A 57,671-nucleotide genomic window follows, 5' to 3' on the forward strand; every position below is an offset into this window, starting at 1 on the left:
GCTTGATTTTGTGTTTGATATAGGCAGGTCCGGAAAGCGACCGCCCGAGCTGCGTAATCGATACAGACGCTCCTTTCAAACCAGCTTGAACAGCAGCCATCAGAGCTTGGAGACGGGTAGCATGAATGCCGGGAACTTTTTATTTCAATAAGTTATGCAGCAGATCAATAATCGACATAAATTTATCCTTCCAGGTTATTATTTTAGAAAGAAATTTTATGCTCAGATCGACTTGATCTTATTTTTATCTGAATTCCATCTAACAATACATTGTTTCTTAATGATATTTTGTGGGGATACCTCAGGGGACGACCCCATTATCCTGGAAGGAAACACTATGGCTTGGGTCATTCTTGTTTTGGCAGGCTTGTTTGAGGTCGGTTGGGCTGTCGGATTGAAATACACTGAGGGCTTTAGCCGTTTCTGGCCGACTCTCTGGACAGTCCTTGCGATCATTGCCAGTCTTTGGTTGCTAGGTATTGCCATGAAATCATTACCTGTTAGCACTGCTTATAGCGTCTGGGTGGGAGTAGGCACAATCGGTACTGTTATCCTCGGTATCGTGCTGTTTGAAGAACCTGCCAGTGCAACGCGGCTTATGAGTATTGTGCTGATTATTGCTGGTATCATTGGTCTCAAGTTGGCTTAAAGCACATTCTTTATAAGGAAACATTCTATGATCATTTTCCTTACTGCATAGCAAGAAACAAGAAGGTAGCGCATGAACGAACCCACCATCACTTGCCCCAATTGCCGTACCGAAATCCGACTTACTGAGTCGCTGGCTGCGCCTTTACTGGCTGCCACGCGCCAGCAATATCAGCAGCTGCTTGCGCAAAAAGATCATGAAATCGCCAAACGCGAACAGGATATCCATGAGCAGGAAAAACACCTGATTGAGGCCAAGCGAAACCTTGAGCAACAAATCGCTGATCAGGTTACTGCCCAACTCAAGACTGAGCGTACACGCCTGATCGAGGAAGAGTCCAGAAAAGCCAAGCTGGCGGCTGCTCTTGAGTTAGAAGGCAAGGTCCGTGAACTGGCTGATCTTCAGGAATTGCTTAAGGCACGTGACCAGAAACTTGCTGAAGCACAGCATGCCCAAGCAGAACTCATCAAGAAGCAACGCGAGTTGGACGATGCCAAACGCGAACTGGAGCTGACGGTTGAGAAACGGGTGCAAGAAAATCTGGCTATAGTGCGATCCCACGCACGCCGTGAAGCTGAGGAGAGTCTCAAACTGAAGGTAATGGAGAAAGACCAGGCCATAGCCTCCATGCAACAGAAGATTGAAGAACTTAAGCAGAAAGCTGAGCAGGGTTCGCAACAGCTGCAAGGGGAAGTGCAGGAGCTGGAGCTTGAAGCGCTGCTTCGTGCCAAATTTCCATTGGATTCCATCGAGCCAGTTCCGAAAGGTGATTTTGGGGGAGATATGCTGCACTATGTCTTCAGCCAAAGCGGTCAGCAGAGCGGCGCCATTTTGTGGGAGTCCAAACGAACCAGAAATTGGAGCGATGCGTGGTTGGTAAAACTGCGAGAGGATCAGCGCAATGCAAAAGCGGAAGTGTCGGTTCTGGTCAGTCAAGCGCTACCCAAGGGAGTTGAAACCTTTGATGTTGTGGAAGGGGTCTGGGTGACTCATCCACGTGCGGCATTGCCCGTGGCAACGATCCTGCGCCATACGCTACTTCAGGTCAGTCTGACACGGCAGGCCTCAGAAGGACAGCAGACCAAGACCGAAATGGTTTACCAGTATCTGACTGGGCCACGTTTTCGTCAGCGGGTAGAAGCGATAGTCGAGGCCTTCACGACGATGCAGGAAGATCTGGATAAAGAACGCAAAGTGATCATGAAGCAATGGGCTAAACGCGAGCAGCAGATTGAGCGGGTAATGGGCGCGACAGTGGGGATGTATGGTGATTTGCAGGGCATCGCCGGAAAATCGCTGCAAGAGATTGAAGGTTTGGAGTTTGAAGCCATTGAGATAAAAGAATGGGATCTGTAAGTGGTAATTTCTTGCCCATTACGTGAATTGGACTGACTCAATGATGCTCAACTTGTTTTCTGTGTAATTGACAACATGTAGGGTGTTCAGTACATTTTATCTGGACGCAGAAAAATGGTGCAGATGGAGATTCTTTAATTCGGAATTGAATCAGTCTTTCATCCCATTCATGGAGAAACCGATCATGGAACAGTCACTCGCAACCCAGTTCGAATTACCCGATGACGTCATCGCGCTGATCCCCATGCGCAACGTTGTGTTATTTCCACATGTCCTTATGCCGATTACTGTCGGGCGTGTGAAATCAATCGCCACAATCGAGCACGCACTGCAATCGGATTCCCCCATCGGTATCGTATTACAACGAGATGCCTCAGCTGATCATCCTGGACTGAATGAGTTATGTCTGATTGGCACCATTGCGAGAATTGTGCGCCACATTACCTCGACTGATGGCACGCAACACGTCGTCTGTCAGGGGATAGAACGCTTCCAGATCAAGGAGTTGGTCGAGGGTTATCCCTTCCTAGCTGCGCGGATAAACCGTATTGAAGAGATTCCTCAGCCCTCTACCCAGGTTGAAGCGCTCGCTATACAGCTACGTGAACGTGCAACCGAGATTCTGTCGTTATTACCCGGCATCCCTGCGGAACTCGGACATGCATTGCAAACGACACGGGCGCCTGCACAGCTTGCTGACATTACAGCCAGTCTGCTTGATACCGAAGTTAATGAAAAACAGGTGCTGCTCGAAACCATCGACATCGAAGAGCGGCTACAAAAAGTCCTGAGGATTTTGTCGCACCGGATTGAGGTATTAAGACTATCGAAGGAAATCAGTGAGCGGACCAAGGAGCAGATGGAAGATCGCGAACGCAAGTTTTTATTGCGTGAGCAATTGAAAGCGATCCAGAAAGAATTGGGTGAGGATGGCGACCATGACCAGGAGATTGCCCAACTGAATGAGGCGATCTCAAAAGCGGGTATGCCAGAGGAGATCGAAACCCAGGTCCGTAAAGAGCTTCAGCGATTGCAACGCATGCCAAGTGCCTCAAGTGAATACTCGATGCTGCATACTTATCTGGAATGGATGACTGAGTTACCTTGGCGATTGCCGGAAGATACGCCGATCGATCTCAATGTCGCACGTGAAGTTCTAGCGGCTGATCACTTCGGGTTGGAGCGTGTCAAACAACGTATCATCGAGTTCCTGGCAGTTCAGAAATTGAAGCCCCAAGGCCGAGCACCCATCCTCTGTTTTGTCGGTCCACCCGGGGTTGGAAAAACCTCGCTTGGTCAGAGTATCGCCCGTGCCCTGCAACGAACATTCGTACGAGTATCGCTGGGAGGAATACACGATGAAGCGGAAATGCGTGGTCACCGTCGTACTTATGTGGGCGCGATGCCGGGCAATATTGTGCAAGGCTTGCGCAAGGCAAGTGCGCGTAACTGTGTGATGATGCTCGATGAAATCGATAAGATGACGGTCAGCGCGCATGGTGATCCAGCAGCAGCGCTGCTTGAGATTCTGGATCCTGAGCAAAACTCGACTTTTCGTGATAATTATCTTGGTGTCCCATTTGATTTGAGTCGGGTGATTTTTATTGCTACCGCCAATGTTATCGATCAAGTCTCTCCTCCGGTGCGTGACCGTATGGAGATCATTGATCTACCGGGTTATACCCGTGAGGAAAAACTTCAAATTGCGTTGCGCTATCTGGTGCAGCGCCAGCGTGAAGCTAATGGTTTGCGCGAAGATCAATGCGCACTGACAGTCGAAGCGCTGGATAGCCTTATTGCCAACTATACCCGTGAAGCAGGCGTACGCCAGCTCGAACGTGAGCTTGGTCGGGTCATGCGTCATACCGCCTTACGCGTGGCAGAGGAAGCGCAACTTCAGGTGCGTGTCGATGCAGCTGATCTGGATACTATCCTCGGACCAGCCAAATATGAGTATGAAACTGCCTCGCGCACCAGTCTGCCTGGAGTGGCTACCGGGCTGGCATGGACACCTGTGGGAGGCGATATCCTGTTTATTGAAGCGACGCGGGTGAGTGGTAGCGGACGACTGATTCTGACGGGGCAGCTGGGCGATGTTATGAAGGAAAGTGCTCAAGCCGCACTGACCCTGGTCAAAGCACGTGCTCATGAGCTGAATATTCCGGCATCAATGTTCGAAGGGATTGATGTTCACTTGCATGTCCCGGCGGGGGCTATTCCGAAAGATGGGCCCAGTGCGGGCGTAGCGATGTTTATTGCGCTTGCCTCATTGTTTACCGACCGACCGGTGCACCATGAGGTGGCAATGACGGGTGAAATCAGTTTGCGCGGACTGGTCCTGCCAGTCGGAGGCATCAAGGAAAAGGTACTAGCCGCGCAACGAGCGGGCTTACGAACAGTGCTTCTGCCTGTACGCAACCAGAAGGATTTGCGCGATGTGCCAGAGACAGCAAAATCTGCCATGCAGTTTATTTATTTGGAAACGGCCGAGGATGCAATTCAGGCGGCACTGGGTCAAACTGGCCAGCACACAGCATCAGAATTCAAGCTTGTTTGAGTCTGAGAGCGCTTCATGCCTTGGACTACTGAGCATTATCCATCGGCTATGCAAAATTTGCCGCGGTTAGTTCGGCTAAAAGCCATTGCGATTGCTAACGCTTTACTGGCTGAAGGAATGGAAGAGGGGCGTGCGATCCGCATTGCTATTGCCAAGGCAAAGCAATGGGCCTGTCGCGGCTCTAGTTGATTCGGTTGAATATATGAATACACAAATAAGAATGGCGATCTCTTGTTGGTAAGCCTATCATGTCTCCGCTGAGTCGCCGTTCCCTTCTCATTACGATAGCTATTTTCGCTACGATTATTGCTGCATGGGGTGTGGAGTTACTATTGAGTCTCCCGGCTCATTGGCCATTTGCACATAGCCAGCCAGGTCATGTACTGGGCTGGTTAGGGTTGGCAGTGATTTTACTTACTTATGTTTACCCCTGGAAAAAACGGCATGCTCCTTCAGGAACCTGGCCCAAAAAGTGGTTCATGGCTCACATGCTGTGCGGTAGCCTGGGGCCAATGTTAATTTTGATCCACTCTGGCTGGCATCTACATGCAGGAGTCGCTGTCCTGGCCTTACTAGCGATGGGTGGCGCAGCAATCAGTGGTATTATCGGTAAAACCATTCATAGTGTTGCATTACGAATGTTGTCCAGTCAACAACGCACACTGACAGAGCAAGGGTTATCTCAGGAGCAGATTGGGCAAGTCCTTGACGATGCCGCATCGCAAGAAAGCATGTTTCGCATGTGGCAGATTATTCATGCACCGCTGGCAGCCATCTTTATAGTGCTAACCATTTTGCACATTATGGGTGCTATTTTCTTCACCGGGTTCTAGGTCATATGGCTTTCCATCCACTCCCCCGTCACACCTATCGAATGACTGTTTTGATCATTGTGTGTCTGTGTAGTTGGATTGCCTGGGGATCCTTTCATTACCCGGAAGCATTTTGGGCACCAGGTCATCTCAGTCGCTATCATGATCATATTGAGTACTGCACTGCCTGCCATACATCGTTTCGCGGTGTACTGGCAGCGAACTGTATCAACTGTCATGATGCTGAGCAATTTGCTGACGGTACCACAACAGTGGCCGAATTTCATAGGAACTACGTTACCCAAGGAAGAAGCTGTAGCGGATGTCATACTGAACACAATGGCTTGTTAGCCCAGATTACTATCACTACCTTAAATGGCTTCTAGGGGAGCCTGAACAAGTGCTGGGTCAAACGGATTGCGGCATTAAGCGGTGCTCAAAAACTTGTCTATCTATTCGATCAGTAGTTTTGCCGATAGGACGTTTCGCTAAAAACCTGCAAAACTTGTTTTTACTACGCTAAAAAACAGCATAGATACCTTCCGACATGTCTGCTGGTAATCTAATCCACTGCGCCAAGAGCACTCAATGTCGCTTTGAAAGTTTGATCAAGATCAATGTTCCCCATATTTATAACGGGTACTATCCCAATCGTAGTTTAAAAAACAATTTTAATTATCTGCTTATGCTAAAGGAATTTCATATGAAGATTATACACTTGGCTGCGATGGTAAGCGTATTGGTTTTGGTCGGTTGTAAACCATCGGCGCCAGAAACTCCTGATCCTTCAAAATATGGACAAACTATTCAGCCCTTCCATCAGATACCTGCGGAAGCTCAGGAAGGTCAGGGTAAAGCCAGATCAACAGAAGAAAAATCACAGTACTAAAGATTCGTCAGTGTTCTATAGCTGACGGGCACCATGCGAGCTCTAAGCTATAGAACTTTGTAGTTTGTTTTCTTGCCTGCTGATGCTAATTTCCACGCATGAACATCTTGTCAAGCTCAGCCAAGCTGATTCCGAACCAGGTTGGCCTGCCATGATTACATTGATCGGAGCGTTCGGTCGCTTCCATTTCACGCAGTAATGCATTCATTTCCGTAGTCGTTAATTGACGATTGGCACGGACGGAGCCATGACAAGCCATCGTAGCTAGAAGCTCGTTACGTCTACTGGTCAATAGCTGGCTGGCTCCAAATTCACGAATTTCAACTAGCACATCGCGAGCCAGTTTGACTGTATCAGCATCTTTTAACATCATAGGGACTGCTCGTATAACGAGGGAGGTGGGAGTAAGTGCCGCTATTTCAAAACCCAGCTCATTTAAAATGGCATGATTTTCCTCGACTGTGGCCACATCCAGCTGATCAGCCTGAAAGGTCACTGGCACCAGCAGCGGTTGCATTGGTAAGGTATGCTGATCAAGCGCTGATTTGAGCTTCTCATAAACAACGCGCTCATGGGCTGCGTGCATATCGACGATGATTAGACCTTGCTCATTTTGTGCCAGGATATAAATCCCGAGAAGTTGTCCCAATGCAAAGCCCAGTGGTGGAATCGGCTGCGTGGACTGAGTGGGGGGATTGCCAGGATTGCCAGGATTGACATCCAGTAAGTCCGAATTGCCACCGAATAAAGTCTGATAAAAAGCCGGAGGTTGCGCAATGGCCTTAATCGGTAAATTTACCTGTCGTGAATAGCCTATCGGAGGATGTTGAGAATTTTGGGTTGCCTGGGTAACGAGAGGAGAGAGGATTTGTGTATCCGATTTACGCTGGGGTGATGCTAATACCTTGTGGATACTGTGAAAAACAAATTGATGCACAGCACGCGCATCACGGAAACGTACTTCTGCTTTGGCTGGATGAACGTTAACATCAACATTTTCAGGGTTGATTTGAAGATACAGCACGAATGCGGGATGGCGATCCAGATGGAGCACATCACGATAAGCTTCGCGCAAAGCGTGAGAAATCAGTTTATCCCTGACGTAGCGGCCATTGACAAAAAAATACTGCATGTCACGAGCTGAACGCGAATAAGTGGGTAGTGCAATCATGCCTTGCAAATTGATATCAGCTGCCTCCTCGGAAACGGGTACGGCAGTCTGGCCAAATTCTTCCCCCAGCACGGCAGTAATACGTTGAGCGGTGTCTGCCGCATATAAGTGGCTCCGTGCCTTGCCATTGTGCTGCAGACTAAATGCGATATCGGCATGGGACAGTGCGATACGTCGGAATACTTCCTCGCAATGTGCAAATTCAGTGGCTTCGGTTTTCAGAAACTTACGACGTGCCGGTAGATTAAAAAAAAGATCGCGTACTTCCAGAGTGGTGCCAACACCTCGTGCCGTTGGCTCAGGTCGGCTAACTTGTCCTCCTTCTGCTTGAATATGCCAGGCATGTTTATCGCCAGACTGATAACTCGCTAATAGTAATCGAGAGACCGCTCCGATACTGGCGAGTGCTTCGCCACGGAACCCCAGGCTGGCTATTTTTTGCAAATCTTCCTGTGTGCTGATTTTGCTCGTTGCATGACGTGCTAACGCGAGAGGCAGTTCGCTCCCAGAAATTCCTTTTCCATTATCAGCTACGCGGATCAGGCTAAGGCCACCTTGCATAATGTGTACTGTGATCTCAGTTGTGCCAGCATCTATACTGTTTTCGAGGATTTCTTTCAGTACTGAGGCGGGTCGCTCGATCACTTCTCCTGCAGCGATTTGATTGATGAGCACATCTGGAAGCAGCTTGATTGCATTCATATGAAAATAAATTGAGTATGCATGGGCATTATTTTGCCCTAAAGTTATGATACGCTTGATAGAAAGTCACATACATAGTTTTACTGAAGCCGAGCAGGCAAGGAATTTTTGGCTGGAAACAGTGGAAACTTTCATTAAGAAACGGAAGTTTATATCCAGAACTGTTAAGCATTACATAGGATGCAACATAGTTATTGTCTAAATATTCAGTTAATACTATCCTGATGGTTAATTATTATTTGACACCGACACAGGAGTACCATGACACAAGATGAACAAAAACGTGCGGCTGCTCAAGCCGCCATTCAGCATATTCCGATTGGGGCAGTAATTGGCGTAGGAACCGGTTCTACCGCTAACTATTTCATAGACGAACTCGCTAAAATCAAGCATAAAATTGAAGGTGCGGTTGCCAGCTCCGAAGCAACGGCGCAACGCTTAAGCAAACATGGCATAGACGTATTGGATCTTAACACGGTTACAGATTTGCCCGTCTACGTAGATGGTGCAGATGAAATTACCAAACATTTGCACATGATCAAAGGTGGCGGCGGTGCCTTGACCCGTGAAAAAATTGTTGCGGCAGTGGCAAGAAAATTCATATGCATCGCTGATCAGAGTAAGTTGGTCAATATATTGGGTACCTTTCCGCTCCCAGTGGAAGTCATTCCGATGGCACGTAGTTATGTGGCACGAGAAATTACCTTGCTAGGCGGCCATCCGGCACTGCGCCAGGGATTTATTACAGATAATGGCAACCTCATTCTGGATATACATGGTCTGCAAATCCTGAATCCAGTTGAACTGGAAACGACGCTTAACCAAATAACGGGCGTCGTCACTAACGGATTGTTTGCCAGAAAAGGCGCGGATACCTTGCTACTGGGTACAGAAGAAGGTGTTGAAGTTATTACTGTTTGATATTTTGACTTGTAATCAAAACGTCATTGGCTACAGAGAAAGAGAACAGTTTTATCTGACTTATCAGAAGGTAGGATATGGCTAATATGGCTAATAAAGAACACATTTCGAAAAGATTTGATGCAGATCTTGAAGAAGTGCGCACCCGGGTGTTGCAAATGGGGGGATTTGTTGAAGAGCAGATTGAACATGCGATTGAGGCTTTAACTGATGGTAATGAAGCTATCATCGAGCAAGTAATTGCCAATGATCATCGGGTCAATGCCATGGAAGTTTCAATCGATGAAATCTGCAATCAGATCATTGCGCGCAGACAGCCCACAGCCAGTGATCTACGTATGATCATGACTGTCATCAAGACAATTACTGATTTAGAACGAATTGGTGATGAAGCTGCAAAAATTGCGCGCATGGCGAGACTTATTTATGCAGCAGATCGCTTACATGCACCACGTTTTGTAGAAGTTAAGCATGTTGCCAAAATTGCTCTGGATATGTTGCATAAAGCACTGGATGCTTTTGCTCGTCTGGATTTGAATGCTGCTGCGCATATTGTGCGCCAGGACGAATTGGTAGATGAAGAATTTCGCGCCATTCTTCGGCAGCTCATTACGTTCATGATGGAAGATCCCCGTAAAATTTCCACTTCACTGGAAATTCTTTTTGTGGCAAAAGCAATCGAGCGTATTGGCGATCACGCAAAAAACATGTCTGAATATGTAGTTTATATGGTTAAAGGCAAGGATGTTCGCCATGTCACAGCTGATGAAATTGAACGCGAAGTTAGAGGGTAAATTATTTGTTTGATTTAAGCCTGCCTAAGATTTAGGCATAGGGTTATGCGCGAATATTCCACACTGGCTGCAGTTGATCTTGGCTCCAATAGCTTTCACCTGCAGGTGTCGCGTGTGGTAGGCAAACAGCTTTATCCACTAGATAGTCTAAAGGAAATGGTTCGGCTGGCTGCGGGACTTACGATTGACAAAAAGCTGGATGAAGCATGTCAAGTGCGCGCCTTGGATTGCTTAAAGCGCTTTAGTGAACGTCTACGGGGATTTCCGACGCATGCTGTGCGGGTGGTCGGAACAAACTCACTTCGAGTTGCTAAAAATGCTTCTGATTTCCTGGTAAAAGCTGAGACTGTATTGGGGTTTCCAATTGAGATCATTGCTGGCCATGAAGAAGCGCGCCTCATTTATCTGGGAGTCGCGCACAGCCTGCCAGCTTCTGATAATAATCGGCTTATCATCGATATTGGAGGTGGCTCCACGGAATTTATTATTGGCACCCGCCTGGAACCGAATAAGCTGGAAAGCCTTTATATGGGTTGTGTCAGCCATAGTTTGCTCTTTTTTCCAGATGGAAAGATTACTAAAGGTGCCATGAAACGTGCAGAGCTTGCCGCGCAAACTGAAATACAGAGTATTACAACAGAATTCTCAGCTGATCAATGGCAGGAGGTTTATGGATCTTCTGGAACAGCGCGGGCGCTAGGCCGCATCCTTAAACTGAATAACTATGGTGATCGCAATAAAACAGAAGGTATTACGCTGGAGGGTCTGGAAAAATTTCGTGAATATCTCCTGAAGGTGGGTGATATCCGGAAGATTGTAATCGCTGGTTTACATCCTGATCGTACACCTGTGATTGCGGGTGGATTTGCCATCATGTATGCAGCGTTCAAGGCGCTAGGTATTCAGCGCATGCGTCTTACGACAGGTGCACTGCGCCAGGGTGTGCTCTACGATATGCTCGGCCGGTTCCATAATGAAGATATGCGGGAGGTATCTGTGCAGCAGTTTATGCAACGCTATCGTGTCGATCCTGCCCAAGCTGCGCGCATAGAATCGCTTGCGTTAGTATTGGGCAAGCAGCTTCTAGCCAACTATCCTGATGAGGAAATAGCAGAAGATGCGCTGCGTTTGTTGTCCTGGGCAGCACATCTCCATGAGGTGGGTATCTCAGTAGCCCATTCTGGCTATCACAAACATTCTGCCTATATTCTTGGGAATGCAGACATACCGGGCTTTTCCAAAATGGAACAGATGCACCTGAGTCAACTTGTACTCGTCCACCAGGGATCACTGACCAAGGTGAGTGAATTTTTGACCAATCCTATCAACCTGGCTCAATCAATCGCCCTGCGCTTAGCGACAATTTTTTACCGTAGCCGCACGAGTATCGAGTTACCTTCCATGAAAATACAAGCGGATAATGGTGCCTATGAGTTGTTTATTTCACAGACATGGCTGGAGCGCAATCCGTTAACGGAAACTTTGCTACGTGCTGAAATTGATGCCTGGGCAGCATTGAAAATTCATTTCTGTATTCAGAGTTCCTCTCCAAAGAAGAATCTTTCTTGAGTTTTTTATCCACGAATTCTGGGTGCGATTAACGCTGCCAGCAATCTGCTGCCGTTAACGATGGACTACCGCTGACGCCTTTGATGCCAGTATGCGTTAACGTCAGAGTGGCGCACGCATCACTGGTCATCGTGCCTGTCGGAGCAGCCTCCAGCGTGTAAGTGTTTTGTGTCGGCGTGCCTGCTGCAAACTGAATGGTATATTTTGCAGTGCCTGTCTTGGGAGACTGGGTGACAGGCAGCGTAAAATTGGTGGCATCGCTTTTCAGATCATACCGGTTCGCTTCGGTAAAATTACGTTCCAGTAGCTGCGCCATCTCCAGCAGAATGCCTTTAGCTTCGGCACGATTAGTCCGGCGTACATGTTCTTGATAGGCAGGCAGCGCCACTGCCGCCAGAATGCCAACAATGGCGACTGCGGTCATTAATTCAATCAGGGTAAAGCCTGACAATCTATTTTTTGGCGGGATCATTTGATTAATCATGTGTTTCATTATTTTTTCCTCCAAGCTTATACCCGCCTATTGTATTTGTTTCCAGGAGTGGCGTGGGTTAAGTGGATTGCCTTTGACTGTAATAGTTTCGATTAAACCAGTGGTTGAGCCGGCAATCAAGTGGATGAGGTTGCCTGCACTGATCGCGACGGATTCACTGCGCACACCATCGGAGCCCATGGCTGCGATCAGCCGATCCTGATTATTGAGCATGCCACTATCGTCAGTATCAAATTGAGGAGCGGCCAGCATTCCGCCTGTTTCTGCATTCAATAGCATGAACCAATTATGACCTCCCGAAGCACAGGGGTCACTGGAAGGAATGAGCGTGGTAAAGATAATCCGTCCGAAATTGAGCTGCGGCATGATAACCGAGCGTTCTCCTTGAGCACCTGGGCCAGGTGGCTGCAGTAGATCGAGGTACCACCCTTGCTTGGTTGCCCAGCTTACTAAATTGCTTGATACGGTACGTTCAAAAGGAGGCAGCACGGTTTCAGTCAGAATGGTCTGCTGTTGCAGCGTACTCCGATCTGTGGCGGATATTCGACTCTCGTTGTTGTCCCAGATGCCATACAAAGTTTGTATGTCGGCATTGGCATTGTCTCCCGAGGCAATGAACTGACCGGTGCCAAAATAAACGAGATGGCCACCGCTTGGATGAAGCCCGATTTCCAAGGGAGAGGTAATGGGTTGCACCTGATTGCTGGCATTCCTGGCGGTAAACAGAGGAAGTTTTGTATTACCAGATTTGTAGGCAACATCCCAGATCCCTGAATTAGTATGTGATAGATCGAATTTCCAGACATTACCTTGCAAATCTCCGGCATAAACAATATCGATGACTCTGTCACTATTGGTGTCGACTAACGCCGGACTGGAAAGGCCATTGCTGGTGCTGTCATTGGTTGCGATTTTCTTAATCAGCGCGCCCGTCTGCAGATCAATGATGTAAAGATAAGCGCGATCATTGGTGCTGTTGTAACCGTTGCTGATAATGGCCGCCCAGACACCGTTATTCAATAACGCGATTTTTGCCTGTCCCTGGGTAAATCCCAAATCAGAATCAGAAAACTCCCACAGCACGTTAGAAGCAGAAAAATTAACTGGATCGGTGATATCTAACGCGAAGACACTTTTTCCGCCAGTACCTAACGAACCCAGCAATAGGGTTCTCCAGCTGGGTGTCGCACCAATATAGGCATCGCCGGTGTAGGTGTTGCCATCAACAAAATAGCGATGCGTGTAATCGGGTGAAGTCAGCCAACTGAGTTTAGGATAGACTGCGCTGGGGATATAGCTGAACAGCTCAACCCCCGTTTCGGCATTAAAGGCATGGAGCATGCCATCGTTGGCGCCAGTATAAATAACCGGCATCCTGCTGGCATTGGCTTGAACATAGGCAGCATAGGCAGCTTGCCCTGCTGTCCCGCTGGGTAATGCGTCGTAACCAAAATTGAGGACTTTGACGAATAACAGATCGGAATTGACAATATCGCCGAGCAGGCCATTGTTCCGATTACGGAAACTCCCGCCTTGTGCCACTTCAGTGGTTTTATCCCCGCGCAGCCAGGAAATTCGACTCATGCCCAGGCCGTCCTTAGCCCCGCTGATGTTGGTGTTGAGTGCATTTTGTTGTGAACTGGATAGCGATGAAAAATTAGCAGAGGTAAACGCGAGCCCGCGCGTTCCATCATGGGTAAAGATGGTACGGCTGGCATGCGCTGGCAGCACAGACGAAGCTTCCCATAGAATTGTCCCTAGCGAGCCATTTGAACCCAATTCGTATGCAAACAGCTGTCCACTCCAGTCACTGCTGTTAAACTTGGCTTGATAAATATGAGTGCCATTGTTGAGCCGACTGGTATTCGTGGTGACTGCGGCGGCTGAACTTACTCTCGATGAGATATTGCTGAGAGCCTTGCTCAAATTGCTGGCAAATGCGGCAGGATCTTGTGCGCTAAAGAAGCCGCCCCGGCTATTTACCGCGGCATGCCATAAATCATCAATTTTGGCCGCATTACTGGCTATCGGATCAGGCCAGGTTTCTGATCCGGTAGGTAACGAGGATAACGCGCCCTGCACCCCCAGGCCGACAGTAAAATGGACCAGATGTTGCCAGAAGGCAGGATCAGCAACATTAGTCGGTACTTTATTATCCAGATTAGGGCGTAAATCGTTTTTCCAGTAATGCATGGCAATATCGGCCAGCGTGTCGCTGGAGCTGTCGGAGTAGGGAAGCGTCGGCGTATAGGTATAAGTAGCAGGCGTGGCATTGGGAAAATGATTCGTAAGGGTGTTTCCTGCTGTATTATCTGAATTCCCCACTGCTGAGAAGGAATCATCCCAGTAACCATCGGTCACCAGAATGTGGTAATTTTGCCGACATACATATTGCGTGCCGCCATTTGAGCCAGGCGTTTCGCCCCAGGGGCCTTGATCATCGGTACGCATAAAATAGCGACCTACACGGTTTGTTGCGTTGCGGAGAGGCGCTTCTGCCGTTGAAAGGGGATACCCATAAAGATTGTTGAAGAAGGCTGTCCTATTGGTGCCGGTAAATTGCCTTACCCCACGGATAATGGTGCCTGTTGAGACATTATCGATGCTCGTTTCTTCCTTATGGATTGCACCAAATCCTAACCGCATGCCACCGCCTTGAGCAGACAGCACTTTGCCTACTCCCGCACGCGACAACAAGGTACGGGAACGGTAATAGGTATACCAGTTGGCAAAATTCTGTATTTCCTCATTATAAGTACAAATGGGCGCAGCCGCACAGTCTGTCCGATTTATTCCACCCTGATAGGAGTTTAAGGTAGTTGATTTAATTTCAATCCTGGAATAGCTGTTTGCCGACAGAATTTCCCCGCCGTTGTAATTGAAATAAACCGCAGGATAGAATGTTCTTGATTCCTCATTAGATAAACTGCCGTCACTATTCAGCCAGAAAGCGGTTTGTGTCGTGCTGGCGGTGAGATTCCGGCAGCCGGCATTCGCCTTCATGGGATTGTGCGGCGCACAGGTGGGTGAGGCATTGCTCATCAAGGAACCATCGGCATTGCTCCACGGTTGGTATCTTACCGTGGGATCGTAATAAATTTTGTTGACCTGACTGGAGCGTAAAGCCGCAGCATAGGGATTATTTGGATCAAAATCAACCACCCGGTTATCGTAATCACCTCCACCATAAACCCCTGCCGTGCGGGGGAACAGATAGCGCACATTCTGAAGAACCCGTTCTTCCGGCATGATTTCAGACTGCATCGAGCCTGAATCATCCAGAGTAACCATGATATTAGGTTCAACAGCTGTGGTTAGAAATAAGGGGACATCTGAGAGAGTAAGGGTGGCTTGCGCGTGCCAGGGAACAAAGGTGATCAGGACAGTAGTGATACAGGCCCCAATAATACTCAGATGCTTCAATTTAGTTTTCCTTTATCTGCGGTAAGTGCTTTGTAATATCACGATCGCCGATTCAGTTCCCCCCACGCCCCTGGCAGTTACCCGGTACATGTTTGATGTCAACGATGTAGCGGATTGCTGCACACTGCCTCCGGTTCCTAGGGGGATGCTGACGAGCTGTTCGATGATATAGCGAGGTTGACTTGCTACGCCCGCTATCGTTGCATTGATGGACCTGCCTGAAGCAGGCCATCCTGACCAGGTGGCGACCGGATAAGAATCAGGAGGAAGGTTGCAGGGATCGTTAGGATTAGTGGGGTTATAACAATAAAGTCCCCCCGTTCCATCAAATAGGGGTAAGGTAATCTGTTCCAGAAACAGCTCGCCTTCTCTGAGGGCGGCCTCGGCTGCCTGGAAAGCCAGATTCTCGTCACGCAAATTACCCGCCATTTTTTCTTCCAGCATCGTGGTCTGCATGGCCGTTACACCTAGCAGCGTCATCATCACCAAGAAAATCAGCCCGGTCATGAGAACGACGCCACGTTGCCTCGATCCCGGTTTGATTTCATGAGTGATCATGACGGATATCCTCTGCCAGCGCTGATCAGGCTACCCGGTTGCGCAATGCCACTACGGTAGTAAAAGCCTGGCGTAGTCGCCGATCGGTGGGGGTCGTGGTGGCGCCGTTAAAGGTGTAGGGCTGTGGTTGGCTGGCGATGTTATTCTCTATCGACTGCATTAGTAGGCTAATGCGCAAGCTGACAATTTTTCCCCAATCCGTTACCGCATTTGCAGTACGATAGATATCTGCTGTCCAGTTATCATCGAGATCCTCGCCGTATTCAATCTGCATGTTTTCTATCCCCCTGACCAGTTCCTCCGCGTCACTCGCTCCAACCTTGCGATAAAGCGCCGGCCATTCACCTGCCATACGAATAAAATAGGAGCGGGTAGAGATCTTGAGGAGCTCGCCATCAGTAAAATCCTTGCCTAAGTCTTTTTTATAATTTCCGGGCGCATTTGTCGTGCCAGTGTTGTGTACGATATTGTCCTGCCCGGATGAGGTATTGATGTTCGTAATTTGGAAAATGGCGGCTGCCTGGCAATCCGTAACCAGTACAATATCGTCATTCTTGAAGCCACTTCCCATCGTCACTTTGAGATCAGCGGAACCGGGGCCATTTGCACCCCCTGGTTGTTGAGTCACTTTGGTGTCACTGCCATCGACGCCACGCACCACGATAATATCTCGTCCCCCTAGCGGGCTGGGAATTGCACCTGAGGGAGGGTCAGGTATCCAGGCGGTCGTGCTGGTTGCTTCGAAGCCTTCTAGCGATCGACCGAGATTCCATAAAAAATCTGTCGAATTACTCAGGGTATTCACTATTTTCGATGGCGGTATGCTATTTCCTGCGCAGCCAAAATAGCCGGCCATGCGGATATCCCTGGAAAGCACATGGAAGGCATAGCGGGCGTTTTCCTGCATTCTGGCCAGCGCATCATTGACGCGATAGGTTTGATGACTGGAAGTTAAGATAGTGATGACACCGCCCAGCAACAAAAGTCCGATGGTCATGGCGACCATGAGTTCAACCAAAGTAAAGCCATGCTGTTTTGCTGCCATTGCCTTCATGTTATAAGCGGGTGGTTAAAACAAATTGCTGAGCAGACAAGGTGCCGCGGCTGTCATCCCACTGGATGGTCACTGTGACGACATTGTTATCTACATGGATAGCGCCTGTGCCAGCAGGTAACCGCAAGGCCAGTTCACTTAGCCAATCGTCAAGATCTTGCTCGGCAACAGAGCTGCCGGAAGTTGCTGAAGCGCCTAGGGTGATGCTATAACTGCCATTCATCGCTTCCATTCGATTGGCGCGCATGCTGTCGAGAATACTGTAGGTCATCATCGTCGCGGTAGAGCGGAAACTCGCGCTCTGGTTATGGGTGAGTCCGGCAGATTGCAAGCCTGCCAATCCAAGTAAACCGATGGAGAGCACAATGACTGCCACCAACACTTCGATCATGGTGACGCCTTTCTGTGATCGTGCTAGGAAGTTCTCCTTGATCGTTAACATGATGAGACCTTTGTCACGTATGGCCGGCCCGTTTTATTGACGGTAATGCTGCGTCCTTGTGCACTGTTGCATAGCGTGAAAGTGTCGTTACCTAACCCGCCGCTTATACTTCCTTGGCTACTGCCATTGGCTAAGTAAGCAATCCAGTCTTTATAGTTATTGCCAGTAGTCATCGTGCTACCTTTTAATCCGGGAGAAACCCGCAATATTTGATCGTTACCATCGACTTTTCCTGCTGTCCCGCTATCACGGTATATTATCCAGCCATCCTGCCAGTTACTTCCGGTCGTGCAGTCTGTGCCACTGCTACTTTTGCATAGGGTTACCCGCATTCCACGTTTCACTGCCTCAGAGCGGCTGTAATGAAGTGCAGTGAGGAACTCATTCGATTGCGTCGACAAGCGTGATTGCACCATCATCGACTGATAGCTAGGCACAGCGATAGTCGCTAGAATGGCGCCTATGCTCAGCGCAATCATGAGTTCTAACGTCGTAAAACCGCTATTGGCAGGCATATTTAATCCTTTATCTTATGGGCGTGTGCCTCTAAAAATCCATTCTGCGGGTGAATCGCTGTGTCGTATGCTTGATCGTTCCTACCTGTTGTCTATGTCTGCTAGGCCTTGTTCGTTCATTGCGCGACCCCTTGCACTTCGTCCCATGAAAGTAAATGTTTAGTGATACTCTTAGCGCTCAACTCTAAATTTGTTTACGGCTAGCGCTTAATCAACTTTAGCCAAAGTTGCCAGGGCTCTTGATGCGCCTTGTTTACACATATAATCAACGATTGCTATATGAATGGAGTGACACAAGATTTCATTGTGATAGGTGCTGGAATAATTGGTCTTGCTGCTGCAGTGCGATTGCTGGAAGAAGGCGCAACTGTCACGATTCTGGAACGTGGCAAAGTGGGGCAAGAATCCTCTTGGGCGGGAGGCGGTATTTTGTCACCGCTATGTCCCTGGGATTATTCGGATGCCGTGACGCGCCTTACTGATTATAGTGCGGCTATGTTTCCAGCATGGGTGGCGGAACTGTATGCATTAACGGGTATTGATGCTCAGTACGAGGTAAGTGGAATGCTTGTGCTGCCGCCTTATCACGCAGAGGCCGCTCAAACATGGTGCATTGCACATGAGGTTGATGTGGAGCAGAATGTATTCACCCGGTTTCTACCATTTAGTGAACAAATCGACCCTCTTCATTTCAAAGTGGAGAGCTTGCTGTTTCTTCCCCGCATCGCACAAGTACGCAACCCCCACTTGCTATGCGCGCTACACAAGCAAGTCTTGCAATTGGGAGGGCGTATTATTGAGTACTGTGAGGTACAAGAAATCATCACCCAGAATAACCGGCTTCACTGGCTTGTCACCTCTTGCGGTAAATGGTGTGCTGATCGCTTTGTCATTACTGCGGGCGCATGGAGCAAACAAATGTTAGGAAAGCATGCGCTCGGTCTTGACATTAAGCCGATGCGCGGACAAATGTTGTTATACAAGTTTGAAGAACCGCCGCTGGGGTCGATTGTGCTCCAGGGGGATTTATATCTGATTCCTCGGCGCGATGGATATTTGCTCATCGGTAGCACAGTGGAAGACGTTGGCTTTAACAAACAAACGACGCCAGCCGCGCGCGAGCATTTATCTGAACGCGCCCAAAGATTACTACCACAGTTAAAGGCGATGCCGCTAATAAATCAATGGGCAGGTCTCAGACCAGGTTCGCCATCCAATATTCCCACTATCGGCCGCCATCCGCTATTGAATAACCTATTCATTAATAGCGGACATTTCCGCTATGGCGTAACCATGTCGCCGGGCAGTACTCAAATTTTGCTGAATGAGATTATGGGCAGATCTCAACCCTTTGATACCAGCCCTTATCAAAAAGGATGGGGGGTCTATTAATTTGCTTCGCGAATATATTTATCCAGAGGGATCGCTTCTGCCTTAGGAAGTGGAAATACCACTGACTCAATGACGCCACTTAATTCTTCTATGATGACATCGCTACCCGATTGTTTGGCGCCAATCTGTTTAAGCCTGTCTAGGACCTGTTGCACCAATATTTCTGGCGCCGAGGCCCCAGCAGTGATGCCAATGCGACTTTTTCCAATTAACCAGGCTTCCTGTAATTGTTCAGCACGGTCAACCATATAGGCTTCAACGTTGGCATTACGCGCCACTTCACATAAGCGATTGGAATTTGAGCTATTGGGAGAGCCTACCACAATGACCAAATCACAGTGCTTAACCATCTTTTTGACGGCATCCTGGCGGTTTTGCGTGGCGTAACAGATATCATCCTTTTTGGGGCCGATGATTTTGGGAAAACGCCGTTTTAATGCTTCGATGACACGTGCAGCATCATCGACCGATAAGGTCGTTTGGGTGACATAAGTAAGATTATGCTCGTTTCTAACCTGTAACTCCGCAACATCTTCTTCTGTTTCCACCAAATACATCCCACTATCATTTCCTTCCACCTGACCCATGGTTCCTTCAACTTCAGGATGACCCTCATGGCCAATCATGATGATCTCTTTCCCCTCTTTGCGCATTTTGGCGACTTCGACATGCACTTTAGTGACCAGAGGACAGGTCGCATCGAATATCTTGAGTTTGCGCGCAGCCGCTTCTCGCCGCACTGCATGCGAGACACCATGTGCACTGAAAATCAGAATACTTTCTTGTGGAACTTCTTCCAGATTCTCAACAAATACAGCGCCTTTTCTTTCCAAATCTTCCACGACAAAACGATTGTGTACGACTTCATGTCGCACATAAATCGGTGCGCCATGCATGGTTAATGCGCGTTCAACAATTTCAATGGCACGATCCACACCGGCACAAAAACCTCTCGGGTTTGCAAGCAAAACTTTGATCATTGGTTATTCTCCCTGAAGACAATATCTGGCATTACCGACAATAGGCATTCGTACATCCCCAATCATTCGGCCATACATACTTTAAGGTGATTATAAGATATCTGGTCAGAATATTTCATAAATTGACATGCGCTCTCTCTTGTCCTTTGATTAATAAGAAAGATTTTGTTCAGCCGGATGTATACTCATCTCACTTCAAAATTCGGCAGCTATACCTTCTCCCGCTGGGAGAAGGTCGGATGAGGGATTATAAAAACCGAATTTTGAAGTGTGATGAGTATATTTACGAAAAGTCTATCCGGCTTTCTGATATCGTTTGACCAGTTCTACTCGTTTCTCATAGGCTTCGCGAGCAATACGAACATCTTCCAGAAAGAGGGGTAATTCTTTAAGTAATAATGCTTGAGGGCCATCAACCAGCGCCTTGCTAGGTACTGGGTGGAAATCAACCAATATCATATTGGCGCCTGCGATAACTCCCTGGGCAGTTGCATGCATGACATCAAGAATTCCATCGGGTGAGCCAGTGCGGATCCCCACTGAGTGGGAGGGGTCAATACAAACCGGCATACGAGTCAGGCGCTTGACTACAGGAACATGCGCAAAATCCACAAAATTACGATGAGGGTCACCCATATTGGTTTTCATCCCGCGCAAGCCAAAAACCACTTTGCGATTTCCTTCAGAGGCCAGATATTCCGCTGCATTAAGCGATTCATCCAAGGTAATGCCAAAACCACGCTTAATCAGTACTGGAAAATCCTGTTGGCGGCCAACGATTTTCAATAACTCGAAATTCTGGGTATTGCGCGTACCAATTTGCAGTATCACACCCGTTGAGTTGCCAGTTTGATAGAGTGCTTCCCGAATCTCCTCAACATGTGATTCGTGAGTGACTTCCATGGCAATCACTTTGATCTCATATTTGCCAGCGAGATCAAATACATAAGGAAGACAGGCCTTGCCATGCCCCTGGAATGAGTAAGGGCTCGTGCGTGGCTTATAGGCGCCCATGCGGGTACAAACCTGGCCATGATCACGCAATGCTTTCATCATTAATTCTACATGCTCTAGCGTGTCGACAGCGCATAACCCAGCAAATACATTCAAGGTATCTTGACCAAACCGTACCCCGTTATAGTCGAAATAGGCCGGGCGAACATCATTTTCGTGTCGTCCGAGAACACGATATTCTTCAGAGATGCGGACTACCCGTTCGACACACGGCAGACTTTGCATATCTTCAAGCAATAATGCCTTGGTATTGCCAATCAAGTAGACTTCCGTCAGTGTCTGCTCAATACCCACTTCAGTATGGGCGCGCACAGTAATGCCTGCAAGATTGGTGAGGTAAGCAAGTAATTGCTTATATTCGGGGCTCTCAGAAAGCGTACCCGGTTTGAGAATAAGAATCATAAAAAATGCCTGATATAGTTTCCACGAGAAGAGGTAACAATGATTCGATGCCGATTTTAACTGAAATCAGAATGGGTTGCCATGATCTGTGCAACTATATATCTGGCTCATCTCTCTAATGTTAAGATATTTCTTGCAAGGCATGATATTTAAGTTTATGCCGCTTATTTTTTCTGGCTGCATTATTTAGTTAATTGAGTGCATCTTGTCCAAAAATGCAAAAAATGATTCCACTTTATTTCGAGCACGATGCCGATGTCGGCATCATTGGTCGTGGATCAACAATTGAACAAGCATTTGAAGCAGCCGCTCAAGCAGTGTTCGCCATTATGACCGATCTTGATACGGTACAGCCTGATACCTCTGTAGTTTTTGAGTTTGAAGAAGACGATCTCGAACTTGCTTTGGTAACTTGGCTCAATCTGTTGTTGGGAAAAGCGCGTGAGTTAGGCATGGTTTTTTGCCGCTTTCGTATTCATCGCCAGGGTAATCTGTGGCATGCCGAGGCGCTAGGTGAAAAATGGCATGCGGATTTAGAACGCGGTGTTGAAGTTAAAGGTGCGACTTTGACGATGCTTTCAGTCAAGCAAACCGGCGCAATGTGGGAAGCGCGTTGTGTGGTAGACGTATAAGATAGAGGAGGTACAAGATGGATTTACAGCAATTACATCAAATTCAGCCTTATCTGTGGACGCTTCCCCTTAAACCAGGCGAGAGTCGCAAGGAGATCTTGCTATACGGTAGCGCTCCCTTGCTGGTTAGTATGGACGATAAGGTACTTGAGCAAATTACCAACGTCGCATCGTTGCCTGGTTTGGTAGGCGCTGCCATGACCATGCCGGACGCACATTGGGGCTACGGCTTTCCCATTGGCGGGGTCGCGGCATTTGATGCTGAACAGGGCGGTATCATTTCTGCTGGCGGCGTTGGTTTCGATATTTCCTGTGGAATTCGTTGCTTGCGCAGTAACTTGAATGTGCAGGATGTGACCCCACGCCTTTCAACACTGGCTGACAGGTTATTCCAGACCATTCCGGCTGGTGTGGGCGAGGAAGGCGCGCTCAAGCTGGACACGAAACAGCTTGATCAGGTACTACTTGGTGGCGCGCGCTGGGCGGTTCAGCAGGGTTATGGCAGAGAAGCAGATTTAGAGTATATCGAAGAACAGGGGTGTGTGGCAGGCGCTGTGCCAGCGAACGTTTCGGAATTGGCCAAGAAACGCCAGCGGGGTGAAATGGGCACTCTTGGGTCGGGCAATCATTATCTCGAAGTTCAAGTAGTGGACCGTATTTTTGACGCTGCTGCTGCGCAGGCTTTTGGATTGCAGGAAGGTCAGATTATCATTTCGATACATTGTGGTTCGCGTGGATTAGGGCATCAAATTGGCACGGATTATCTTGTCATGCTAGCCAAGGCCGCTAGTCGCTGCGGCATTCATTTACCCGATCGCGAACTGGCGTGCGCGCCGATCAAATCTTCAGAAGGGCAGCAATATATCGGTGCAATGAATGCTGGAATCAATTGCGCACTGGCTAACCGGCAAATCTTGACGCATCTGACCCGTGAAACATTCAGGGAAGTTTTTCCAGACAGTGAACTCGAAACGCTATTCGATGTTTCGCACAATACCTGCAAGATAGAAAAACATGAGGTTGATGGTCAGTCTCGATTGCTGCATGTGCACCGTAAAGGTGCTACCCGCGCATTTGGTCCGGAGCATGCCACGTTACCAAAACGCTATCGCGCAGTAGGTCAACCGGTGATCATCGGGGGGAGCATGGGGACGGGCTCTTACGTGCTGGCGGGGAGTAGTGGTAATGCCGCATTTGCTTCATCCAGTCATGGGGCGGGTCGTGCCTTGAGCCGGCACCAGGCATTATCACGCTGGCATGGGAAACAGCTGATTAGCGAGCTTGCCCAGCAAGGCATCTTAATCCGTTCGCGCTCCATGCGTGGAGTAGCTGAGGAAGCGCCCGGCGCCTATAAGGATGTTGACTTGGTCGCAGAAGCGACAGAGCAGGCAGGGCTTGCCCGCAGGGTTGCCTTTCTTCGACCCAAGGCATGTGTGAAAGGTTAATTTTCAGAGGAGGCATCATGTATCAAAAAATTCTGGTTCCGGTTGACGGTAGCCCCACTTCAGAATGTGCACTACAGGAAGCGATCAGGCTGGCGCAGCAGCATCATACTCAACTGGAGCTCGTACATGTATTTGAGGATGTTCTTTACTGGGTAGATGAAAGCTATATCAATTATGCCGAACTGCAAGAAACCATCAGGGCAAGCAGTGAAAAAATACTGGCTCAGGCACAAGCGTTGGTACAGCAAGCGGGATTGGCAGCTGAAACAAAGTTACTTGAGGCAAAAAGTCAGCGGATTGCCAATATTATTGTGGCAGAAGCCGAGCGCTGGCAGGCCGAGCTGATTGTTATCGGCACCCATGGCCGGACGGGTTTCAGTCGCCTCGTATTGGGAAGTGTCGCTGAAGGGGTAGTGCGGGCGGCATCGATGCCCGTTTTATTGATTCGCGGTGGCTAACGCTCGGTGTCGGGTAGGCCGATATATCAAAATGTAGCATATTGACAGTTAAATAATTCATTCGATATGAAAGTGACGCTAACTAGCGGCGATGCGCTCGTGATCATCGATATGCAGAATGATTTTCTGCCTGGTGGCAGCCTGGCTGTGCCGATGGGGGATACGATCATCCCTGTGATCAATCGCTACCTGAGGCTTTTTCATGATCACGGACTACCAGTTTTTGCAACTCGCGACTGGCATCCATCCGATCACTGTTCTTTCCAGCAGCAAGGCGGCCAGTGGCCCGCGCACTGCATCGCCACTACTTCAGAGGCAGCATTTCACCCAGACATCGAATTTCCTATTAATACCCAGGTTATTTCCAAAGCGACAACGCGAGAGAAAGATGCCTACTCTGGCTTTACTGACACGCAGTTCAATGCCTTACTGCAGACATCGGGTATTCGCCGCTTGTTTGTCGGAGGCATTGCGACTGAATACTGCGTGCTCAATACTGTCAAGGACGCGCTGCAAGCACATTACGCGACTTATGTTCTCGAGGATGCGATCCGTGCCATCAATCTGAAGCCTGATGACAATTTGCATGCGCTGCGGGAAATGAAGCGCCTGGGTGCAACGCTGATCCTATTTGGGGCAATCGCTACGTGAATCCGCTTTCCAGTCCGCTCCTCGCTGATCTTTATCAGTTTACCATGCTGCAAAGCTATCTTGAGCAAGGCATGCAAGAAACGGCTGTATTTGAGCTATTTATCCGCAAGCTGCCGCCTGGACGGAATTTCATGGTGGCGGCCGGCTTAGAACAGGCGCTGGATTTTCTTGAAAACCTGAGATTCTCGCCTGAGGAACTCGGCTGGCTGGCCACACGCTTTCGCCCGTCGGTCATCGATTATCTTGAGCAGTTTCGCTTCAGCGGAGATGTTCACGCTATGCCAGAAGGGACCTTGTTTTTTCCCAACGAGCCTATCCTGCGAATTACCGCCCCGCTGCCGCAAGCGCAATTGGTCGAGTCGCGCCTCATCAATCTCCTTCATTTCGAAACGCTCATCGCATCCAAGGCCGCCCGCTCGGTACTGGTCGCGCCCGATAAGGTATTGGTAGACTTTGGTATGCGTCGTGCGCATGGTGCCGAAGCAGGATTGCTGGCAGCGCGGGCAAGCTATCTGGCTGGGTTTTCTGGCACAGCGACTGTGCTGGCAGGCGCGCTTTACGACATTCCCTTGTTTGGGACCATGGCGCATTCCTATATTCAGGCCCATGCGGATGAGACGACGGCCTTTGAACACTTTGCCCGCTCCAATCCGGATAATGTCGTTTTGCTGATTGACACCTATGATACTGAGGCAGCAGCCGGTAAAGTGGTTACGCTTGCGCCGAAACTTCATGCAGCGCATATTGACATTAAGGGTGTCCGCCTGGATAGCGGCGATCTGGCGGCGCATGCCCGCAACGTGCGCCAGATACTCGATCAGGGCGGTCTGCAGAGCACAACCATTTTTGCCAGTGGCAACCTGGATGAGTACCGGCTGCAGACTTTGTTATCAGTCAAGGCGCCAATCGACGGTTTTGGCATTGGTACTGCACTCGATATTTCCAGCGATGCGCCTGCGTTCGACTGTGCCTACAAGCTGCAGGAATACGCAGGTAAGCCGCGCCGTAAACGCTCAGAAGGCAAAGCTACCTGGCCGGGAAGGAAACAGGTCTATCGCTATTACGCGCCTCAGGGGGAGATCAGTCATGACATTGTGGCGCTGGAGGAAAATGATTCCTATGAAGGTCAGCCGCTCCTTGTGCCGGTCATGCAGGCAGGGCAGCGCATTCATGCGAAAATACCTTTATACGAGTTACGTCAGCAGACACTGGCAAGCTACACGCGCCTGCCGAAAGCCATGACTGCTCTTGATACCGCTCCCACTTACCCGGTCACGATTTCTACCGCCTTGCAGGATTTGGCGAAACAGCTCGATGCCGAAATGATGGCTCATCTGTAGCGAAATTAGTTGTAGTGGTTGCATGGCAACCGTGCATAAAGTTTCCGTAAACACCTAAACACCCACTGTACTCAGGAAAAGAAGCAACAAAGTTGTGCTATTCGTCCGATCTGTCGATTGGATAATTAGCAGATAATTAACCCGAATATTTCATAAATTGGCACGTGCCAATTTATGAAATATTCGGGTTAACGTTTTGAAAATTACTTTTGCAGGGACGCCTCATTACCTGCTGATTGGGTGAACATCAATCCTTGCTGAATCATGGCAATCCCGAGTAGTGATCAATAGAAACTGAGTTACCAGCTACCATAAACATCAAGTAGAAGGTTTTGCTTAGGAGCATTCGATGCCGCAAATGGTTGAAGGAGCTAGGCAAGGCTGCACTGACAATAGGAGAATTTTATGCAACGCATCTTCATCCCTCTTGGGCTTATCGTGCTTGGTTTGTCTGTTTGCGCAAGCACGGCTTTGGCCGAACCCAAGCCCGTCATTCCGGCTTGCACTTACCAAGACATTGATGTTAAAAAATACGGCTACGCGCCGTTCCAGAATCCTCCTGACATCCATTCCAAAGGCGGCGTGCTGGATACCCGCCTCAACGCCCAGTATACCGATCCCGCTACCATATCCATCGCCGGTTGCCCAGTCACCCTGCGTACCTACAATGGTCAGTTGGTCGGTCCCACTTTACGTGTCCGGCAAGGGGATGTCATCAATTTGCTGCTCGACAATCAACTGCCCAAAGAGACGGCAGATGAGATTCGGGCGCAGTTTGAGCAGGAGAACGGAAATGCCTATCTTGATACCATACCTGCTTCATTCAATACCACCAACATGCACTATCATGGTCTCCATGTCTCACCCACGGGCAATAGTGATAATGTCCTGCTGGACATCGCACCGCAAAGCCAATTTCAAAATGAGGTGAAATTGCCGGCCAACCATCCGATAGGCTCTTACTGGTATCATGCCCATGCCCACGGTTCCACATCTATTCAGGTGGGTAGCGGTATGGCGGGGGCTATCGTCATAGAAGATGACCCAAAGACCACACCAAAATCACTGCTTGCCGCTAATGCCAATGAGAAAATATTTGTGCTACAAACTATTCTTTATGATCAGAAAGGAGAGCTTAACAACATAACCAGCCTTTTTCCTGGCCCATCCAGGCCCACACCCAAGAATTGTAACCAAGATGGTGATAAAGATACTTGGCCGTGTTCACATCGCCGCATCACCATTAATGGGCAGATTGTTCCTGTCATCACCATGAAACGAGGTGAAGTGCAGCGCTGGCGTTTGATTGACACCGCTTTCCGTGAGTCTATTGCTTTCGTGGTAGAGGGTCATGATCTGCATGAAATTGCCTTGGACGGCAATTATTTGGGTCGCGTTGATACCTGGAAGGCGGGAGCGCCGATTGATCTTCAACCGGGCTACCGTAGCGATATCCTGGTCAAGGCGAGCATGAAAGCGGGTGATTATCGGATCATCGATAAGTCTACCGTGTCGGCTAAATCCTTGCGGCAGGCAGACGAGCCTGAGAATCTGCTGGCAATCCTGCGGGTTTCCAATGAGACCGAGGACATGGCTTTGCCGACCAGCGCGGAAATGGCTCCGCTGGCACCATTCGGCGACACTGATCTGAGAAAGACAGCCTTAGGTGTGCAGGAGGTTGTCTTCAAGCTCGGTCAAGACATGAAGGGTCAAAAAAACTATTTCCAAGTCAACTACCGCGCTTTTAGCTCCAACCATGTGCGTCAATTGCCGCTGAACGCCACCGACATGTGGGCGCTGACGACAGTGGGTGATCCTACCGGCGTACCGGAAGGTATTGGTCAGCCACCTTCCTTGCCGCCACCCCATGTATTTCATATCCATGTCAATCCATTCCAGTGGGTGCGGAAAGGGCCAGACGGCACCGACGAGTTGGTATGGAAGGATACGCTGTTGGTGCAGGGACCGGCCGTCACCAACATTTATACACAGTACCGGGACTATATCGGCAAGTTCGTGATGCACTGCCATATCCTGGACCATGAGGATTTAGGCATGATGGAGGTCGAGGAAGTCGTCAACGCAGTGGGTGGCGTTGCGAATCCGCATTCCCACTAAGCCCGGAAATCAAGAGGGCTTTGATGCAACCTTCTCCCTGCCGGGAGAGGGTTTTCAAAATTGACGTATTACGCTTAGGGAAGGTTTGAATAAATAGGAGAGGCGGGTACTGAGCCACATACACCGTTTTGAGATCTGATCAAGTCAAATCGGTGTTATCCTCAAACCATGGATGATCCCTATTTCACCACGCCAATTGCCCGGCATGTCTGGGAAGCCAAATACCGTTATCGTAAAAATACTGTGGTTTATGACGCCACGATTGCCGATAGCTGGAGGCGTATCGCATCTACCCTGGCCGCAGGAGAAAGTAGCCGTGAATATTGGCAAGCGCGCTTTTACGACATTCTGCATCGTTTTAAATTCCTGCCAGGGGGGCGCATTCAGGCCGGCGTAGGGACTGCGCATAAGGTCACGCTATTTAACTGCTTTGTCATGGGCACCATACCCGACGCGATGGAAGGTATCTTTAACGCCCTTAAGGAAGGCGCGCTGACGATGCAGCAGGGCGGGGGCGTCGGCTATGATTTTTCCACACTGCGCCCGCGCGGCACGCAAGCCTATAATGTCGGTTCAGTTGCATCCGGTCCGGTTTCTTTCATGCACATCTGGGACAGCATGTGCGCCACCATCCTTTCTACGGGCGCCCGCCGCGGTGCCATGATGGGGACATTGCGTTGCGACCATCCTGATATTGAAGAATTCATCGCAGCCAAACAGGATCGAACCCGGTTACGGCACTTCAATATTTCCGTGCTGGTCAGCGATGGCTTTCTGGCTGCGGTAAGGAAGGATGAAGACTGGCCATTGGTCTTTCCAGTCGGTGAGCATGCAGTGGAGGGTGAGGTTGTGCTGCAGGAATGGCCAGGTTACGAGCATTCCACGCCGTGCAAGCTATACAAGCGTATTCGTGCCCGCGCGCTATGGGAAAAGATCATGCGCGCCACCTATGACTATGCTGAGCCAGGCATACTGTTTATTGATCGGATCAATCAACTCAATAATCTTTATTATTGCGAGAGGATTCATGCGACCAATCCTTGTGGTGAAGTTCCGCTGCCTCCTTATGGCGCCTGTAATCTTGGTTCGATCAATCTGACGCAATTCGTTTGTGAACCTTTTACGGAGCAAGCGCATCTTGATATAGCAGCTATTGGTGCAACCGCAAGCACCGCCGTGCGCTTGCTGGATAATGTGATAGACGCCTCTAATTTTCCCTTACCCAATCAGGCCGCGCAGGCGCGTTGTTCCCGGCGTATCGGTTTGGGAATTACGGGTTTGGCCGATACCCTGATGATGCTGAATATACGTTATGGCAGCAAAGCGTCATTGCAGGCTGCGCAATCAGTCATGCAGGCTATTTGTCATACGGCTTACCGAACTTCTGTCGAGATTGCCCGGGAGAAAGGATCATTTCCATCCCTCGATCAGGAAAAATATCTTGCCGGCGCTTTTGTACGTACCTTGCCTGAATCTATCCGCCACAGCATTGCGCAACATGGCATACGTAACAGTCACCTGACGGCGATTGCGCCGACTGGCACGATCAGCTTGCTTGCCAATAATATTTCAAGCAGTCTGGAGCCCGTTTTTGATAGTGAGTATACCCGGCGCGTATTGGGGCTGGACGGAGGTTACTCGGAATATCAAGTAGTCGATTATGCGGTTGCTTGCTGGCGCAAGATGCGTGGCCATGAGTCTCTACCTCCCTCATTTATCAATGCGCACCAGCTTCCACCCACCGATCACCTGCAAATGCAGGCAGCCATACAGCCTTATGTTGACCAGGCCATTTCCAAAACCATTAACGTGCCAACGGATTATGACTTCGGAGCATTTCGTAACCTCTATCAGCATGCTTATGACCTCGGTTTGAAAGGATGCACGACCTTTCGTCCTAATCCGGTAACAGGTACCATTCTAAGCCAAATAGAAGAAGAGCAAACAGCGTTGCACTGTTGTAATGTGGAACGTGAGGCGGATTAAGCTAGTAGACCGTTCCAGCATAACGGTTACAGAGAACGCCGTTCGGCCTGAGCCTGTCGAGGGCCGATGTCAGTTGCTTGGGGGTTCGGCAAGCTCACCGAGAATGGTAAAGGTTTTACCGGAACGATTCACTGATTTGCTGGCTAATCCTCATCCAATGTTTCAAAGCGATCGGTCAGATAATCGATCAAAGCCCGAACGGAAGGCAACAAACCGCGCCGTGAGGGAAAGACCACATGAATAATTTCGCGTCGTGGCGCCCATTCTGGCAGTAAACGTATGAGCTTGCCTTGAGCGAGCTCCTCTCGAACCATCATGGCAGGGAGTTGACGATACCGATTCCAGCAAGCGCTGCGTTGCGTAACGTGATCATGTCACTGGTCACCAGGCGGGGGTAGATGAGACACTGCGACCTGTTGTCGATGATCTGCTTTAGTCGTTGCCCTTGCTGGTTGCTATGCAGGGGAGGCATGAAAGGAGAACGATGGTTGGGATAAGTGACTCAATTCTGTGACACACCGAAAGGTAACGAATTTTTTGAAGTTTTGTGCCATCATGATTGGACGCAATCTTATTTTATGATCATTTGTCAGTCTTTTTGGGCGCGTATTGGTGTCTGGGCATGGCAATTTCGCAAAAAAAAGTAGATGTGCTTGCTATGTGCGAGGGTCGCATGCGAACTGCCTACCGGGTTGGCGGCTTGATCAAATCCTACTAGAGGAGGGAAGCATGGAATTCGGCATCGTGGGTTTGGGACGGATGGGTGGCAACATGGCGCGCCGTCTTGCCCGACAAGGCATAAAAATCGCAGTAATGAACCGCACCTTCGACGTGACCGAAGCATTGGTCAAGGAAACCGGACATACGGCCTGTGTAAACTATCCGAGTCTGGTTGCTGCGCTCGAAGCACCGCGCATCGTATGGTTGATGCTGCCAGCCGGTGAAGCGACCGAAACGGCGTTATCCACGGTGCTGCCCTTGTTGTCGCCCGGTGATTTGATCGTGGATGGCGCGAATGCGCACTACAAGGATGATATGCCGCACGCTGCACACTGTGCGCAATTTGGCGTCGAATTCGTCGATGCCGGGGTGTCGGGCGGGGTATGGGGAATGGAAAACGGTTATTGCATCATGTTTGGCGGATCGGACGCTGCGGCGGCACGCTTACAGCCGTACCTGCAGGCGCTTGCACCCACGCCGACGAGCGGCTGGCTGCATACCGGTCCGGTCGGTTCGGGGCATTATGTGAAGATGGTTCACAATGGCATCGAGTACGGCATGATGCAGGCCTTTGCCGAGGGTTTTGCATTGATGCAGGATAAATCCGGTTTTAATCTTGACCTCGCGGCGATCTCCGAGCTATGGCGACACGGCAGCGTGGTGCGCTCGTGGCTGCTTGATCTGTCCGCTGAGTTCCTGGCGGAGGATCAGACGCTCGCTGCGATTCAGCCATTTGTGACTGACTCGGGTGAAGGCCGCTGGACGGCGCTTGCTGCGGTCGAACAGGGTATTCCGGCACCAGTCATGACGCTCGCGCTGGCGATGCGTTTCGCCACGCAAGGTAAGAACGACTATGCCGCGAAACTGTTGGCCAAAATGCGGCAGGGTTTCGGCGGTCATGCGGTCAAGGAGCATTGAGATGAATGACTCGAAGGAGCGCCAATCCGGGGATTTGCCGTGCTCATTCGTGATTTTCGGCGCAACCGGCAATCTCGCTTCGAATAAGCTGCTGCCAGCGCTGTTTCATCTGGAGGTGGCCGCGCGGTTGGCGGAAAACCTCTCCATTGTTGCTTTCTCGCGCCGCGGCTGGACGCTCGAAAGCTGGCGTGAACACATACGCAACATGCTGGATAATAAAGTTAAGCACAAGCTGGAAGGTGCGGTGTTCGAACGCTTCCTGGCTCGGTTCCGCTACCAGCAGGGCGATCTCAATGAGGTGGAATCATACCGCGCGCTAGCAGCCAACCTACCGCCCGAATCAGCGTGCTCGCGTACGGTGTTCTACCTGGCAATTAAACCATCGGAGTTTGCCGCGGTGATCCAGAACCTCGAAGCGGTCGGGCTCAATAAGCCGCGTGGCATGAACCGAGTGGTGATCGAAAAACCGTTCGGTGAAGACCTCGAATCTGCACAGGTGTTGAATCGTCTGTTGCACCAGTATTTCGATGAGGAGCAGGTCTACCGCATCGACCATTTCCTCGGCAAGGAAACAGTGCAGAACCTGCTCGTGTTCCGCTTCGCCAACACACTGATTGAGCCGTTGTGGAACCGCAATTTCATCGACCATGTGCAGATCACGGTGGCTGAGTCGATCGGCATCGAAAAGCGCGCCGATTACTACGATCGTGCCGGCGCGCTGCGCGACATGCTGCAGAACCACCTCATGCAGCTGATGACCGTAGTGGCGATGGAGCCCCCGCCCGCACTCGAGGCTGATGCGCTGCGCGACGAAAAGGTCAAGGTATTGCGCTCAATCCGCCCCATTACCAAGCGCGCCGTCCATGCTCACGCAGTGCGCGCACAATATGCGCGTGGCAGCATCGACGGACAGGCAGTGGTGGGTTACCAACAGGAGGAGAATGTCGAGGATAATTCTCTCACCGAGACTTTTGTTGCCGTCAAGTTTTACATCGACAACTGGCGCTGGCAGGGTGTGCCGTTCTATCTGCGCACAGGCAAAAGACTGGCGAAGCAGACTTCGATGATCGCGATCCGCTTCAAGCATCCGCCGCGGCTGCTTTTTCGCGAGACACCGCTGGAATCCATCGCGCCGAACTGGGTGCTGCTGTCGATCCAGCCCGAGAAATCGATGCGCATGGAAATTCACGTTAAGCAGCCGGGGCTCGATATGGACACGCGGGTGATGCAGATGAACGCGAGTTTCCTTAAAACTGACGAGCAGGCGCTTGATGCTTATGAAACCCTATTGCTCGACGTGATCGAGGGCGACCGCTCACTGTTCATTCGCTTTGACGAGGTGGAATGGGCGTGGCGGGTTGTCGATCCCATTTTGAAGCATTGGCTGGTCGAACGCGAATTTATTCCTGCCTATGCGGCCGGAAGCTGGGGTCCGGCAGAGGCCAATCGCCTGTTTGACAGCGACGACCAGACTTGGCGCAACGAGCTGTGAGTGCTTGAGATATAGCTTGCGGCATCAGAAAACTGGATATTTTCGAAGCGATTATGGCGATATGCGTTGGTTCTTCGACTATCCCGAAACCGTCAGTGAAAAGAACCTGGAACACATTAACCCGAATATTTCATAAATTTGGGTTAAGTGCTTGAATGGCGGCGTTGCGGTGTCGCATGGCTTTCCAAGGTGAATATTTTGTCGACCGGTTAACGGCAAGCATGCCGCGGAACACGGCCCGACAGCGCCTGCATGATGCAAGGATGCGGCCATGATCACGCTCATGGGCATGACGGCAGCTATCTTACTGGCTGGGCCTTGACGGGCAATAGGAGCAACTCAGCTTTAACAATCCGTGGGATATCGGCCCCGCGCTGGCCTCTTTCATTCACGCATCTAAAATCTTTGCCTTGCACTGTGGAGCAAGGCCACCGCGCATGATGCATGCTGTCACGCCCTGTACGGACAATCATCTGAAAGCAATTCCCAAAACCCATCATGATTGATGAAAAAAGCAACGAGCTATCTGATTGGGATCCTGCATTGATCGTTTATCGTTCTTCATATAGAACAATGATGACTGATTATGCGATCTATTCAGATGACTATTCTGCCTGTACACTGGTTTTTATCCAAATATCGGATAAACACTGTAAGGAGATGACGATGAAAACGATTCTAGGTGTTTATGATGCACCCCCTCTCCATTGGGTGGGCGATGGCTTTCCGGTGCGATCGCTATTTTCTTATCGCAACCATGGAAAATTACTGAGCCCGTTTTTGCTGCTGGATTATGCGGGTCCGGCTGATTTTACGCCAACTGAGCAACCGCGTGGCGTAGGGCAGCATCCACATCGTGGTTTTGAAACAGTTACCATTGTTTACCATGGTGAAGTGGCGCATCGGGATTCAACCGGTCAGGGCGGGGTGATTGGCCCCGGCGACGTGCAATGGATGACTGCAGGCTCCGGCATTCTGCACGAAGAATTTCATTCCGAGCCATTTACACGTTCGGGCGGCCGGCTTGAGATGGTGCAGCTATGGGTCAATCTGCCTGCCAAGGACAAAATGACTGCACCGCATTACCAGGCAATCCTCAAAACAGATATTCCAGTGGTCATGCTACCTGATGAAGCGGGTATCGTGCGCGTAATTGCAGGAAATTACCTAGGCCATGCAGGATCTGCGCGCACGTTCACACCCATGAATGTTTGGGACTTGCGCCTGCATCGTGGAAAGTCAGCCGAGTTATCGTTACCAGAGGATTGGCGTGCGGCGCTCATCGTTTTGCATGGGGCGGTATCGGTCAATGGGGAATCACAAGTGAAAGCCGCGCAAATAGGGTTGCTCGATCGCATCGGCAAAACGCTATCGCTCGCAGCTCAGGAGAATGTGGTAGCGCTTCTGCTCAGCGGCGAGCCCATCGACGAGCCAGTTGTTGGGCAAGGTCCTTTCGTCATGAATAGTCAGGCTGAAATTGACCAGGCAATCGCGGATTTTAATAGCGGGCATTTCGGGCAGTTGTCCCATTAGGCTTTTCCCTGCCAGCCATTTAGTTGGCAGGGTATCAATCTGTACATTCAATTTATAGGAGATAGAGCGATTGAGCGCGCCAGTTAATTTCAATGGAACAATACCTGCTATCGAGCCAAGTGATGCAGTAATGTTGTTGATCGACCATCAAAGTGGCTTGTTTCAGGTAGTTAAAGATATTCCGCTTCTTGAGCTGCGGCCAATGTAGCCGCTCCGGCGTTACCAGAAAGCTCAGCAAGTAGCTAGAGAGGGAGAATTGATAGATTCTCAGCGTTGATGTTGTCTTTTTTTGCATAACATAAAGGAGTAATAAAATGGGCAATTCATACAATCGCCTCGATAAAAATAACGCGTTGGTTGCACTGGTCGATCACCAGGCTGGCTTGCTGTCGCTGGTACGTGATTTCGAGCCGGATAGATTCAAGAATAACGTATTGGCTTTAGCTGATTTAGCCAAGTATTTTAAATTACCGACCATTCTGACCACCAGTTTTGAGGATGGTCCAAATGGCCCGCTGGTACCTGAGCTTAAGCAAATTTTCCCGGATGCGCCCTACATCGCCCGTCCTGGACAAATTAATGCCTGGGACAATGAAGATTTTGTTAAAGCGGTCAAGCAAACGGGTAGAAAGCAATTAATTATCGCCGGCGTCGTTACCGAAGTTTGTGTGGCATTTCCTGTGCTTTCCGCTTTGGAAGAAGGTTTTGAGGTATTTGTTGTGACGGATGCCTCAGGTACTTTCAATGAGGTTACGCGCGAGGCTGCCTGGAGCCGAATGGCAGAAGCAGGCGCACAGTTGATGAGCTGGTTTGCAATAGCCTGTGAACTGCACCGTGACTGGCGAAATGACGTCGAGGGTCTCGGAACGCTGTTTTCCAATCATATTCCCGATTACCGTAATCTTTTCACTGCTTATACTGCAATCAAAGCGAGTAAGTGAATGAATTGAGAATAGCCGGGAGCAGTGGCTGAGCCTGCGCTCAGCCACAAAGGCTGTTTTCTATGAAATAAATTATGAAAGCGTCTCGCGGTCACGATAAGGATTATCGGCGATAGGCTGGCTATGGAACGTTTAGTGCAGGATTGCCCTGATTATGACCCAGCGGGTCGATAAGATAACGAAGGAGTTGAATAATGGTGAAGTCCAATGAAATCAATGTGCTGGGGATTTCTGGCAGCTTGCGGGAAGGCTCTTATAATACCGCAGCCCTGCGGGAGGCGGTACATCTTGCGCCTGCGGAGATGCATATTGCCATAGCGGATATCTCGGAAATCCCGTTGTATAATGAAGATATCTACGCTAAGGGATTTCCCGCGCCAGTGGAACGCTTGCGCGAGCAAATACGGGCTGCCGATGCGCTGCTTTTTGTGACACCAGAATATAACTACTCCATGTCCGGCGTACTCAAAAATGTGATTGATTGGGTATCGCGCCCACCAGAGCAGCCTTTTTCTGGCAAGCCTGCTGCTGTAATGGGCGCTAGCCCCGGCCGCTTTGGCACGGCGCGTGCTCAATATCATTTGCGGCAAAGTGTGGTGTTCCTGGATGTACGATTACTTAACCGGCCAGAAGTAATGATTAGCAATGCGCAGAATGCTTTTGATCAGAATGGCAGATTGATTGACGAATCAACGCGCGAGCATATCCGGGGGTTGCTCAAGGCGCTTCACGACTGGACGCTCATGCTGAAGCGGTAATTTTATGCGTTAACCTAGATTCTTCGGATGGGTGGGGTTGGAGTGTTCGGTGTTACGGGCGCAGGGCAAGGTGCATAGTTGCTGCCCGATGGCCGGTCAAGCTTAGAAAAACTTTAATTTCTTGCTGAGCAAGATGCTTGCTATAATATTTTTTCTAAGAGAGATGGTAATTGCTTAAAACTCAAGTATAGCTATTTGAGAAAAGACGGCGCCCGTAGCTCAGTTGGATAGAGTACTTGGCTTCGAACCAAGTGGTCGTGGGTTCAAATCCTGCCGGGCGCGCCAATTAATTCTTTTAGAATGCTCCTGTTATATTCATACTTAATGTTGTTTTAAACAGACGTTTTTTATCGTTCAGCAGCGAGTCTGACTAAACATCCGGCTATGCGTTTGTTTTTATTTAGTAAAATAATGCTCATTCTTTATATGCCAGTTGAGGTGCCCGCTAACCCGGATTGCTCATGTTTTCCTGTTCTCTTCGCGTCTGATTCCAGGCAATAATTCCACGGATGCCGAAGCTTTCTCTAATTATGGCGATGGAAGCCGAAGCGCAAGGCTTGGTTGACGCTTTGACTTTGAAGCCATTTGTGCCGCGCCCGTTTTATGAACGCTTGCCGCTGAAGTTTTATCGTGGCATTTATCGAGATCGCCCGACGGCCTCCCTTGAACTCACTATCACCGTCCCCGGGAAAGATCCCCGCTATCAGGTCGATAGCATCGGCACGGAACCGGCGGCGGTTGCTGCATTCGCAACTGTGGCGGAATTTCATCCTGATATTTTGGTGAGTGCTGGCACTGCCGGCAGCTTTGCTAAACACGGCGCTTCCATAGGAAAGGTTTACTTGAGCGAGTCGGCCTTTTACTTTCATGACCATCGCATTCCACTTCCCGGCTGGGACAAGTTCGGGAAAGGTGCTTATCCGTCACTCGATGTCCGTCTCCTAGCGCGTGAGCTCGGTCTTTCGCTCGGTAATATTTCCAGCGGTAACGCTCTTGATTTTACTGATCAGGATCTAGCGGCGATCGCGGCTCACGGCGCGATTCTTAAGGAAATGGAAGCTGCTGCCGTTGCCTGGGTGGGGTACATCACCGGTACGCCGGTGTTCGCAATCAAATCAGTCACCGACCTTATCGATACTCACCCTGACTCGCCAAGTGAATTCGAAAAAAACTTCGCTACTGCCGTCACCAGCTTGACTGACAAAACTCTGGCGATTATCGATGCGCTTGCGTGCGACTGGCAGTATTTGCTCGGACAAACACTCACTGCCGCAGGATATCAATTCAAGCGCTGTAAATAAACACCTTCCATGACTCCTCATATCTTAGTCTATGCTATGCTCGTAAGAACTGACATGATTCGATAGAATTCACCAACCTAGTAGATCGTTTCAGTAAAATATATGCAAATAAATCGCTTGACCTAATCTTATAGAATCCATATTTTAATCAATTGCTTGTCAGTTAGACAAGCTCACCGAGAACAGTGAATGTTTTGCTGAAACGATCTGCTAGTTAAGAGATAATTTATCTTAACTGGAGATTGGGGAATGATTACGAGAAATAAATATTTGAAGAAGTTTAAGTTGAATGCTATCGTTTGGTACTTGATCAGGGTTACCCAAGAATAGAAGCTGGGAGGAGTCTGAATACAAATGCCAAGGTCAAGGTCAAGATAGGATAGCAAATCGATTTAAAAACGGCTTTCCAGTTTGAAAGCGGCATAACTCATTACTTTTGGCTAGTGCTTATTCGCCCCAGATAGAGCGATTTCAACAATACCTCATTCGTCGGGAATAAGTCTCGATTCTTGATAATCTTGCGGGAGCCTGCTCTATTCGGGCCTTTTTGCACCAAGAAGGTAAGGGTGCATTGTCGAAATGCAGTAAATTACGAGTGTCTATTGAAATTGACTCACACACAATGACTCGCATCAAAAGATTTCATTAATTATATGATTTCTTCCCAGGAATTCAGGTAAGAAATCACCAAGGAAAGTATATTTACCTTGGTAGCTTCCTCGTATTTAAATGGATGATGCCATAATATGATTATGGCATTAAGTGCTCTTCTTCCTTTTTTGCTTCATTTCCTTCTGCTGGTTTTTCATTATCTCCCTCATTAGCCAATTTGCTGCCGACATAGCTTCCAACTGCACCACCTACTAAAGCCGGCATGACCGATTGAAGGAATGATGGATTTCCAGCTGGTGCGTTAGGTGTTGATGTTGGTGTTGGTGTTGGTGTAGATGCACTTGAGCCGGTTGCAGGTAATGGCGCAGGTTTGCTATGCGCTGTATCCTGTGCTTGTGCTGAAGTTGAATGATTCGATGTATCAGTTCTCTTTTGTTGTGTGGTGGCAGGCTGAGAACTGCTTTGCTTGGAAGTAAATGCACCTTTTGATACGCTGCTTTTGCCTCCTTTTGCATAAAGACTATTAGCCAGCATCATGGAAACCAAAATAGCAAAAAGTAATCTTCTCATTGTAAATGCTCTTATTCCTTAAAATAGCGTTCTAATATATATAGATGCAGATTGAAGTAGTAAACGTTGGTGGGTTTGCAAAATAAAAAGCCCCAAACATTACCAGTGCTTAGAGCTTGACAATTTGTTAGTATCAAATTTTGATCTTAGCAGATACCAATTAATATACCAACAAGTTTGCTGGCAGTTATTAGTGGTTAATGGACTATAGCAGATATTAAACAGCCAGCTAATCCTTGAATATTAAAGATTCATGGAAGATTCTGGATTTCTTTGAATGTTAAGTTGGTGCCCGGAGCCGGAATCGAACCGGCACGGACGTTAAGGTCCGAGGGATTTTAAGTCCCTTGTGTCTACCAATTTCACCATCCGGGCAATCAGATCTAGAAATTACTTTCTCTTTTCTATCAATATCTTAGTATTGTAGATAATATCACTAACAAGTGTAATTATATCGCGAAATAGCACCATTGAGCATTAATTATTGTGAGAGGATTGTGAATCCATTTGGAATAAAATAATGCTGATTATCACTCATTTCAATGGGGGGATATGCTTGTAATTAGCCTATATTGTTATTGTATTTGAAGAAAGTATTTTCTTCTGAATTGTCAAAAATATGGATATACCTGATTAGATTGAAGCTTGGCCATACGTTCTGTGCAGATAATTAGAAAATTTTGATCATGTTTAGAGTAGTGCCGGCAGGGAATCTGCAGGAATAGTTAACGCCATCAACGCAAGATATGATAGTTGCGGTGGGATTAGGATTATTGCTATTGAAATCAGCTCTTATATTTAGACTGATATCCATAGCGCTTGCTCCTGCAATAGTAGCAAATGTAGCAGTATTTCCAATTCGTGTGCCGCTTAAGGCCATCCAGGTAGTATCTGGGTCTGGGTCAATGATTGCTGCGATCATCTGACTTGTATTTGCATTTTCATGCAGGGTTACATAATTAGTGACAGAACCATTAATACTAATCATGTATATACCGTCAAATTGACCTGCTGCCTGCGATGTGATTGAAAATAGTGAAAGCAAAACAAATAAATACAACTTCTTCATTTCATTGATCTCTCTTCAGATTTAGATAAGTCATTATATCGTTACGATGCGGGATGTGATTATGCTATTTGCAATATCATTTTATACGTTTTATCAATCAGCTACTACTGATCAATACTGCAAATAGAATCCTTTGTTTACACAGGATCTAGGATACCCTCGATATTGGATGGAGGATTATCAATAGGAATGCCCATTCTTTCTTTGCAATGGTAAACAAATGCGAGATGAGAGCAAGTTCTAGCTTGGCTGTTCCAGGTGCTACTTCCTTTAGACGTACATCTCTATATTTAGCGAAATCAGCAGACTTTAGTGAAGATAGGCTACGTTTGGAAAGCCGGTGTTTAATCCACATAGTGATTTGCTCTAGTTCTCTGCTAATTCCTTTCTTGCTGGGTGTTACTTCATTCCTGTAACGAATAAGGGCTTCTGCAAGTGTGGTATTTTCGGCACCGCTAGGATTTATAAAAATGCCCTTGTCCATGTCTGACTCAATATTACGAATCCAGATATAAGCATCTTTCTGGGCAATAAAGAATTTGGAAATGGTTGGATGTCTTTTACGTCTTATTTGAGTATTCCATTTACCTGAAGCTGGCTTGCGAACTGTTGCCATATTTCACCTCGCTATGAATGAGGTGTGAATAGCAAAGAGTTGAGGAGTTCCTAATTCAGATAACTAACTGATATTTAACCTGGATTAAATCGTGAAAACGTTGGTACACACATATTTTAAGCCCCTTGTGTCTGCCAATTTCATCATCCGGACAATCAAAATATGCTGCATTTTCTGGAGGCGGGGGTCGGAATCGAACCGGCGTAGACGGCTTTGCAGGCCGCTGCATAACCACTCTGCCACCCCGCCATTTATTTCTATGATCAGAATGTGGTCTGTATCGTACCACCACAATGAATAATGCGATATTGATTTTTTAACCGCTGGCTATAAAAATCTAATTTATCTAGATGGAGCGGGAAACGAGGCTCGAACTCGCGACCCCAACCTTGGCAAGGTTGTGCTCTACCACTGAGCTATTCCCGCAAGCTAGAGTTTTACGTACTTAAGAACAACACAATTCAGAAACAAAGAATGGATTATAAAGATGCTGTTTATTTTGTCAAGAAACGTATCAATCCAGTTTCTGGAAATCAGTATCGTTTTACGGTTCGGTTTGTCATAGCAAAACATCCTGTAACCATTTGCTGATATCGACCAATTCCTCAGCACACACAGAATGTTCCATTGGATACTCATGCCATTTGACTTGGTAGCCAGCCTCCAGTAACTGCTGCCTGGAAGCTTTTGCCAAGTGGATTGGGATGATGGGATCATGGCTCCCGTGAGCCATAAATATAGAGGTGGGCGTATTAGCCGTATGTGCTTCCTTTACGAGGGTATGCGCTAACGGTAGATAGCTTGATAATGCCATAATCCCCGCTAATTTGTCTGGATGACGAAGACCAACCTGCAAAGCCATGACACCTCCTTGAGAAAATCCAGCCAGCACAATATTTGCAGAGGGAATTCCGCGCTGATTTTCTCGTTTAATCATTGCCATGATCGCTTGCTGGGAGCTGCGAATCCCTGCTTCATCTTCATGATGATCCAGGTTTATATTTTTGATGTCGTACCACGCACGCATGACAAGCCCTCCATTGATGCTTACTGATTGTTTAGGTGCATGAGGGAAAATAAAACGTATCGTGGTTTCGGGTGGCAGTTCAAGTTCTTGTATAATCGGCACAAAATCGTTGCCATCAGCGCCGAGGCCATGCATCCACAAAATAGTATGAGTTGGATGTTCGTCTGATTCTATTTCAATTGCAGGTAGAAAATCTGATGAAAGGATAGGCATGGTTGAGGTTAGATTGACTTGATTAGGCAATAGGATTAGATTTGCAAAAATTTTATACTGGATACAGGAGATGTGCATGAAACGAAGGGATTTTATCAAACTGATCGGTGCAGGTGCTACCTTGCTTCCCACTGCGCCATCAATTTTTGCGCAAACCACGAGCCCTACCAAATGGCGCAGTTATCGCTTGTCATATCAAGTGACTTTGCCTGCAACGGGCAAAAATGCACGTCTCTGGCTGCCACTACCAGATACCAATGATACACTATACCAGTTTACACAAGGGAGTGTATGGAGTGGTAGTGCAAAATCGGCCAAGTTTTATACGCTTCCTCAAACAGATTTCCCAGCTTTCCATGCTGAATGGAATGGTAATGGTGAACGTCAAGTCACTGTGAGCAGCATCGTCAAGACCGCTGACCGGCAAGTTGATCTGCATTCTTATCATGCACCTGCCAAAGCGGTAATTCCTGACAATATCAAACGTTTCCTGCAATCAACTCAACAAATACCATTGGATGGTATTTTGCGTCAAACAGCTTCTTCAATTATCAAAGACAGCAATAAGAGCCATCCTTTGCAGAAAGCCCGGATTATTTACGATTGGGTGATCGATCATGCAAATTATGATAAGAGTGTGCGTGGCAGAGGAAAGGGTGATGTCAAGTTAGTGATGGCGAATGAAAGCCTGAGTGGAAAGTGTGCGGATATTAATGCGCTTTTCGTCGGATTGGCACGCGCTTCAGGCATTCCTGCACGACACCAATACGGTATACGGATAAACGAATCAGCTCTGAACAAGAATTTAGGTAAGTTTGGCGATATCAGTACAGCTCAACACTGTCGTGCAGAGTTTTATCTTGCTGGTCTTGGTTGGGTGCCAGCTGATCCGGCTGATGTATGTGAGGTCATCGCATTGGAAGGGCTACCTCGAAATCACGATCAAGTTAATGCTTTGAGAGAGAAATTATTTGGCGCTTGGGAAATGAACTGGGTAGCCTTCAATCATGGTGAAAATATCACCCTAGGGCAGAATAGTAATGCAGGTAAGGTGCCGTTTTTCTTGTATCCGCACGCTGAGATAGATGGACAGCAACTGGATAGCCTCGATCCGCAGGCATTTTCTTACAAGATTATTTCGGCGGCGCTTGTTGGTACTGGCGCCAAGTTGTGAAATCAATAAATAATCGATTTGCCGTCAAACTTATACTTTGAGTTCGTACGAATAATACAATACAGCGTATTAGTAAGACGGCATATGAGCGTATATAAATTTGCGCTAGCGCTCTAGCTTATCTCGTTTGTCTACAACCTTCGCCCATTCATCTGCATCTGCTGGCGCATCTTTTTTCTCGATGATAGGTTTCCAGATCTTGGATAATTCTTCATTGATTGCAATGAAACCGCGTTGATTTTCAGGGACATCGTCTTCAGCATAAATCGCTTCTACTGGACACTCGGCCACACATAATGTGCAGTCAATACATTCATCCGGGTCAATTACTAGGAAATTGGGGCCTTCGCGGAAGCAATCCACCGGGCATACATCGACACAATCAGTATATTTACATTTGATACAACTTTCAGTTACTACATAAGTCATGATGGAATTCCTTGCGTGGTGCTTATAAGAATCAGAATTCTAAATTTTATCAGAAATTAAGGGTACTCTACTACTCTATCAGCAGCCTTCTCATCAAGAAAATCAAAGTAAGACTATAAAAATACATTACCTTAATGCTTCGAAAGTAAATCTCCAGTAATTTCCAATATAGATAGCCATTAAATTTACTCATACTTACTAATATCCATTCTGTGCTAAATTTGGCAAATTACTGAATTGAATGAATTATATGCGGGCCATCGTGGCGAACTGCCTATAGAAGATACGATGTGCTTTGCAGAAACTTTTTGAATAATAAAAATTACCTACTATGAAAATTGTTACCTGGAATGTTAATTCACTAAAGGTTCGCCTTCCGCAGGTCATTAATTGGCTAGAGATCAATCAACCAGATGTATTATGCTTGCAGGAAACCAAACTGCAGGATGAGTTCTTCCCAGCCGCTGAAATCGCGGCGATTGGTTATCAATCCATTTATACCGGACAGAAAACGTTTAATGGTGTTGCACTGTTGAGCAAGCAAAACGGAATTGATGCTGTCAGAGCTATTCCCAATTTGGATGACTTGCAGAAGCGAATCATCGCTGCGACCTATGGCGATGTACGCGTGATCTGTGCGTATGTGCCCAATGGGGAAAATATTGAATCGGATAAATATCAATATAAATTAAAATGGCTGGCAGCACTGAATCAATGGCTCGGCAAGGAATTAGAGCGGTATCCGCGATTAGCTTTGCTTGGAGATTTTAATATTGCTCCGGAAGATCGGGATGTGCATGATCCTGACTTGTGGAAAGATCAAGTGCTTTGCAGTGAGCCCGAGAGAAATGCCTTTCGGGAATTATTGAACCTTGGTCTTGTTGATAGCTTTCGTTTATTTGATCAGCCGGAGAAGTCGTATACCTGGTGGGATTACCGCATGCTCGCTTTCCGCCGAAACAGGGGGTTGAGAATTGACCATATTATGCTCAGCAATGAGCTAGCCAGTATCTGTAAAAGCTGTGTCATAGATAAGGAGCCCAGAAAGCTGGAGCGGCCATCTGATCACACTCCTGTTATGGTTGAAATTACCAGCAACCTGAATCAACCTTAATCTGCAACTGCCAGGACAGCTCAGTAACCGTCAGATCTGAATTAGTGCATGTTGGAGAATTGCTGCTTCGATCACGTCAATTTCACCCGATTTCAAACCTTTCAGGTTCTATCTATCAAGGATTTATGATTAACCGGGTAGGAGTGAGCTCGTCATTGACGCAAATGTAGGCGCGTAATAAACTCCGTACCTTAGCCGCCGAGGCTTAGTCCTAGCTAAAAATTGCAGACTGTAAAGATTTATTTTATCAATCAAAGGAAATTGTAATGGGTTTTAGAAAAATACTTACAACCAGCATTGTGGCCATGATGATGTCGTTTGGTGCGGGTAACCATGCTCTTGCAGCAGGAGCTGCGCACTTCAATGATAAGGGAGAATTACTCTTGCCGCAGAATTATCGTGAATGGGTCATGGTAGGCACGCAGGTTACGCCGAACGAACTAAACGAAGGCAAAGCGCCATTTACTGAAATTCGAACCGTGTATGTTGATCCAGAAAGTTATGCGCATTGGAAAAAAACGGGAGAATTCAGAGATGGCACGATGACTGTTAAGGAACTGATCAGTGTAGGGGAACGTAAAGGTCCAGGCAGTGGCAACGGCTATTTTATGGGTGATTACATTGGACTGGAAGCATCAGTCAAAGATTCGAAACGTTTTGCCAGTGAGCCGGGATACTGGGGATTCTATATTTTCTATGTGCCGGGTACTCCTCTGGTAGCGGCTGCAAAAAACCTGCCGACTCAAGAATGTGCGGAATGCCACAAAGTTAACGCCAAAGACGACCTTGTTTTTACTCAGTTCTATCCGGTTTTGCGTGCAGCCAAAGAAACTGGAGCTTCGGGTGTGCTCGCTCCAAAGTAATTGCGCAAACAAACCTTCATAGTATTAGCAACAAATCAAAATATCCGGTTTTGTAACAAATAAACTATTCGCTTTTCCACGTATTGAATTGTCATCATGATTTATTGCGTGGTCGCAGCGGCAGGTTCACGCAACAACCGTTTTTATTCTGTTTCATTTTCTTGTGCAGAGAGTCATAACTGGCAATTTTCCTTGGTCCATGGAAGATTGCCAGTTGCTAATTTAATTTTCAGAGACACCTCATCAGTAATCACGGTCGTTTCCAAAATACGACCATCATCTCAAATCGACGTATCGTTTTTCAACCAGCATCTTGTATCAGTTTATATCCGGCAGTGATATTCGTTATCAGGATGGCGCTATTGCATCGAATGCAGGCCAATCATATTGCCTTCAGTATCCGCGATCAACGCAATAAAACCATATTGACCAATAGACATCTTTTCTCGCACGATTTGCCCTCCGGAAGCAACCGCACGAGCAGCCTCAACGGCGCAGTCTGCGCACATAAAGTAGACCAATACGCAATTTCCATTCGATGGACCGTCTTTCATCTTGACCAATGCTCCGGAAGCTCCTCTTCCATCCTTTGCCATCGGAAAAGCCCACAACTCTATTTCTGCTCCAGGGGGACTATTTAGGCGTTCCAGCTTGACCTCGAAGACAGATTCATAAAAGCGCTTAGCCCGATCGATATCTTTTACATAGATTTCAAACCATCCGACTGGATTATTGTTCATTTGAATATCTCCTGAAAATGCAAGGCATTTATAACCACATGAATAAGCACAGGATTCCTGATTTTTATGAGCTACCGATGCTGTCTGTTGCTGAGTTCTTTGTTTAGACTACTTAAGATGGTATAGGATGGCAACTAAAAAGTGAGAAAGTGAGGTGCTCGACAGCCGTTGCCAGTTTGACAAAAAGTCGCTGTCTCGCGGTAATGCGCTCAGATATCCATTCAGCGTATTTTTGGTAAACCGTTGTATCAGAATGAATCCTGCAAGTCAGGTTTTCTGCGCGACGATAGCATAGCGCCCTTTGTCACGCCCTGTCGTGGGTAAGTTCATGAATTCCCCAATCACTATTCGACAGCCCAAGCCATGAAGCATACGTGTAGTCTCCTCTGGTGTATTGGAGTCGTAGAAAAATTCCTGTCCAAACATGTGATCTGTAAATGGCGGATGCGCAGAGCCGCCAACCGTAAGCATGATCTTTCCGCTTTTTGGCAAATGTTCAACAACCCTGTGCAGTATTGTGGCGTGCATTGAGCGGTCAATGTGAAACAGCGAATCCCAGATGATGGCAGCATGGAAATCGTCACTGAATTGGTGCTGCTCAATGGAAGAGAGCACCCACTGTTCGTCGGGGAAGCGTGCCCTGGCTAGTTGGATGAGTTCCTCAGCTTGGTCAATACCGAGTACCCTGTGACCTTTAGAAATAACATACTCTGCCATCGGACGCCCAGTACCACAGCCGATATCCATCACCAAAGCATTATCCGGCAAATCGGACAGCAGCACATCGAGATAGTTTTTCTCTCGCCCGTAGAATTCTTTACGGGCTTCATCCCATTGACTGGCAATCTTATTGTATGAATCGCGGTTTATATTTGATCAATAGACATCTTTTCTCGCGTTATTTGCCTTCCAGAAGTAACCGCACGAGCGCCCCGAACTGTAACGAATTATGTTTTCTATACGAAAGAAGACAGTTTGTTAGAGACGACGCCAATTAGTAAAGCCCCAAATATTGACAAACCAGCCTTTACATAAACACGCCAATTACTTCTCCAGAACTCTTCGATTAGGTTTTTATCACCCCGGTTTAGATCGAGGTACGAAATCTCCGTATAGCTGTCTATTGTCTCCTCAAGAGTTTTAAAAGTTGACCACGCGAGCCACATTAGAATGTGGAATCCACCCACGAAAACTATAGCGAATCTTAGCAATTCTTCTGTAGTTGTTTTGCCGACTATGAGGCTTGGCAGTGCAGACAGCGCAAAGTAAATGGTTGCGATACCAATTGAGACTCGACCAATTTGTGGCAGGGTGTGTGAGTGACGTTGGAGCCAGCGGGCAGATTTTCTCTCCGGAGACTTATAGCAACCTTTAATCCACTCGTCAAATGCTTCTAAGAAGGCTCTGGCGATTACATAGTCAGCATACTCAACCTTCACTTCAGCAGTATGCCCAGTCATGAATCCATAAATTCTGCCGCGAATGAAGAGTGGCGTCTCTTCTTGAAGTTGCCGCATTATTGCAACACGAGAGGACAGCCTGATTGTTACTGCATATTCCTGTGGGCGAGTTAGGCCAGGGAGCAGAATTGAAAAATTGTATTTAAGGACGACACTTACTGTTGGGCTGGCAGTGTTCGAGTTATAAGCATGAAACCGTTCAAAGGAAGTGAACTGTTCCTTTCTTTCCTTTTCATGGAACACAGTTACAATTTCATTTGAGGCAACAATTTCATGGACGTCACATAACTGCCTCATTTTGTGATGAAGTTGCTGAATTTCATTAAATGATACCAAAAGATTTTCGGAGTACCGCTTGCGGATTTCCTCGGTCCTTCCCGTAACTTGGTGATAGACATCTTGGTATACCTTAAGCGAGACCATTGACTCGCCGCGTTCACCATTTACGCGTACAACATTTTCACCTTCATCTGCGTGCTCTATCAGTTCGCCCATTGGGCCCTCCATGCTTACAAGAAAACATAATTAAAATTAGGCTTGAGAGATGATGACGCAATAAAATACGTCAGAAATAATGCCAGATTACGGTAGGTCTCACGGATATCTCCTTGTTTTTTAACAATAGGATAATCTGGTGTTCAAACGAACAAATCCTATTAGATTTACGAGTTTCTTGTCTGAATCTTGGAATTTACCAGTATCACTTCTTCTCCATAGTGCTGATAAACGCATTGGCCTCATTGATCGATCTCTCCATCGAGGAAATCAGCGAGGATACGTCAGACTGGAGTGTGCCCAGTTCACCTTTCAGCGAAGCAATCGCTTGTGCGTTAAGGTTGTGCTTGAGGAACATCACTTGGTCCTTGAATACCGTCAGCACGGGCTTGATTTTGGTTTCGGCATTTTTCATGGTGGTGATGAGTTGCTGGTAGTGCGCCCGGGTGGCGATCAATTTATGCTGGCTGCTGCGTTTGAGTGAAGCGTTTGAGTACTGAGCGATTTCTTGTTCCCATTCGGTGAACAGCGCTTCGGAGACATCTTCGATGGCGCTGATGCGATCACTGACTTCATCCGCTTTGGCGGCACTGGCTTCATATTCGCTATTCAGTTTGTTGTAGACCGCTTCCAGGTCACCGCCTTTGAAATTGGTCACGGCAGTGAATTGCTCGAGCGCTGACTTGAACTGTTCTTTGGTTTCCTCCTGGGTGTCGCGTGCTTTCTCGACCCGGTGTACCAGCACGTCGCGTTTGGGAATGCCGATTTTTTCGAGGCCGCCGTAGTATAGGGTGGAGCAGGCGGCGAGGAAAAGTAGTAACGAAATAACGAAAAAACGGGATAAATAATTCATAAAGTTCTCCGGAAAAGAATCAGTTATTGAACAGCATAATCAACGCAGCACACCCCGCCGCAGCAATTGCCACATGACTTTGAAGCCCCAAAGGATGGGATGGCGTCGCAGCATGGGGGTGATTTCAACACGGATGCCGCTATGGCGTTCGATTTTCCAGGCAGCGTAGTTGAGGTAGTCGTGAAATGTCAATGTGGCTTTACTCAAACGTAGAATCGAGAGGATTCGCCCCTGCCAGCGCCTTAACCGCCAGTGAAGGCGGGCACGCCGATTGTCCGATGACGTGGCATGGCAATGGTAATGCCCATCGGGTTGTAGGGTGAGCAGGCCGTTTAGAGCAGGCAGGGCCGCGGCAGTCAGGCGTGCATAATTATCCAGGCTGATCTGGCTCAGGTGACGGGCGCGCGTTTTCCGTTCAGCGCGCAACTCTGCGGCGTAGGTCAACATTAGACCTTGCGTCCAGATTTCTTCGGTATCCAGTACGCGTGCCTCAAGCGCTAACAGGCTGGATTTTAGGAATTTCACGACCGCTTGTGCCATGGCCACATTGACGCGCTGACGGATAAGGTCATTCTGCGCATAAAGCAGCCGTGCCGGCTGGGCGAAGCGCGCCCAGAGATAGGGATGAAACCAGAATTGATTGCCATACTCGAAATCGTCGGTTGAGAGGACGGCATACTTGGCGCGGAAGGTTTTTCCCTGCTGGGTGACTTCCAGATAAAACACATTGGGCGGCAGCCAGGCATTCAGGTAGGCCAGATAACGTTCCGGGTAGGCGTTGCGGTAATCGTTGATCAACACATAAAAATCAGCGATACCTTCGGTCAGATTGCTCGTGTGCAGGCAGGAGCCATACAGGACGACGGCATCCAGCGAGGCGCCGAAGTGCTGTCTGATAGCATCGACCAGATGTCCGAAATCGGGTGAAACCACCTGAGTATTTTGCAAAGCGATGGCTTCTACCAACGGTGCGGGCACTTGCTTAACAGGAGGTAATTTGTTTTCTTTCATTGTTAGCCCAAATTACAGTACGAGAAAAGTGATGGGGCCGCTGGCCGTTATACGTAATGGACCATGTTGGCGCGAGGCATAAAACAGCTCGCCATCCACGATATATTCATCCTCCAGTGATAATTCCAGCATCTGGGTATTGTAGCTGACATAGCCGTGTTCTTTTTTGAGGCTGTGGCCATGCCCTGCAATCAGCGGCCAAATCGAATACCAGAATTTTCTGCTATGCTGCCGCACAAAGGTCACATGCAGGGGCGCTGATTCTTGCCCCCAGTAAGGACGTATGCCCATCAATAGCTGTTCCAGCGCGCTGACCAGCACTAATAAGTAGTTTTCTTGATGCTTTACACCCGCTTCGTCTACGGTAGTGATTTGCGCCGGCGCCCATTCGGGTTGTGGGCGTCCGAGAAACGTACCTAATAAAGAGCGTAAGACGACGAGTGCGGTAAAAATATTGCCGGTAATGCCTGTTTGTTTGATGCGACTGCGGGAGAATCTGACTCCGCGCGCAATCATCCCGAGCCCAAAAAACATGCCATAGACTTTCTCGCGTCCTGTTTGCTCAATGCATAATACCGGTCGTTCAACGAGTAAGAGTGCTGGTCGTGGAGCAGGTTGTTGCAGATAATGCTTTAATCTTTGCAGGATATGATCAGGTTTGTCGCGGCTACCCAGATCCAGTGCGGTCATATTGGTGGTTCCGCCCGGGATGATGGTCAAAACCGGCCATTGATTGGGGGATAACCAGGCAAACAGACGGTTGAGTATGCCCTGAAAGGTGCCATCCCCCCCGATGATGATCAGCCAGTCAATTTTTGCCTGGATCAGTGCCTTTACGGAAGCGTCGAAGTCTGAAGCATTGATCGCTTCCCACTGGAGAATATCAGGAAGCTCGGTTAGTATTTGCTTGATCGCATGATGGCGTTTGCGTGCCTGCCCGCCCAATGGGTTGAGAATCAGCCCGATACGGGCTGTTCCCGTTTCCAGGCTATGGATTCGTGAGGGTGCTACCATTTTTCTCGGCAAGCGGGACGCGGGTAAATACTCTGACGGCCAGTTGTTGTCTGTCCTGGATCGGGTCGATCGCTTCCATCCATGAAGTCAATGATCCCTGCTGGCGCCGGGTTTGCCAGGCAACAATTACTCGCCATGCCAGGAAAAGTGTGGAGATCACATGCCAGCCAACAATCAGTAAGAAGCCGATATCTGGCCGATCAGCCAGCCAGCTGAGTGTCATCAGAATCAAATTGGGATTGCGTCGTGCGGTTATCAGGCGATTGAACGAATCGATCTGTTGCCAGATGAACATCACAAAGGGGGCAAGCCAGAATTCAAATAATCCTTCGCAGAGACGTCCGCCGACATAGCTGGCAAACATCAACCAGGCTAATAATTCCAGATTCGCCAGCGGCACTGCGGTTGTTGCTAGTCCTGCCCCCCAGGCAAGGTACCATAACGGCGGATGAACAAGGTCCAAGCCATGGTCCATCACGTCGCCCAAGCGACTCGAGGTGAGTGTGACGCGTGCCAGCTTGCCATCCACGGTATCCAGAAAGGTCATCAGCCATCCCATGATCAAGCCGCTTGCATAATAGCCATACCAGAAAGCGATCCCTGCGAAAACGGCCAATATCAGGCTAAGCAGCGTCACTTGATTGGGTGTTACCTTCCATCGCACACAGAGGTGCGTTGCCCAAAATGCGGGTACTGGCCATAGCCACTTGGTGACCAGATCGGTTACGCCTTTGTAGGAGCCTGCAAACAGCTCCCATTCAAGCGCTTTGCGATTGGCTACGCTGATCGGCAGTACGTAGGGTGATTCTTTTTTCTTCAGATTCTGCTGGACACCCGTTTGCAAGTCTTTGAGGGTGTATTGCTTCATCCCGGAGATCGCTGAGGTGTTGGTGCCGCGTAAGGCTTCGAGCAGGGCCGGTACGTTTTTTCCTTCAGTGCGTATGGCAACCGGCGCGCTGCTTTGATTACACAGCACGATGTCTTCTTGCAGATTGCTCAAAGCAGCGATTACTCGGGCATCAAACAGATGGTCAGCACGCAGCAATAGCGCAGGCGCGTCTTCTGGAATGTCTGTTAAGTTGTCAGCCAGACGGGTTTGTTTGAGGGACGTGGCCAAACGTTGCAGTCGTTCGCGACCGCTCAATCCCCAGAGATTAATTTCGCTCTCGCCAAAAATATAAAGGTAAGTTGTCGACATGAAAAAATGATTCGAGTGTACGCGAGAATTAAAAAAGGTCAAAAAATTCGCCGCAGCCAGAGAACGGCCAAGGTAATGAAGGTTAAGCTGGGAAGAATAGAGATCAGTCCCACGTTCAAATGTAGCAGCAAACCAGCATTAGCAATGATTTGATCGAGCAGGTAAATACCTACTCCGATGACGGCAGCCAAAACCAGTTTACCCCCTAGTCCCTCACGAACCGAACCAAAAATTAATGGAATAGCCAGCAATATCATGGCGATGGTCATGAGTCCACCGCTTACCTTGCGCCATATGGCCATGAAATAAGCATCGGCTTTCTGACCGGTCGCTTGCAGAAATTCTGCGTGCCGTATTAATTCCACAGGAGAAAGGCTTTCAGGTGGTTTGGTCAAGGTGACAATATCTTCCGCTTTAAGAAAAGATGGCCATTCGACGGTACTGGCACTGGCCAGGGCGATATTTTTTTCTGTGAATACTCTGACAGTCACATCGTTTAATTTCCATAATGCGTTATCGGAAATATCCGCAAACTCTGCATGAGTGTGCGTGGCGAGAAAGCCCTGTTCATCAAAATGCATAATCTCGATATCAATCGCTCTGCTTCCAGGCAGCATTTCACCGATGCGTAAAATATTACGTTCATCGCGTGTCCAGATACCCAGCCCCTTTCCAAGCTCAGCAGTTTTTTTCAGCGCGATGGATCGGTATGCAATGGCTTTTTGCTGAAGCTGCGGGGCAATAGATTGTTCCATCACCGCGATAATCAGTAATAAAGATAATCCAATGCCAACGGGCACCATGCTGATCTGAATGGGTGACATGCCTGTGATGCGTAAGGCTACCAGCTCCAGATTGACAGCTAATTTACCCAGTGCGCCAACCGTACCCAGCAGAGCGATAAACGGCGCAATCTGAATAAACCGGCGTGGCATCAGCATGATAACGTACAGAAAAGCATCCCTCGTTTGGTAGGTGCCTTTGCCGACATCATCAAGTTGTTCCAATAAATCGAAGAAACTAAATAGCGGTAATAACACAATGGTAGCGATAATCATGCCCATCACTACCTGTTTAGCGATATAACGGGAAGCGGTTTTCACTGTCTTCTAAGCAATTTTTGTCTTAATCCAGGCAGAAGCAGTCCAGCGATAATGAAAAGCAGCAGATATAGCCACCATATGCCGGGTATAGCGGCGACTACCTGTTGTTCTACCCACGTTTGGGCCAGGCCGCTGAGATTATAGTAGATAGCAAACACGATAGCAGCAACCAGAAAGGTTTTGTCGCTTTTGCTTTGACGTGGCGCAACGCGTGTAAATGAGACAGCGATCAAAGCCAGCAGAATGGTCGCAACTGGGCGAGAAAGCCGCCACTGAAGCTCAGCAATATCATGAGGCCGTTCTGATTCCCACAACATGCGTGTTGATGCAGCTTTGCGCCGATGCCACTTTACTTGGTCGTTTTCAGTGAAATAGGTCATTTTTTCGTATTGAATCGCACTGTCTTTACCTTCTGGGTGGGCAAGGCGATAAATATAGCCATTAAACAATTCGGTATGCGGCCGCTGCTCCAGCGATATCTGTTGTTGTTGAACAGCTTCTTTCGCAACGATAATCTCGCTGATGCCTGCTTTCTTGGTAAAGTGGAATACTTCTTCCATGCGCGTGCCGGAATCATCCTTGGCTTGCACGAAAATCACCCGGCCGCTTTTTTCACTGCCATAAAAACGTCCTGCCTGGAAGCGGCTGGCATTCAATTCAGCTTCAGCTTGCGCATCAAGAATGTAAGTTTCTGCATATGCCCAGGGGCGGACATAAAGTGAGAGTGCACCACTGATGATGCCAACAGGAACGGCAATCATCAATACTGTATAGAGAATGCGGTAGTCGCTGAATCCGACAGAGCGAAATATGTTCATCTCCTGATCCCTGCTCAGTCTGCTCAGCCCATAAATGACTGCAGCATAGAATGAGATAGGAATCAACACTTCCAGAGCGATGATCGTTTTTAGCATTACCAACTGCAACATGACGACCATGCCAAGTGTCTCGGTGACGGCGCTGGTCAGCAACCGAGCAGTACTGAAGCTAACGAACAACCCAACAAGAATGCTGATGACTGCAAAAAAAGGCAAAAGCAGCTCGCGTGTGATGTACTTCTCAATGATTTTCATTAAATCAGATTATTTTTGTTCGACTTATGCATTGATCTGGCGTGGATCAGGGGACACATAATGCAGCAACCCAGCCTTGGCAGCATTTAGTATTTTTCTAAATGCGATTCTACCAGCAACCAGTCGTTTACCTTGTTGACATCAATCCCTACCTGGGGAAAGGGTAAGGTAATCGCTTGCCCACGCACGCCTGTTTTAGTTGAAATATTTTTCAGTGCTTGAGCTTGTATCAAATATCCGAACAAATAGCTCAATACTGCTTTCCAGCCGAGTGCCTGGGCAATTAAACAAGAGCGCTTGTGTTGTTCCTTGGCTCGTCGCCAGAATGAAACCAGCTTGCGGCTATCTTCATGCACGCGTGTAAAACTCTGCTCGGCGCTGCGGCTGGGTGAATCCTGATTTTCCATCCAGATTACCTGTCCACGCTCAATATGTTTTGTTAGTTCAGAATATTTGGGCAAGAGTGCCTTGAATGGACCGCATGAGATCGTTGATTTAACCTTGTCACTCGCTGCCAACGCATTCAGCCCGCGAATGATCATCGGTTTACCACCAACCGGCACAAATGCCTTGCAGGTTGAATCGGTCTTGTTGGTAACTGGATCGTTCGGTGTGCGATTTGCTGCAAGCACTATGGCAACATATTGATCATCTTGATTCATGCGCTATCCTAGAGATAATTAGCCGGTCTGAATGTTGTACCTGAGTAGTCCTTGAAACGTATAGCAGGCAGGCCGTTGTCGTTGTTTCCGATAGTCGGCTAGAGTGTTTTTTCATAGAGCCGGTATCGTTTGTACTCCTTGCTGCCAATACTTTCGAGAATACTGCGCATTGCCTTGTTGTCTTCAAGTATCCAGGACATTTCGACTTCTTTGATTCCTCTGGCAAGCCCGGCTTGTCTCGGTGCATCGATGACCATGAAAGCCAGCGCCATGCCGAGGGGGGTGTGATGGAATTGCTTGCGTACCCCCATTAAGGGAATGCGGGCAGTACGGATTGAGTGAGATTTAAGCTGTTTGATCAGTTGAAGCCAGCCTGTTGGGAACAACTTGCCATTGAGTTGAGCAAAAATTTCATTGAGGTTGGGAAGAACCGCCATGAACGCTACCGGAACATCTTCTACTTCCGCAATCTGAATATACTCGCTTGGAACGAGCCAGCGTAAACTGTTGCCTAGCTCAGCAAATTCCGCCTGAGTAAAAGGCACAAATCCCCAGTTTTCTGACCAGGCATCGTTAAAGATATCACGCAGTATTTCCATTTCTTCACCAAATTTATCGCGGCGCAGCGTTCTCAGTTTAATTTGCTTTGAAAATTTTTGAACCACCCTGCGCATGACTTCGGGTGGTTCATAATCAACTGCAACCCAATAGGCTAGCAGATCCTTGGCTGGCCGGTAGCCGCACTGTTCCAGTAATGGACCATACCATCTGGGAGAGTGCGGCATCATGACAACCGGCGGCGTATCAAAGCCCTCTACTAAAATGCCACACTCCTGATTGATGGAAAGATTGAAAGGCCCACTTACGTGACGTGTCCCCCGCTCAGTAAGCCACCTTTCGGCGGTATGCATGAGTGCAGCAAAGACCTCGGTATCGTTGATGCATTCCAATGAGCCAAAATGACCCGTATCCGCGCCATAACGTTGTCTATGGAGTGTATCCACTTGTGCGCTGATTCTACCGATAGCCTGGTTGCCTTTATAAGCAACCCAGGCTTGCCATTCTGCATGCTCGAAGAACGGATTGAATTTGGAAAAATGCAAGCGCCGTTCCAGGCGGAGAGGAGGGACCCACATGGGATCGTTTTCGTATATTTGCCAGGGGATATCAATAAATATGCCCATTCCACGATAAGACGTGACGGGGTGGACATAAATACGCTCATTTTTCCGCTGATCTATTTGTTCACTCATGGTATGCAGTGGATAGGTGGACTCATGCAGTATTGCAAGAATGATGAGGGACAATAAGGGCGTATTTATTTACTTGTATGGCAATGCAATTGCCCAGAATGCCAGATGATGTTTGCATGCGATAAGGAAAACGGGGCAAGAAATCAGCAAACTTACCACTAAAATCTGATTGTTATCTGGGACGTACTTGGTTCAGGTAATCAATTTGGTGCCCAAGTTTGATAGCGCACTTGTTTATCCTTAACGTTTGAACTGATTAGTATACGCCAACAGGTCAGCTACAAGCTGATGAAAGACCTGTTTTGGGTCGTGCTCTACTTCAGCTGATGACGTTGCGCCAGTCTGTGTTTCATCAATTACGCCATTCATACGACAAAAATCGTAGAATTTATTCCAAGCAATGTTGTAGTCACGTAGCTGATCTTGCGGAATAAAGCCCTTCAGAACCTCAAAAGCTTCTCGCATGATGGGTAATCTTGTGCGTAAGTGGGATGCGAGATCTTCCGGCCAGCGAGTGGGATGAGGATACAAGCCAGCAAGCTCTGTCCTGAAGGTGGCGTCATAATAATCCACTGCATCAGCTCGCCGTCGGCGATTAATAATTTCGACAGCAATGGCAAAAACAATGATTGCACCAAGTAAGGCAAATGGCCACAGCACTGCTTCCTTGAAATACATATTTATTTGATCTATAACACCAATAGTATTTTCCAAAATTTCCTCGACTTTTAACGTAATGTTAAGTTAGAAGTTATAAATACAAACTAAGCAATCAATTTTACTATGCGGATTAGTAACCGATATTGCCATAGGTTAGCACTCGGATCAATATAACGTAATTCGATAAGCCACTGTTTGAATTAAGGTGTATACAAATAATAATAATAGCATAGCGTAAAGTCGATGCTTTTTTACGCTCTTTTTCGGTGCCAGATCGATGCTGCTTGTAGTTCTGGAGGTTGATGCGAGCCCCCTGGTTCTGGAATTTTATTAAATCCTTGTCATGAGAGATCAAGGAAAGGTTAAAATAGGATTGACCGAGTTATACTGATTGCGATATTTTTACCTGTTTTAAGTAAGATAAACCTGATAAACCCTGTTCTATCCTCATTGCCCTCCCGGAAAAAAGCCAAGCA

Annotated in this window: 56 protein-coding genes and 4 tRNA genes; 29 read left to right on the forward strand and 31 right to left on the reverse strand. The window is 48.1% G+C overall.

Translation table 11 applies throughout. The features are described 5' to 3' along the window. Window positions 1–337: 337 nt before the first annotated feature. From sugE to BLW34_RS15540, 7 genes are all read left to right on the forward strand, one after another. Window positions 338–649 carry a quaternary ammonium compound efflux SMR transporter SugE gene (gene sugE, locus BLW34_RS06390; RefSeq protein WP_090577161.1) on the forward strand — a complete coding sequence of 104 codons (312 nt, stop codon included), beginning with the start codon at window positions 338–340 and terminating at the stop codon, window positions 647–649. 72 nt (window positions 650–721) lie between these two features. After that, a complete protein-coding gene (locus BLW34_RS06395) occupies window positions 722–2,005 on the forward strand; it encodes a DUF2130 domain-containing protein (protein WP_090577164.1) in 1,284 nt (427 codons plus the stop codon). Between the two features lie 184 nt (window positions 2,006–2,189). Next, window positions 2,190–4,562 carry an endopeptidase La gene (gene lon, locus BLW34_RS06400; protein ID WP_090577166.1) on the forward strand — a complete coding sequence of 791 codons (2,373 nt, stop codon included), beginning with the start codon at window positions 2,190–2,192 and terminating at the stop codon, window positions 4,560–4,562. A gap of 15 nt (window positions 4,563–4,577) precedes the next feature. Continuing rightward, a complete protein-coding gene (locus BLW34_RS16080; protein ID WP_176754335.1) occupies window positions 4,578–4,751 on the forward strand; it encodes a DUF2188 domain-containing protein in 174 nt (57 codons plus the stop codon). Window positions 4,752–4,810: 59 nt separating this feature from the next. Then, window positions 4,811–5,395: a hypothetical protein gene (locus tag BLW34_RS06405; protein ID WP_090577168.1), complete on the forward strand. Its 585-nt coding sequence runs from the start codon at window positions 4,811–4,813 to the stop codon at window positions 5,393–5,395. Between the two features lie 5 nt (window positions 5,396–5,400). After that, window positions 5,401–5,760, forward strand: coding sequence for a cytochrome c3 family protein (locus BLW34_RS15535; RefSeq protein WP_143037876.1), 360 nt, complete (start codon window positions 5,401–5,403; stop codon window positions 5,758–5,760). 317 nt (window positions 5,761–6,077) lie between these two features. After that, complete coding sequence (locus BLW34_RS15540; RefSeq protein WP_143037877.1) at window positions 6,078–6,263, forward strand: hypothetical protein; 186 nt, start codon at window positions 6,078–6,080, stop codon at window positions 6,261–6,263. 85 nt (window positions 6,264–6,348) lie between these two features. Here the strand turns inward: BLW34_RS15540 and mutL are convergent, their stop codons facing one another. Continuing rightward, window positions 6,349–8,136 (reverse strand): DNA mismatch repair endonuclease MutL, encoded by a 1,788-nt coding sequence (mutL, locus tag BLW34_RS06420; protein ID WP_090577176.1) that lies wholly within the window; start codon window positions 8,134–8,136, stop codon window positions 6,349–6,351. 261 nt (window positions 8,137–8,397) lie between these two features. On the opposite strand from mutL, the gene rpiA reads away from it, so the two are divergent. The 3 genes from rpiA (at window position 8,398) to ppx (ending at window position 11,420) form a co-directional block, all read left to right on the forward strand. Beyond that, on the forward strand, window positions 8,398–9,057 hold the full coding sequence (gene rpiA, locus BLW34_RS06425) for a ribose-5-phosphate isomerase RpiA (RefSeq protein WP_090577179.1): 660 nt from the start codon (window positions 8,398–8,400) through the stop codon (window positions 9,055–9,057). An 86-nt stretch (window positions 9,058–9,143) separates the two neighbouring features. After that, on the forward strand, window positions 9,144–9,851 hold the full coding sequence (phoU, locus tag BLW34_RS06430) for a phosphate signaling complex protein PhoU (protein WP_090577182.1): 708 nt from the start codon (window positions 9,144–9,146) through the stop codon (window positions 9,849–9,851). A gap of 45 nt (window positions 9,852–9,896) precedes the next feature. Then, window positions 9,897–11,420 carry an exopolyphosphatase gene (ppx, locus tag BLW34_RS06435; protein ID WP_090577185.1) on the forward strand — a complete coding sequence of 508 codons (1,524 nt, stop codon included), beginning with the start codon at window positions 9,897–9,899 and terminating at the stop codon, window positions 11,418–11,420. A 28-nt stretch (window positions 11,421–11,448) separates the two neighbouring features. On the opposite strand, the gene BLW34_RS06440 is transcribed toward ppx, so the two are convergent. Genes BLW34_RS06440 through BLW34_RS06465 form a run of 6 tightly spaced genes read right to left on the reverse strand, consistent with a single transcriptional unit; the run spans window position 11,449 to window position 17,905 of the window. Next, complete coding sequence (locus BLW34_RS06440) at window positions 11,449–11,913, reverse strand: type IV pilin protein (RefSeq protein WP_305728577.1); 465 nt, start codon at window positions 11,911–11,913, stop codon at window positions 11,449–11,451. Window positions 11,914–11,940: 27 nt separating this feature from the next. Further along, complete coding sequence (locus BLW34_RS06445; RefSeq protein ID WP_256203638.1) at window positions 11,941–15,336, reverse strand: pilus assembly protein; 3,396 nt, start codon at window positions 15,334–15,336, stop codon at window positions 11,941–11,943. 12 nt (window positions 15,337–15,348) lie between these two features. Further along, window positions 15,349–15,894 (reverse strand): pilus assembly PilX family protein, encoded by a 546-nt coding sequence (locus tag BLW34_RS06450; RefSeq protein ID WP_090577188.1) that lies wholly within the window; start codon window positions 15,892–15,894, stop codon window positions 15,349–15,351. Window positions 15,895–15,919: 25 nt separating this feature from the next. Then, the gene (locus BLW34_RS06455) at window positions 15,920–16,939 is read right to left on the reverse strand and encodes a PilW family protein (RefSeq protein WP_256203639.1); all 1,020 of its coding nucleotides are present in this window, start codon (window positions 16,937–16,939) and stop codon (window positions 15,920–15,922) included. Window positions 16,940–16,949: 10 nt separating this feature from the next. Further along, window positions 16,950–17,390: a type IV pilus modification protein PilV gene (gene pilV, locus BLW34_RS06460; RefSeq protein WP_090577194.1), complete on the reverse strand. Its 441-nt coding sequence runs from the start codon at window positions 17,388–17,390 to the stop codon at window positions 16,950–16,952. Continuing rightward, the gene (locus tag BLW34_RS06465) at window positions 17,384–17,905 is read right to left on the reverse strand and encodes a GspH/FimT family pseudopilin (protein WP_090542888.1); all 522 of its coding nucleotides are present in this window, start codon (window positions 17,903–17,905) and stop codon (window positions 17,384–17,386) included. Before BLW34_RS06465 ends, pilV begins: the two co-directional genes overlap by 7 nt. 279 nt (window positions 17,906–18,184) lie before the next feature. Between BLW34_RS06465 and thiO the strand changes: the two genes are divergently transcribed. Continuing rightward, window positions 18,185–19,297 carry a glycine oxidase ThiO gene (gene thiO, locus BLW34_RS06470; protein ID WP_371263921.1) on the forward strand — a complete coding sequence of 371 codons (1,113 nt, stop codon included), beginning with the start codon at window positions 18,185–18,187 and terminating at the stop codon, window positions 19,295–19,297. Here the strand turns inward: thiO and ispH are convergent. Together ispH and BLW34_RS06480 are read right to left on the reverse strand one after the other, a co-directional pair. Next, the gene (gene ispH / locus BLW34_RS06475; RefSeq protein WP_090542886.1) at window positions 19,294–20,277 is read right to left on the reverse strand and encodes a 4-hydroxy-3-methylbut-2-enyl diphosphate reductase; all 984 of its coding nucleotides are present in this window, start codon (window positions 20,275–20,277) and stop codon (window positions 19,294–19,296) included. The two genes, thiO and ispH, sit on opposite strands and share 4 nt — an antisense overlap. Before the next feature lie 294 nt (window positions 20,278–20,571). Further along, on the reverse strand, window positions 20,572–21,693 hold the full coding sequence (locus BLW34_RS06480; RefSeq protein ID WP_090577197.1) for a 3-deoxy-7-phosphoheptulonate synthase: 1,122 nt from the start codon (window positions 21,691–21,693) through the stop codon (window positions 20,572–20,574). Between the two features lie 215 nt (window positions 21,694–21,908). Here BLW34_RS06480 and BLW34_RS06485 point away from each other — a divergent pair, with 215 nt between their 5' ends. The 7 genes from BLW34_RS06485 to BLW34_RS06515 all read left to right on the forward strand — a co-directional run bounded on the left by BLW34_RS06485 (window position 21,909) and on the right by BLW34_RS06515 (window position 30,323). After that, the gene (locus tag BLW34_RS06485) at window positions 21,909–22,325 is read left to right on the forward strand and encodes an archease (RefSeq protein WP_256203640.1); all 417 of its coding nucleotides are present in this window, start codon (window positions 21,909–21,911) and stop codon (window positions 22,323–22,325) included. Between the two features lie 17 nt (window positions 22,326–22,342). After that, a complete protein-coding gene (locus BLW34_RS06490; RefSeq protein WP_090577200.1) occupies window positions 22,343–23,770 on the forward strand; it encodes an RtcB family protein in 1,428 nt (475 codons plus the stop codon). Between the two features lie 17 nt (window positions 23,771–23,787). Beyond that, on the forward strand, window positions 23,788–24,228 hold the full coding sequence (locus BLW34_RS06495) for a universal stress protein (protein ID WP_090577203.1): 441 nt from the start codon (window positions 23,788–23,790) through the stop codon (window positions 24,226–24,228). A gap of 66 nt (window positions 24,229–24,294) precedes the next feature. Next, entirely contained in the window at window positions 24,295–24,879 is a 585-nt protein-coding gene (locus tag BLW34_RS06500; protein ID WP_090577206.1) for an isochorismatase family protein, read from the forward strand. Then, on the forward strand, window positions 24,876–26,219 hold the full coding sequence (locus BLW34_RS06505; RefSeq protein ID WP_090577209.1) for a nicotinate phosphoribosyltransferase: 1,344 nt from the start codon (window positions 24,876–24,878) through the stop codon (window positions 26,217–26,219). The genes BLW34_RS06500 and BLW34_RS06505 overlap by 4 nt, the downstream gene beginning before the upstream one ends. A gap of 405 nt (window positions 26,220–26,624) precedes the next feature. Next, window positions 26,625–28,337 carry a multicopper oxidase family protein gene (locus BLW34_RS06510; protein WP_090577212.1) on the forward strand — a complete coding sequence of 571 codons (1,713 nt, stop codon included), beginning with the start codon at window positions 26,625–26,627 and terminating at the stop codon, window positions 28,335–28,337. Between the two features lie 168 nt (window positions 28,338–28,505). Beyond that, window positions 28,506–30,323: an adenosylcobalamin-dependent ribonucleoside-diphosphate reductase gene (locus BLW34_RS06515; protein WP_090577215.1), complete on the forward strand. Its 1,818-nt coding sequence runs from the start codon at window positions 28,506–28,508 to the stop codon at window positions 30,321–30,323. Between the two features lie 143 nt (window positions 30,324–30,466). Here BLW34_RS06515 and BLW34_RS16820 read toward each other — a convergent pair whose 3' ends face one another. Next, the gene (locus tag BLW34_RS16820; RefSeq protein ID WP_256203641.1) at window positions 30,467–30,640 is read right to left on the reverse strand and encodes a LysR substrate-binding domain-containing protein; all 174 of its coding nucleotides are present in this window, start codon (window positions 30,638–30,640) and stop codon (window positions 30,467–30,469) included. Beyond that, a complete protein-coding gene (locus tag BLW34_RS16825; protein ID WP_256203642.1) occupies window positions 30,637–30,795 on the reverse strand; it encodes a hypothetical protein in 159 nt (52 codons plus the stop codon). Before BLW34_RS16825 ends, BLW34_RS16820 begins: the two co-directional genes overlap by 4 nt. Before the next feature lie 257 nt (window positions 30,796–31,052). Between BLW34_RS16825 and gnd the strand changes: the two genes are divergently transcribed. The 8 genes from gnd to BLW34_RS06560 all read left to right on the forward strand — a co-directional run bounded on the left by gnd (window position 31,053) and on the right by BLW34_RS06560 (window position 37,986). Next, a complete protein-coding gene (gene gnd, locus BLW34_RS06525; protein ID WP_090577218.1) occupies window positions 31,053–31,961 on the forward strand; it encodes a phosphogluconate dehydrogenase (NAD(+)-dependent, decarboxylating) in 909 nt (302 codons plus the stop codon). 1 nt (window position 31,962) lies between these two features. Then, window positions 31,963–33,453, forward strand: a complete 1,491-nt coding sequence (zwf, locus tag BLW34_RS06530) for a glucose-6-phosphate dehydrogenase (protein WP_090577221.1) — start codon at window positions 31,963–31,965, stop codon at window positions 33,451–33,453. A 666-nt stretch (window positions 33,454–34,119) separates the two neighbouring features. After that, complete coding sequence (locus tag BLW34_RS06535) at window positions 34,120–34,986, forward strand: pirin family protein (protein ID WP_090577316.1); 867 nt, start codon at window positions 34,120–34,122, stop codon at window positions 34,984–34,986. A 70-nt stretch (window positions 34,987–35,056) separates the two neighbouring features. Beyond that, a complete protein-coding gene (locus BLW34_RS06540) occupies window positions 35,057–35,194 on the forward strand; it encodes a hypothetical protein (protein WP_218138797.1) in 138 nt (45 codons plus the stop codon). Window positions 35,195–35,300: 106 nt separating this feature from the next. Then, entirely contained in the window at window positions 35,301–35,927 is a 627-nt protein-coding gene (ycaC, locus tag BLW34_RS06545; protein ID WP_090542863.1) for an isochorismate family cysteine hydrolase YcaC, read from the forward strand. A 194-nt stretch (window positions 35,928–36,121) separates the two neighbouring features. Next, complete coding sequence (locus BLW34_RS06550) at window positions 36,122–36,685, forward strand: NADPH-dependent FMN reductase (protein WP_090577224.1); 564 nt, start codon at window positions 36,122–36,124, stop codon at window positions 36,683–36,685. A gap of 208 nt (window positions 36,686–36,893) precedes the next feature. Beyond that, window positions 36,894–36,970: transfer RNA gene (locus BLW34_RS06555), tRNA-Arg, on the forward strand. Window positions 36,971–37,221: 251 nt separating this feature from the next. Then, window positions 37,222–37,986 carry a phosphorylase family protein gene (locus BLW34_RS06560; protein ID WP_256203648.1) on the forward strand — a complete coding sequence of 255 codons (765 nt, stop codon included), beginning with the start codon at window positions 37,222–37,224 and terminating at the stop codon, window positions 37,984–37,986. A 750-nt stretch (window positions 37,987–38,736) separates the two neighbouring features. Here the strand turns inward: BLW34_RS06560 and BLW34_RS06565 are convergent. The 7 genes from BLW34_RS06565 to BLW34_RS06595 all read right to left on the reverse strand — a co-directional run bounded on the left by BLW34_RS06565 (window position 38,737) and on the right by BLW34_RS06595 (window position 42,093). Continuing rightward, window positions 38,737–39,168 (reverse strand): hypothetical protein, encoded by a 432-nt coding sequence (locus BLW34_RS06565; protein WP_090577230.1) that lies wholly within the window; start codon window positions 39,166–39,168, stop codon window positions 38,737–38,739. A 286-nt stretch (window positions 39,169–39,454) separates the two neighbouring features. After that, window positions 39,455–39,543, reverse strand: a tRNA-Leu gene (locus tag BLW34_RS06570). Window positions 39,544–39,838: 295 nt separating this feature from the next. Next, a complete protein-coding gene (locus BLW34_RS06575) occupies window positions 39,839–40,237 on the reverse strand; it encodes a hypothetical protein (RefSeq protein WP_090543319.1) in 399 nt (132 codons plus the stop codon). Between the two features lie 148 nt (window positions 40,238–40,385). Next, complete coding sequence (locus tag BLW34_RS06580) at window positions 40,386–40,853, reverse strand: hypothetical protein (RefSeq protein WP_090577234.1); 468 nt, start codon at window positions 40,851–40,853, stop codon at window positions 40,386–40,388. A gap of 175 nt (window positions 40,854–41,028) precedes the next feature. Further along, window positions 41,029–41,102: transfer RNA gene (locus tag BLW34_RS06585), tRNA-Cys, on the reverse strand. Between the two features lie 102 nt (window positions 41,103–41,204). Then, window positions 41,205–41,279 (reverse strand) — tRNA-Gly (locus tag BLW34_RS06590). Between the two features lie 133 nt (window positions 41,280–41,412). Continuing rightward, window positions 41,413–42,093, reverse strand: coding sequence for an alpha/beta hydrolase (locus tag BLW34_RS06595; protein ID WP_090577319.1), 681 nt, complete (start codon window positions 42,091–42,093; stop codon window positions 41,413–41,415). A 76-nt stretch (window positions 42,094–42,169) separates the two neighbouring features. Here BLW34_RS06595 and BLW34_RS06600 point away from each other — a divergent pair, with 76 nt between their 5' ends. Next, window positions 42,170–43,267 (forward strand): transglutaminase-like domain-containing protein, encoded by a 1,098-nt coding sequence (locus tag BLW34_RS06600; protein ID WP_090577237.1) that lies wholly within the window; start codon window positions 42,170–42,172, stop codon window positions 43,265–43,267. 105 nt (window positions 43,268–43,372) lie between these two features. On the opposite strand, the gene fdxA is transcribed toward BLW34_RS06600, so the two are convergent. After that, window positions 43,373–43,696 carry a ferredoxin FdxA gene (gene fdxA, locus BLW34_RS06605; protein ID WP_090543313.1) on the reverse strand — a complete coding sequence of 108 codons (324 nt, stop codon included), beginning with the start codon at window positions 43,694–43,696 and terminating at the stop codon, window positions 43,373–43,375. 331 nt (window positions 43,697–44,027) lie between these two features. On the opposite strand from fdxA, the gene xth reads away from it, so the two are divergent. Both xth and BLW34_RS06615 read left to right on the forward strand, forming a co-directional pair. Continuing rightward, complete coding sequence (xth, locus tag BLW34_RS06610) at window positions 44,028–44,810, forward strand: exodeoxyribonuclease III (RefSeq protein ID WP_090543311.1); 783 nt, start codon at window positions 44,028–44,030, stop codon at window positions 44,808–44,810. A gap of 266 nt (window positions 44,811–45,076) precedes the next feature. After that, on the forward strand, window positions 45,077–45,673 hold the full coding sequence (locus tag BLW34_RS06615; protein WP_090543309.1) for a cytochrome P460 family protein: 597 nt from the start codon (window positions 45,077–45,079) through the stop codon (window positions 45,671–45,673). Window positions 45,674–46,032: 359 nt separating this feature from the next. On the opposite strand, the gene BLW34_RS06620 is transcribed toward BLW34_RS06615, so the two are convergent. The 12 genes from BLW34_RS06620 to BLW34_RS06670 form a co-directional block, all read right to left on the reverse strand. Next, a complete protein-coding gene (locus tag BLW34_RS06620; protein ID WP_090577240.1) occupies window positions 46,033–46,413 on the reverse strand; it encodes a VOC family protein in 381 nt (126 codons plus the stop codon). Window positions 46,414–46,680: 267 nt separating this feature from the next. Beyond that, window positions 46,681–47,196 carry a class I SAM-dependent methyltransferase gene (locus BLW34_RS06625; protein WP_256203643.1) on the reverse strand — a complete coding sequence of 172 codons (516 nt, stop codon included), beginning with the start codon at window positions 47,194–47,196 and terminating at the stop codon, window positions 46,681–46,683. 173 nt (window positions 47,197–47,369) lie between these two features. Beyond that, a complete protein-coding gene (locus tag BLW34_RS06630; RefSeq protein WP_090577245.1) occupies window positions 47,370–48,368 on the reverse strand; it encodes a hypothetical protein in 999 nt (332 codons plus the stop codon). A gap of 205 nt (window positions 48,369–48,573) precedes the next feature. Next, complete coding sequence (locus BLW34_RS06635; protein WP_090577247.1) at window positions 48,574–49,221, reverse strand: DUF2959 domain-containing protein; 648 nt, start codon at window positions 49,219–49,221, stop codon at window positions 48,574–48,576. Between the two features lie 39 nt (window positions 49,222–49,260). Beyond that, window positions 49,261–50,232, reverse strand: a complete 972-nt coding sequence (locus BLW34_RS16830; protein ID WP_256203644.1) for a hypothetical protein — start codon at window positions 50,230–50,232, stop codon at window positions 49,261–49,263. A gap of 12 nt (window positions 50,233–50,244) precedes the next feature. Next, window positions 50,245–51,246 carry a diacylglycerol/lipid kinase family protein gene (locus BLW34_RS16835; protein WP_256203645.1) on the reverse strand — a complete coding sequence of 334 codons (1,002 nt, stop codon included), beginning with the start codon at window positions 51,244–51,246 and terminating at the stop codon, window positions 50,245–50,247. Beyond that, entirely contained in the window at window positions 51,221–52,444 is a 1,224-nt protein-coding gene (locus tag BLW34_RS06645) for a CDP-alcohol phosphatidyltransferase family protein (RefSeq protein ID WP_090577250.1), read from the reverse strand. Before BLW34_RS06645 ends, BLW34_RS16835 begins: the two co-directional genes overlap by 26 nt. 38 nt (window positions 52,445–52,482) lie before the next feature. Next, a complete protein-coding gene (lptG, locus tag BLW34_RS06650; RefSeq protein WP_090577253.1) occupies window positions 52,483–53,547 on the reverse strand; it encodes an LPS export ABC transporter permease LptG in 1,065 nt (354 codons plus the stop codon). Then, window positions 53,544–54,620 (reverse strand): LPS export ABC transporter permease LptF, encoded by a 1,077-nt coding sequence (gene lptF, locus BLW34_RS06655; RefSeq protein WP_090577256.1) that lies wholly within the window; start codon window positions 54,618–54,620, stop codon window positions 53,544–53,546. Before lptF ends, lptG begins: the two co-directional genes overlap by 4 nt. An 86-nt stretch (window positions 54,621–54,706) precedes the next feature. Continuing rightward, complete coding sequence (locus BLW34_RS06660) at window positions 54,707–55,282, reverse strand: hypothetical protein (protein WP_090577259.1); 576 nt, start codon at window positions 55,280–55,282, stop codon at window positions 54,707–54,709. Window positions 55,283–55,380: 98 nt separating this feature from the next. After that, window positions 55,381–56,535 carry an N-acetyltransferase gene (locus tag BLW34_RS06665; RefSeq protein ID WP_177165975.1) on the reverse strand — a complete coding sequence of 385 codons (1,155 nt, stop codon included), beginning with the start codon at window positions 56,533–56,535 and terminating at the stop codon, window positions 55,381–55,383. A gap of 240 nt (window positions 56,536–56,775) precedes the next feature. Beyond that, window positions 56,776–57,249, reverse strand: coding sequence for a hypothetical protein (locus tag BLW34_RS06670; protein ID WP_256203646.1), 474 nt, complete (start codon window positions 57,247–57,249; stop codon window positions 56,776–56,778). Between the last annotated feature and the right edge of the window lie 422 nt (window positions 57,250–57,671).

Origin of the sequence: Nitrosomonas sp. Nm58 (assembly GCF_900107335.1) — a bacterium.
In the GTDB taxonomy this organism is placed as follows: domain Bacteria; phylum Pseudomonadota; class Gammaproteobacteria; order Burkholderiales; family Nitrosomonadaceae; genus Nitrosomonas.

Excerpts from the sequence above, each read along its gene's own strand:
- sugE (WP_090577161.1), top strand. The coding sequence starts at position 338 with ATGGCTTGGGTCATTCTTGTTTTGGCAGGCTTGTTTGAGGTCGGTTGG.
- BLW34_RS06395 (WP_090577164.1), top strand. The coding sequence starts at position 722 with ATGAACGAACCCACCATCACTTGCCCCAATTGCCGTACCGAAATCCGA.
- lon (WP_090577166.1), top strand. The coding sequence starts at position 2,190 with ATGGAACAGTCACTCGCAACCCAGTTCGAATTACCCGATGACGTCATC.
- BLW34_RS16080 (WP_176754335.1), top strand. The coding sequence starts at position 4,578 with ATGCCTTGGACTACTGAGCATTATCCATCGGCTATGCAAAATTTGCCG.
- BLW34_RS06405 (WP_090577168.1), top strand. The coding sequence starts at position 4,811 with ATGTCTCCGCTGAGTCGCCGTTCCCTTCTCATTACGATAGCTATTTTC.
- BLW34_RS15535 (WP_143037876.1), top strand. The coding sequence starts at position 5,401 with ATGGCTTTCCATCCACTCCCCCGTCACACCTATCGAATGACTGTTTTG.
- BLW34_RS15540 (WP_143037877.1), top strand. The coding sequence starts at position 6,078 with ATGAAGATTATACACTTGGCTGCGATGGTAAGCGTATTGGTTTTGGTC.
- mutL (WP_090577176.1), bottom strand. The coding sequence starts at position 8,136 with ATGAATGCAATCAAGCTGCTTCCAGATGTGCTCATCAATCAAATCGCT.
- rpiA (WP_090577179.1), top strand. The coding sequence starts at position 8,398 with ATGACACAAGATGAACAAAAACGTGCGGCTGCTCAAGCCGCCATTCAG.
- phoU (WP_090577182.1), top strand. The coding sequence starts at position 9,144 with ATGGCTAATAAAGAACACATTTCGAAAAGATTTGATGCAGATCTTGAA.
- ppx (WP_090577185.1), top strand. The coding sequence starts at position 9,897 with ATGCGCGAATATTCCACACTGGCTGCAGTTGATCTTGGCTCCAATAGC.
- BLW34_RS06440 (WP_305728577.1), bottom strand. The coding sequence starts at position 11,913 with ATGAAACACATGATTAATCAAATGATCCCGCCAAAAAATAGATTGTCA.
- BLW34_RS06450 (WP_090577188.1), bottom strand. The coding sequence starts at position 15,894 with ATGATCACTCATGAAATCAAACCGGGATCGAGGCAACGTGGCGTCGTT.
- BLW34_RS06455 (WP_256203639.1), bottom strand. The coding sequence starts at position 16,939 with ATGGCAGCAAAACAGCATGGCTTTACTTTGGTTGAACTCATGGTCGCC.
- pilV (WP_090577194.1), bottom strand. The coding sequence starts at position 17,390 with ATGTTAACGATCAAGGAGAACTTCCTAGCACGATCACAGAAAGGCGTC.
- BLW34_RS06465 (WP_090542888.1), bottom strand. The coding sequence starts at position 17,905 with ATGCCTGCCAATAGCGGTTTTACGACGTTAGAACTCATGATTGCGCTG.
- thiO (WP_371263921.1), top strand. The coding sequence starts at position 18,185 with ATGAATGGAGTGACACAAGATTTCATTGTGATAGGTGCTGGAATAATT.
- ispH (WP_090542886.1), bottom strand. The coding sequence starts at position 20,277 with ATGATCAAAGTTTTGCTTGCAAACCCGAGAGGTTTTTGTGCCGGTGTG.
- BLW34_RS06480 (WP_090577197.1), bottom strand. The coding sequence starts at position 21,693 with ATGATTCTTATTCTCAAACCGGGTACGCTTTCTGAGAGCCCCGAATAT.
- BLW34_RS06485 (WP_256203640.1), top strand. The coding sequence starts at position 21,909 with ATGCAAAAAATGATTCCACTTTATTTCGAGCACGATGCCGATGTCGGC.
- BLW34_RS06490 (WP_090577200.1), top strand. The coding sequence starts at position 22,343 with ATGGATTTACAGCAATTACATCAAATTCAGCCTTATCTGTGGACGCTT.
- BLW34_RS06495 (WP_090577203.1), top strand. The coding sequence starts at position 23,788 with ATGTATCAAAAAATTCTGGTTCCGGTTGACGGTAGCCCCACTTCAGAA.
- BLW34_RS06500 (WP_090577206.1), top strand. The coding sequence starts at position 24,295 with ATGAAAGTGACGCTAACTAGCGGCGATGCGCTCGTGATCATCGATATG.
- BLW34_RS06510 (WP_090577212.1), top strand. The coding sequence starts at position 26,625 with ATGCAACGCATCTTCATCCCTCTTGGGCTTATCGTGCTTGGTTTGTCT.
- BLW34_RS06515 (WP_090577215.1), top strand. The coding sequence starts at position 28,506 with ATGGATGATCCCTATTTCACCACGCCAATTGCCCGGCATGTCTGGGAA.
- BLW34_RS16820 (WP_256203641.1), bottom strand. The coding sequence starts at position 30,640 with ATGATGGTTCGAGAGGAGCTCGCTCAAGGCAAGCTCATACGTTTACTG.
- BLW34_RS16825 (WP_256203642.1), bottom strand. The coding sequence starts at position 30,795 with ATGCCTCCCCTGCATAGCAACCAGCAAGGGCAACGACTAAAGCAGATC.
- gnd (WP_090577218.1), top strand. The coding sequence starts at position 31,053 with ATGGAATTCGGCATCGTGGGTTTGGGACGGATGGGTGGCAACATGGCG.
- zwf (WP_090577221.1), top strand. The coding sequence starts at position 31,963 with ATGAATGACTCGAAGGAGCGCCAATCCGGGGATTTGCCGTGCTCATTC.
- BLW34_RS06535 (WP_090577316.1), top strand. The coding sequence starts at position 34,120 with ATGAAAACGATTCTAGGTGTTTATGATGCACCCCCTCTCCATTGGGTG.
- ycaC (WP_090542863.1), top strand. The coding sequence starts at position 35,301 with ATGGGCAATTCATACAATCGCCTCGATAAAAATAACGCGTTGGTTGCA.
- BLW34_RS06550 (WP_090577224.1), top strand. The coding sequence starts at position 36,122 with ATGGTGAAGTCCAATGAAATCAATGTGCTGGGGATTTCTGGCAGCTTG.
- BLW34_RS06560 (WP_256203648.1), top strand. The coding sequence starts at position 37,222 with ATGGAAGCCGAAGCGCAAGGCTTGGTTGACGCTTTGACTTTGAAGCCA.
- BLW34_RS06565 (WP_090577230.1), bottom strand. The coding sequence starts at position 39,168 with ATGAGAAGATTACTTTTTGCTATTTTGGTTTCCATGATGCTGGCTAAT.
- BLW34_RS06575 (WP_090543319.1), bottom strand. The coding sequence starts at position 40,237 with ATGAAGAAGTTGTATTTATTTGTTTTGCTTTCACTATTTTCAATCACA.
- BLW34_RS06580 (WP_090577234.1), bottom strand. The coding sequence starts at position 40,853 with ATGGCAACAGTTCGCAAGCCAGCTTCAGGTAAATGGAATACTCAAATA.
- BLW34_RS06595 (WP_090577319.1), bottom strand. The coding sequence starts at position 42,093 with ATGCCTATCCTTTCATCAGATTTTCTACCTGCAATTGAAATAGAATCA.
- BLW34_RS06600 (WP_090577237.1), top strand. The coding sequence starts at position 42,170 with ATGAAACGAAGGGATTTTATCAAACTGATCGGTGCAGGTGCTACCTTG.
- fdxA (WP_090543313.1), bottom strand. The coding sequence starts at position 43,696 with ATGACTTATGTAGTAACTGAAAGTTGTATCAAATGTAAATATACTGAT.
- xth (WP_090543311.1), top strand. The coding sequence starts at position 44,028 with ATGAAAATTGTTACCTGGAATGTTAATTCACTAAAGGTTCGCCTTCCG.
- BLW34_RS06615 (WP_090543309.1), top strand. The coding sequence starts at position 45,077 with ATGGGTTTTAGAAAAATACTTACAACCAGCATTGTGGCCATGATGATG.
- BLW34_RS06620 (WP_090577240.1), bottom strand. The coding sequence starts at position 46,413 with ATGAACAATAATCCAGTCGGATGGTTTGAAATCTATGTAAAAGATATC.
- BLW34_RS06630 (WP_090577245.1), bottom strand. The coding sequence starts at position 48,368 with ATGGGCGAACTGATAGAGCACGCAGATGAAGGTGAAAATGTTGTACGC.
- BLW34_RS06635 (WP_090577247.1), bottom strand. The coding sequence starts at position 49,221 with ATGAATTATTTATCCCGTTTTTTCGTTATTTCGTTACTACTTTTCCTC.
- BLW34_RS16830 (WP_256203644.1), bottom strand. The coding sequence starts at position 50,232 with ATGAAAGAAAACAAATTACCTCCTGTTAAGCAAGTGCCCGCACCGTTG.
- BLW34_RS16835 (WP_256203645.1), bottom strand. The coding sequence starts at position 51,246 with ATGGTAGCACCCTCACGAATCCATAGCCTGGAAACGGGAACAGCCCGT.
- BLW34_RS06645 (WP_090577250.1), bottom strand. The coding sequence starts at position 52,444 with ATGTCGACAACTTACCTTTATATTTTTGGCGAGAGCGAAATTAATCTC.
- lptF (WP_090577256.1), bottom strand. The coding sequence starts at position 54,620 with ATGAAAATCATTGAGAAGTACATCACACGCGAGCTGCTTTTGCCTTTT.
- BLW34_RS06660 (WP_090577259.1), bottom strand. The coding sequence starts at position 55,282 with ATGAATCAAGATGATCAATATGTTGCCATAGTGCTTGCAGCAAATCGC.
- BLW34_RS06665 (WP_177165975.1), bottom strand. The coding sequence starts at position 56,535 with ATGAGTGAACAAATAGATCAGCGGAAAAATGAGCGTATTTATGTCCAC.